Annotated in this window: 50 protein-coding genes (1 of these 50 running past the window's edge); 27 read left to right on the top strand and 23 right to left on the bottom strand. The window is 68.7% G+C overall.

The window, feature by feature from the left end; translation table 11 throughout:
* The 3 genes in view from Q0P60_RS10810 to Q0P60_RS10800 are tightly spaced (each overlapping or abutting the next) and all read left to right on the top strand, a layout consistent with a single transcriptional unit that may run on beyond the window.
* Window positions 1–1,376: the 3' portion of an alpha/beta fold hydrolase gene (locus Q0P60_RS10810; RefSeq protein WP_294992607.1), read on the top strand. It extends 151 nt beyond the left edge of the window; the window shows 1,376 of its 1,527 coding nt (coding positions 152–1,527); its start codon lies beyond the left edge, outside the window; the stop codon is at window positions 1,374–1,376.
* Window positions 1,373–2,119, top strand: a complete 747-nt coding sequence (locus Q0P60_RS10805; protein WP_197595410.1) for an ATP-binding cassette domain-containing protein — start codon at window positions 1,373–1,375, stop codon at window positions 2,117–2,119. The genes Q0P60_RS10810 and Q0P60_RS10805 overlap by 4 nt, the downstream gene beginning before the upstream one ends.
* On the top strand, window positions 2,116–3,300 hold the full coding sequence (locus Q0P60_RS10800) for an ABC transporter permease (protein ID WP_294992602.1): 1,185 nt from the start codon (window positions 2,116–2,118) through the stop codon (window positions 3,298–3,300). Before Q0P60_RS10805 ends, Q0P60_RS10800 begins: the two co-directional genes overlap by 4 nt.
* Before the next feature lie 20 nt (window positions 3,301–3,320).
* Here Q0P60_RS10800 and Q0P60_RS10795 read toward each other — a convergent pair whose 3' ends face one another.
* Both Q0P60_RS10795 and Q0P60_RS10790 read right to left on the bottom strand, forming a co-directional pair.
* The gene (locus Q0P60_RS10795; RefSeq protein ID WP_294992598.1) at window positions 3,321–4,031 is read right to left on the bottom strand and encodes a transposase; all 711 of its coding nucleotides are present in this window, start codon (window positions 4,029–4,031) and stop codon (window positions 3,321–3,323) included.
* 100 nt (window positions 4,032–4,131) lie between these two features.
* Window positions 4,132–4,929 carry a helix-turn-helix transcriptional regulator gene (locus Q0P60_RS10790; RefSeq protein ID WP_294992594.1) on the bottom strand — a complete coding sequence of 266 codons (798 nt, stop codon included), beginning with the start codon at window positions 4,927–4,929 and terminating at the stop codon, window positions 4,132–4,134.
* Window positions 4,930–5,005: 76 nt separating this feature from the next.
* Here Q0P60_RS10790 and Q0P60_RS10785 point away from each other — a divergent pair, with 76 nt between their 5' ends.
* A complete protein-coding gene (locus tag Q0P60_RS10785; protein WP_294992591.1) occupies window positions 5,006–5,260 on the top strand; it encodes a hypothetical protein in 255 nt (84 codons plus the stop codon).
* 99 nt (window positions 5,261–5,359) lie between these two features.
* Here the strand turns inward: Q0P60_RS10785 and Q0P60_RS10780 are convergent, their stop codons facing one another.
* Window positions 5,360–6,361, bottom strand: a complete 1,002-nt coding sequence (locus tag Q0P60_RS10780) for an energy transducer TonB (protein ID WP_294992588.1) — start codon at window positions 6,359–6,361, stop codon at window positions 5,360–5,362.
* A 202-nt stretch (window positions 6,362–6,563) separates the two neighbouring features.
* Complete coding sequence (locus Q0P60_RS10775; protein ID WP_294992585.1) at window positions 6,564–7,184, bottom strand: TIGR00645 family protein; 621 nt, start codon at window positions 7,182–7,184, stop codon at window positions 6,564–6,566.
* Between the two features lie 112 nt (window positions 7,185–7,296).
* Here Q0P60_RS10775 and Q0P60_RS10770 point away from each other — a divergent pair, with 112 nt between their 5' ends.
* From Q0P60_RS10770 to Q0P60_RS10755, 4 genes are all read left to right on the top strand, one after another.
* Window positions 7,297–7,986 carry a glutathione binding-like protein gene (locus tag Q0P60_RS10770; RefSeq protein WP_294992581.1) on the top strand — a complete coding sequence of 230 codons (690 nt, stop codon included), beginning with the start codon at window positions 7,297–7,299 and terminating at the stop codon, window positions 7,984–7,986.
* Between the two features lie 220 nt (window positions 7,987–8,206).
* Entirely contained in the window at window positions 8,207–10,432 is a 2,226-nt protein-coding gene (locus Q0P60_RS10765; RefSeq protein WP_294992578.1) for a S9 family peptidase, read from the top strand.
* Between the two features lie 25 nt (window positions 10,433–10,457).
* Window positions 10,458–10,973, top strand: a complete 516-nt coding sequence (locus tag Q0P60_RS10760) for a cytochrome c oxidase assembly factor Coa1 family protein (RefSeq protein ID WP_294992575.1) — start codon at window positions 10,458–10,460, stop codon at window positions 10,971–10,973.
* A gap of 67 nt (window positions 10,974–11,040) precedes the next feature.
* Window positions 11,041–12,837 (top strand): DUF885 domain-containing protein, encoded by a 1,797-nt coding sequence (locus Q0P60_RS10755; protein WP_294992572.1) that lies wholly within the window; start codon window positions 11,041–11,043, stop codon window positions 12,835–12,837.
* A gap of 147 nt (window positions 12,838–12,984) precedes the next feature.
* On the opposite strand, the gene Q0P60_RS10750 is transcribed toward Q0P60_RS10755, so the two are convergent.
* On the bottom strand, window positions 12,985–13,443 hold the full coding sequence (locus tag Q0P60_RS10750; RefSeq protein WP_294992569.1) for a hypothetical protein: 459 nt from the start codon (window positions 13,441–13,443) through the stop codon (window positions 12,985–12,987).
* Window positions 13,444–13,627: 184 nt separating this feature from the next.
* Here Q0P60_RS10750 and Q0P60_RS10745 point away from each other — a divergent pair, with 184 nt between their 5' ends.
* From Q0P60_RS10745 to Q0P60_RS10730, 4 genes are all read left to right on the top strand, one after another.
* Window positions 13,628–13,876: a hypothetical protein gene (locus Q0P60_RS10745; protein ID WP_197598722.1), complete on the top strand. Its 249-nt coding sequence runs from the start codon at window positions 13,628–13,630 to the stop codon at window positions 13,874–13,876.
* 122 nt (window positions 13,877–13,998) lie between these two features.
* Window positions 13,999–14,916 carry a bestrophin family ion channel gene (locus Q0P60_RS10740; protein WP_294992559.1) on the top strand — a complete coding sequence of 306 codons (918 nt, stop codon included), beginning with the start codon at window positions 13,999–14,001 and terminating at the stop codon, window positions 14,914–14,916.
* A 22-nt stretch (window positions 14,917–14,938) separates the two neighbouring features.
* Complete coding sequence (hemB, locus tag Q0P60_RS10735; RefSeq protein ID WP_294992555.1) at window positions 14,939–15,928, top strand: porphobilinogen synthase; 990 nt, start codon at window positions 14,939–14,941, stop codon at window positions 15,926–15,928.
* Window positions 15,929–15,960: 32 nt separating this feature from the next.
* Entirely contained in the window at window positions 15,961–16,230 is a 270-nt protein-coding gene (locus Q0P60_RS10730; RefSeq protein WP_294992551.1) for an SHOCT domain-containing protein, read from the top strand.
* 64 nt (window positions 16,231–16,294) lie between these two features.
* Here Q0P60_RS10730 and Q0P60_RS10725 read toward each other — a convergent pair whose 3' ends face one another.
* The gene (locus Q0P60_RS10725; protein WP_294992673.1) at window positions 16,295–17,167 is read right to left on the bottom strand and encodes a hypothetical protein; all 873 of its coding nucleotides are present in this window, start codon (window positions 17,165–17,167) and stop codon (window positions 16,295–16,297) included.
* A gap of 48 nt (window positions 17,168–17,215) precedes the next feature.
* On the opposite strand from Q0P60_RS10725, the gene aroE reads away from it, so the two are divergent.
* The 3 genes from aroE to dinG all read left to right on the top strand — a co-directional run bounded on the left by aroE (window position 17,216) and on the right by dinG (window position 20,676).
* Complete coding sequence (gene aroE / locus Q0P60_RS10720) at window positions 17,216–18,061, top strand: shikimate dehydrogenase (protein WP_294992547.1); 846 nt, start codon at window positions 17,216–17,218, stop codon at window positions 18,059–18,061.
* Between the two features lie 3 nt (window positions 18,062–18,064).
* Window positions 18,065–18,418, top strand: a complete 354-nt coding sequence (locus tag Q0P60_RS10715) for a hypothetical protein (RefSeq protein ID WP_294992543.1) — start codon at window positions 18,065–18,067, stop codon at window positions 18,416–18,418.
* 155 nt (window positions 18,419–18,573) lie between these two features.
* Complete coding sequence (dinG, locus tag Q0P60_RS10710; protein ID WP_294992539.1) at window positions 18,574–20,676, top strand: ATP-dependent DNA helicase DinG; 2,103 nt, start codon at window positions 18,574–18,576, stop codon at window positions 20,674–20,676.
* 69 nt (window positions 20,677–20,745) lie between these two features.
* Here the strand turns inward: dinG and ilvD are convergent, their stop codons facing one another.
* Window positions 20,746–22,584 (bottom strand): dihydroxy-acid dehydratase, encoded by a 1,839-nt coding sequence (gene ilvD / locus Q0P60_RS10705; RefSeq protein WP_294992536.1) that lies wholly within the window; start codon window positions 22,582–22,584, stop codon window positions 20,746–20,748.
* Window positions 22,585–22,862: 278 nt separating this feature from the next.
* On the opposite strand from ilvD, the gene Q0P60_RS10700 reads away from it, so the two are divergent.
* Genes Q0P60_RS10700 through Q0P60_RS10690 form a run of 3 tightly spaced genes read left to right on the top strand, consistent with a single transcriptional unit; the run spans window position 22,863 to window position 25,280 of the window.
* Window positions 22,863–23,435, top strand: coding sequence for a DUF1190 domain-containing protein (locus tag Q0P60_RS10700; protein ID WP_071228542.1), 573 nt, complete (start codon window positions 22,863–22,865; stop codon window positions 23,433–23,435).
* 7 nt (window positions 23,436–23,442) lie between these two features.
* Entirely contained in the window at window positions 23,443–24,621 is a 1,179-nt protein-coding gene (locus Q0P60_RS10695) for a glutathionylspermidine synthase family protein (protein ID WP_294992529.1), read from the top strand.
* Entirely contained in the window at window positions 24,621–25,280 is a 660-nt protein-coding gene (locus Q0P60_RS10690; RefSeq protein ID WP_294992526.1) for a hypothetical protein, read from the top strand. Before Q0P60_RS10695 ends, Q0P60_RS10690 begins: the two co-directional genes overlap by 1 nt.
* A 78-nt stretch (window positions 25,281–25,358) precedes the next feature.
* Here Q0P60_RS10690 and Q0P60_RS10685 read toward each other — a convergent pair whose 3' ends face one another.
* From Q0P60_RS10685 to baeS, 9 genes are all read right to left on the bottom strand, one after another.
* Entirely contained in the window at window positions 25,359–26,657 is a 1,299-nt protein-coding gene (locus tag Q0P60_RS10685) for a DUF58 domain-containing protein (protein ID WP_294992523.1), read from the bottom strand.
* The gene (locus Q0P60_RS10680) at window positions 26,654–27,640 is read right to left on the bottom strand and encodes a MoxR family ATPase (RefSeq protein ID WP_294992518.1); all 987 of its coding nucleotides are present in this window, start codon (window positions 27,638–27,640) and stop codon (window positions 26,654–26,656) included. Before Q0P60_RS10680 ends, Q0P60_RS10685 begins: the two co-directional genes overlap by 4 nt.
* Window positions 27,637–28,800 (bottom strand): DUF4350 domain-containing protein, encoded by a 1,164-nt coding sequence (locus Q0P60_RS10675; protein WP_294992513.1) that lies wholly within the window; start codon window positions 28,798–28,800, stop codon window positions 27,637–27,639. Before Q0P60_RS10675 ends, Q0P60_RS10680 begins: the two co-directional genes overlap by 4 nt.
* Complete coding sequence (locus Q0P60_RS10670) at window positions 28,797–30,413, bottom strand: DUF4129 domain-containing protein (RefSeq protein ID WP_294992510.1); 1,617 nt, start codon at window positions 30,411–30,413, stop codon at window positions 28,797–28,799. Before Q0P60_RS10670 ends, Q0P60_RS10675 begins: the two co-directional genes overlap by 4 nt.
* Window positions 30,403–31,395 carry a stage II sporulation protein M gene (locus Q0P60_RS10665; protein ID WP_294992507.1) on the bottom strand — a complete coding sequence of 331 codons (993 nt, stop codon included), beginning with the start codon at window positions 31,393–31,395 and terminating at the stop codon, window positions 30,403–30,405. The genes Q0P60_RS10670 and Q0P60_RS10665 overlap by 11 nt, the downstream gene beginning before the upstream one ends.
* The gene (locus tag Q0P60_RS10660) at window positions 31,392–32,081 is read right to left on the bottom strand and encodes an RDD family protein (RefSeq protein ID WP_294992504.1); all 690 of its coding nucleotides are present in this window, start codon (window positions 32,079–32,081) and stop codon (window positions 31,392–31,394) included. The genes Q0P60_RS10665 and Q0P60_RS10660 overlap by 4 nt, the downstream gene beginning before the upstream one ends.
* 123 nt (window positions 32,082–32,204) lie before the next feature.
* Window positions 32,205–32,735 (bottom strand): gamma carbonic anhydrase family protein, encoded by a 531-nt coding sequence (locus tag Q0P60_RS10655; RefSeq protein WP_294992501.1) that lies wholly within the window; start codon window positions 32,733–32,735, stop codon window positions 32,205–32,207.
* Between the two features lie 129 nt (window positions 32,736–32,864).
* Complete coding sequence (locus Q0P60_RS10650; protein WP_294992498.1) at window positions 32,865–33,554, bottom strand: response regulator; 690 nt, start codon at window positions 33,552–33,554, stop codon at window positions 32,865–32,867.
* Complete coding sequence (gene baeS, locus Q0P60_RS10645; protein ID WP_294992495.1) at window positions 33,551–34,954, bottom strand: sensor histidine kinase efflux regulator BaeS; 1,404 nt, start codon at window positions 34,952–34,954, stop codon at window positions 33,551–33,553. Before baeS ends, Q0P60_RS10650 begins: the two co-directional genes overlap by 4 nt.
* Before the next feature lie 117 nt (window positions 34,955–35,071).
* On the opposite strand from baeS, the gene smeA reads away from it, so the two are divergent.
* The 3 genes from smeA to smeC are packed head-to-tail and all read left to right on the top strand — an operon-like array spanning window position 35,072 to window position 40,842.
* The gene (smeA, locus tag Q0P60_RS10640; protein WP_294992492.1) at window positions 35,072–36,268 is read left to right on the top strand and encodes a multidrug efflux RND transporter periplasmic adaptor subunit SmeA; all 1,197 of its coding nucleotides are present in this window, start codon (window positions 35,072–35,074) and stop codon (window positions 36,266–36,268) included.
* 12 nt (window positions 36,269–36,280) lie between these two features.
* Window positions 36,281–39,430 (top strand): multidrug efflux RND transporter permease subunit SmeB, encoded by a 3,150-nt coding sequence (gene smeB / locus Q0P60_RS10635; protein ID WP_294992489.1) that lies wholly within the window; start codon window positions 36,281–36,283, stop codon window positions 39,428–39,430.
* Window positions 39,427–40,842, top strand: coding sequence for a multidrug efflux transporter outer membrane subunit SmeC (gene smeC / locus Q0P60_RS10630; RefSeq protein WP_294992486.1), 1,416 nt, complete (start codon window positions 39,427–39,429; stop codon window positions 40,840–40,842). Before smeB ends, smeC begins: the two co-directional genes overlap by 4 nt.
* A 63-nt stretch (window positions 40,843–40,905) precedes the next feature.
* On the opposite strand, the gene mnmG is transcribed toward smeC, so the two are convergent.
* Both mnmG and Q0P60_RS10620 read right to left on the bottom strand, forming a co-directional pair.
* Complete coding sequence (gene mnmG, locus Q0P60_RS10625) at window positions 40,906–42,795, bottom strand: tRNA uridine-5-carboxymethylaminomethyl(34) synthesis enzyme MnmG (RefSeq protein ID WP_294992483.1); 1,890 nt, start codon at window positions 42,793–42,795, stop codon at window positions 40,906–40,908.
* A gap of 530 nt (window positions 42,796–43,325) precedes the next feature.
* Window positions 43,326–43,814 (bottom strand): hypothetical protein, encoded by a 489-nt coding sequence (locus Q0P60_RS10620; protein ID WP_294992479.1) that lies wholly within the window; start codon window positions 43,812–43,814, stop codon window positions 43,326–43,328.
* Window positions 43,815–43,973: 159 nt separating this feature from the next.
* Between Q0P60_RS10620 and Q0P60_RS10615 the strand changes: the two genes are divergently transcribed.
* Both Q0P60_RS10615 and Q0P60_RS10610 read left to right on the top strand, forming a co-directional pair.
* Window positions 43,974–44,936 carry a pyridoxal-phosphate dependent enzyme gene (locus Q0P60_RS10615; protein WP_294992476.1) on the top strand — a complete coding sequence of 321 codons (963 nt, stop codon included), beginning with the start codon at window positions 43,974–43,976 and terminating at the stop codon, window positions 44,934–44,936.
* Window positions 44,933–45,565: a YdcF family protein gene (locus tag Q0P60_RS10610; protein ID WP_006475275.1), complete on the top strand. Its 633-nt coding sequence runs from the start codon at window positions 44,933–44,935 to the stop codon at window positions 45,563–45,565. Before Q0P60_RS10615 ends, Q0P60_RS10610 begins: the two co-directional genes overlap by 4 nt.
* A 155-nt stretch (window positions 45,566–45,720) precedes the next feature.
* Here the strand turns inward: Q0P60_RS10610 and bioC are convergent, their stop codons facing one another.
* The 5 genes from bioC to bioB form a co-directional block, all read right to left on the bottom strand.
* Window positions 45,721–46,605, bottom strand: coding sequence for a malonyl-ACP O-methyltransferase BioC (gene bioC / locus Q0P60_RS10605; protein ID WP_294992470.1), 885 nt, complete (start codon window positions 46,603–46,605; stop codon window positions 45,721–45,723).
* Window positions 46,606–46,617: 12 nt separating this feature from the next.
* Complete coding sequence (locus Q0P60_RS10600; protein WP_294992467.1) at window positions 46,618–47,397, bottom strand: SDR family oxidoreductase; 780 nt, start codon at window positions 47,395–47,397, stop codon at window positions 46,618–46,620.
* 29 nt (window positions 47,398–47,426) lie between these two features.
* Complete coding sequence (bioH, locus tag Q0P60_RS10595) at window positions 47,427–48,206, bottom strand: pimeloyl-ACP methyl ester esterase BioH (RefSeq protein WP_294992464.1); 780 nt, start codon at window positions 48,204–48,206, stop codon at window positions 47,427–47,429.
* Window positions 48,207–48,223: 17 nt separating this feature from the next.
* The gene (gene bioF / locus Q0P60_RS10590; protein ID WP_294992461.1) at window positions 48,224–49,447 is read right to left on the bottom strand and encodes an 8-amino-7-oxononanoate synthase; all 1,224 of its coding nucleotides are present in this window, start codon (window positions 49,445–49,447) and stop codon (window positions 48,224–48,226) included.
* Window positions 49,448–49,514: 67 nt separating this feature from the next.
* Window positions 49,515–50,558 (bottom strand): biotin synthase BioB, encoded by a 1,044-nt coding sequence (gene bioB / locus Q0P60_RS10585; protein ID WP_294992458.1) that lies wholly within the window; start codon window positions 50,556–50,558, stop codon window positions 49,515–49,517.
* A 268-nt stretch (window positions 50,559–50,826) separates the two neighbouring features.
* Here bioB and Q0P60_RS10580 point away from each other — a divergent pair, with 268 nt between their 5' ends.
* The 4 genes from Q0P60_RS10580 to Q0P60_RS10565 all read left to right on the top strand — a co-directional run bounded on the left by Q0P60_RS10580 (window position 50,827) and on the right by Q0P60_RS10565 (window position 55,844).
* Window positions 50,827–52,161 (top strand): chloride channel protein, encoded by a 1,335-nt coding sequence (locus Q0P60_RS10580; RefSeq protein WP_294992455.1) that lies wholly within the window; start codon window positions 50,827–50,829, stop codon window positions 52,159–52,161.
* Window positions 52,162–52,263: 102 nt separating this feature from the next.
* Complete coding sequence (locus tag Q0P60_RS10575) at window positions 52,264–52,596, top strand: hypothetical protein (protein WP_294992451.1); 333 nt, start codon at window positions 52,264–52,266, stop codon at window positions 52,594–52,596.
* Between the two features lie 154 nt (window positions 52,597–52,750).
* Window positions 52,751–53,422 (top strand): ComF family protein, encoded by a 672-nt coding sequence (locus Q0P60_RS10570; RefSeq protein ID WP_294992448.1) that lies wholly within the window; start codon window positions 52,751–52,753, stop codon window positions 53,420–53,422.
* Window positions 53,423–53,486: 64 nt separating this feature from the next.
* Complete coding sequence (locus Q0P60_RS10565; RefSeq protein WP_294992445.1) at window positions 53,487–55,844, top strand: hemagglutinin repeat-containing protein; 2,358 nt, start codon at window positions 53,487–53,489, stop codon at window positions 55,842–55,844.
* Window positions 55,845–55,967: the final 123 nt, after the last annotated feature.

Below are 55,967 nucleotides of genomic sequence, written 5' to 3'. Positions count from 1 at the left end.
CCGAAGGCGCCAGCGCCAACGTCGAGGCGCAGTGCGCCACCCTGCAGGTGCCGGAGAACCGGGCCCAGCCCGATGGCCGCCGGATCGGCCTGCGCATCGCCTGGCTGGAGTCGGGCAGCAGCGGTTCCAGCCAGCCCGACCCGGTGTTCTTCCTGGCCGGCGGCCCTGGCCAGGCGGCCAGCGAAGTGGCGGTCATCGTCGACACCGCGCTGCGCCAGGTGCGCAAGCAGCGCGATGTGTTCCTGATCGACCAGCGCGGCACCGGCGGTTCCAACCCGCTCAGCTGCCTCGGCACGGACGGCAAGGACCTGCCGATGGACGAGGACGCCGCGCCCACCGAGGCGTCGCTGCGCGACTATGCACAGCGTTGCGCGGCCTCGCTGCAGGGGCGCGCCGATGCTCGCTTCTACACCACCACCGAGGCCATCGCCGATCTGGATGCCGTGCGTGCGGCGCTGGGCGTGGAACGGATCAATCTGGTCGGTGCCTCCTACGGCACCCGTGTTGCCCAGCGCTACGCCGGCGCCTATCCGCAGCACACCCGCAGCATCGTCATCGACGGCGTGGTGCCCAACGAGCTGGTGGTCGGCGGCGACTTCGCCACCACCTTCGAGGATGCGATCGCCCTGCAGTCGGCACAGTGCCGCAAGGACGCCACGTGCAACAAGCGCTTCCCGGCCGACACCCGCGCGCAGCTGCGCAGCGTGGTCGAGACGCTGCGCCGCGCACCGGTCTCGGTCGAGTACCGCGACCCGGGAACCTACCAGGTCCGCAAGGACGTGCTGACCCCGGACAGCGTGGTCGGCCTGGCATTCGCCTTCTCCTACGTGCCGCAGTATTCCTCGCTGCTGCCGCTGGTGCTCGATGAAGCCGCACAGGGGCGCTACGCACCGCTGGCATCGCTGGCGCGTGGCGCGAACCGCAGCATGGATTTCCAGATCAACCGCGGCATGCACTGGTCGGTGATCTGCAGCGAGGATGCACCGCGCTATCAGGCGCCGGCCGAGGACCCCACGCGCCTGTTCGGCAACGACGTGGCCAGTGCGTTCTTCGCCGCCTGCCCGGTGTGGCCGCACCAGCCGGCCGCCGCCGCCGCTGCGGTGCCGCTGCGCAGTGACGTACCGGCGCTGCTGCTGTCCGGCGAGCTGGACCCGGTGACGCCGCCGCGTTATGCCGAGCAGGTGCTCAAGGGCCTTCCCCAGGGCCGTGCGCTGGTTGCGCGCGGGCAGGGCCACGGCACGCTCAGCGCCGGTTGCATGCCGCGCCTGCTTGGCCAGTTCATCGACAAGACCGATGCCAAGGCGCTGGATGCCGGCTGCCTGGACACGCTGAGCTACGTGCCGGCGTTCACCTCGTTCAACGGATGGGAACCATGATCGTCGCCGACAACCTGCACAAGGCTTTCGACACCCGCACCGGCCGCATCCAGGCGGTCTCCAACGTCGGCTTCCGCGCCGAGGATGGCCGCATCACCGGCCTGCTCGGCCCCAATGGTGCCGGCAAGACCACCACCATGCGCATGCTGTACACGCTGATGACCCCCGACCAGGGCAGCATCAGCGTCGATGGTGTCGATGCTGCCCGCAATCCGGTGGAAGTGCGCCGCCACCTTGGCGTGCTGCCAGACGCACGTGGCGTCTACAAGCGGCTGACCGCGCGCGAGAACATCGCCTATTTCGGCGAGCTGCATGGCCTGTCGGCCGAGCGCATCCGCGAACGCATCGAAGTGCTGTCGCACGCACTCGACATGGGCGACATCCTCGACCGCCAGACCGATGGTTTCTCGCAGGGCCAGCGCACCAAGACCGCGATCGCCCGCGCGCTGGTGCACGACCCGCGCAATGTCATCCTCGACGAGCCGACCAACGGCCTGGACGTGATGACCACGCGCGCGCTGCGCCGGTTCCTGCTCGGGCTGCGCGAAGAGGGGCGCTGCGTGATCCTGTCCAGCCACATCATGCAGGAGGTGGCGGCCCTGTGCGACCACATCGTGATCATCGCCAAGGGCACGGTGATGGCCGCCGGCAGTGCCGATGAACTGCGCACGCAGGCCGGCGAATCCAACCTGGAAGACGCGTTCGTGAAACTGATCGGCAGCGAAGAGGGCCTGCACGCATGAGCATGATGTCGACCCTGATGACGGTGATGCGCAAGGAACTGCGCGACCTTTCCCGTGATCGCCGCACGCTGCTGCTGACCCTGCTGTTCGGCCCGCTGTTGTACCCGGTGCTGCTGCTGGGCATGGGCAAGCTGGCTGAAAGCCGTGTGCGCACGCAGATCGAGCAGCCACTGCAGATTCCGACCATCGGTGCGCAGAACGCGCCGAACCTGGTGCGCTTCCTCGCCGCGCAGGGGCTCAATACCGCGCCCGCGCCGAAGGATCTGGCCGGGGCGATCCGCAGCCAGGACATCGATGTGGCGCTGCGCATCAGCGATGACTTCGGCAAGGACTGGGCCGATGGCAAGCCGGCCCTGGTGGAGGTGATCAAGGACAGCACCCGTCGTGCCGCCGAAGTGCCCAGCGCGCGCCTGGAGGCGGCGCTGGCCACCTACAACGGCCAGGTGGGTGCGCTGCGCTTGATGGCGCGTGGCATCGATGCGCAGGTGGCGCGGCCGCTGGATGTGGCCCGCCAGGACCTGGCCAGCGCCGAGGCCAAGCGCGGCATGATCCTGTCGATGCTGTTGCCGGTGCTGCTGACGCTGACCTCGTTCATCGGCGGTGCCTACCTGGTGATGGACGCCACCGCCGGCGAGCGTGAGCGGCAGTCGCTGGAACCGCTGCTGGCGACGCCAGGCTCGCGCAGCGCGATCGTCAGCGGCAAGATCGCGGCCGCCTGCGTGGTCGGTTTCGTGTCGCTGCTGCTGACCCTGGTGGCCTTCAAGGTGAGCGCACAGATCGCACCCGGCAACATCGGCCGCCAGTTCAACATGAACGTCGCCTCGATGCTGCAGATGCTGCTGGTGATGCTGCCGATGCTGATGATCGGCACCTCGCTGCTGACCTTCCTGTCGGCGGCGGCCAAGAGCATGAAGGAAGCGCAGAGCCACATGACCTGGCTGATGCTGCTGCCGATGATGCCCGGCTACGCACTGGTGGCCTACCCGCTGAAGAGCGAACTGTGGCAGTACGCGGTGCCGTTCCTGTCGCAGAACCAGATGCTGCTGAAGGTGATCCGCCACGAGGCGATCACGCCCACCATCTGGGCGATCTACCTCGGCGCCAGCCTCGGCCTGGCCGCCCTGCTGTGGTTCGCCGCCGTGCGCCGCTACCACAACGAACGCCTGGCCATCTCCGGCTGAGAAAAAGGGGACGGAGGGGATTAAGTCGTTTCCACCCCTCCCGTCCCCTGCCTGCGCGGACGCCCGCGCTTGCGCACCTGCACGTCTCGGCCCAGCGTCTGCGCCACCTTCTGCAGATAGCGGGCATCACCCAATGGATGCTGCCCGGCGCTGTGGGCGCGGATCGCCGGCAGGTCGGCGGATGCGTTGGCATCGCGCAGGAACTCCGCATACAGGGCCGTCCGCTGCCGTTTTCCCGTTGCCAGTGCCTGGAATGCGGGATGCTCGGTCAACAGCGGATCGGTGCGGCGTTGCAGGTTGCCATGCACGCTCGACCAGGGATGATCTTCCGCGGTGGTTGCCATGCCGGCACGCACCGGATTGAGTTCGATGTAGCGATGGACGCTGAGCAGGTAGGCATCGCTGTCAATCATTGAAGAATGGAAGCGGCCCTGCCAGAGCGGGCCGCTGCGGCCGTGCCGCTGGTTGAAGGCCTGGACGTAGCTGTTGCCCTGCATCCGCATTGCCTGCGCCAGGCCCGGGTGGGTGGAGGGTGTGGCCAGCAGATGGATGTGGTTGTCCATCAGCACGTACGCGTGCAGCGCGATGTGATGCTTCACGAAGGCGCGGTGCAGCAGCTGCAGGAACAACTGGCGGTCGATGTCGTCCATGAAGATCGCGCGCTTGTTCACACCGCGCTGGGTCACGTGGTAGGGCTGGCCTGCCAGCATCAGGCGTGCTTGTCGAGGCATGGTGGTCCCCGCTTCCGATGGATGCCCAGCGTGCCGTGGCCGTGTACGCAAAGGGCATCAGGGGACGCCGCGAGAGAGTGTGGGGCAGGGCAGATGCGACTTAATCCCCTCCGTCCCCTTTTCCGTAGCGCGCGGGGGTGATGCCCATCTCGCGCTTGAATAGGGCGATGAAGGCGCTGGGGGTGTCGTAGCCCATCGACAGCGCGACGCGGGTCACCGGCTCGCCCGCCAGCAGGCGTGGCAGCGCCAGCAGCACGCGCAGGCGTTGCCGCCACTGGTTGGGCGTCATCTGGGTCTCGGCCTGCCAGATGCGTGCAAGGCTGCGGCTGGACAGGCCATTGGCGGCGGCCCAGTCCTCCAGGCTGCGGTTGTCGTGCGGCGCGCGTGCCAGTGCGGCGGCGATCCGCCGCAGGCGCCGGTCACGCGGTTGTGCCAGCGCCAGCGGCAGCGGCGGGCTGGCGTTGATCTCATCGGCGATCACCCCGGCCAGCCGCGTCTGCGCAGCGTCCAGGGCAAGGTGCGGCCACTGCAGCGCGCGCAGGACCGCAGCCTGCAGCAGTGCGCCCGGCTGGACGATGCGCGGCACCGCCGGCAGCCTGCTGCAGGCGGACGCACTGAAGTACAGGCTCCAGCCATCGAAGGCCGCGGTGCTGGCCAGGGCATGCGGCAATGCCGGCGGTATCCAGGCGATGTGGCCGGCGGGCAGCAGCCAGTGCAGGTCGCCGATTTCAATCCGCAGCAGGCCGCTGTGCGCGCCCAGCAGTTGTCCGCGCGCGTGCTGGTGGCGCGGGGTGCGACGAGGCCGCTGCAGGCGCAACTCGGCCGCCAGTAGTTCCGGACCCTCGGCGGCATCGGCCAACGCAGGGTCGATCAAGCCGGTGGATGTCTGATCTGCCATATCGGTTGGCAGTTATACGACAGAATCGTCAATGCAAAGGCTGGAAACTGGGCTTCACTTCAATGGAGCCCTCCCCATGCAGCCGCAGGACATCCTCCCCGACCATCAGAACGAGGTGCAGGTGAACGGCCTCACCGTGCGCAAGGGCAGCGTCGGTGCCTTCCTGGCCAGCGTCCGTGACTGGCAGGACCCCGCCGCCGATCCCGCCCGCCGGGCCGCCGCCGAAGCGGACCTGCGCGTACTGCTGCCGGGCCTGCACGCGCTGGGCCTGTTCCAGGTGCTGGCCGCGCGTGACCCGGTGCTGCAGCGCCTGATCGAAGGTGGGGCCTGAAACCGGGCGGCCTGAAACGGACAAGGCCCGGACGTGCCGGGCCTGTGTGCCGTTGCGGGGCGGAAACGACTTAATCCCCTCCGTCCCCTTTTTGGGGGGTCAGCCGCCGCCGGGGGCGAATACGAGGGTGCGGCGGGTGGTGACCGGTGCGTTGACCGGTTCGAAGCGCCAGCGCTTCACGGCGTTCAGGGCTTCGCGGTCGAAGACGCGGCCCGGCGTTGCGCGCAGCACGCGGGCATTCACCACCGCGCCGTCGGTGCCGACGGTGATCTCCACCAGCACTTCGCCGGAGGTTCCCGAGCGCAGGGCCTCGGCCGGATAGCGCGGTGCCGGCGTGCTGACCGGGCGCAGCGTGGGCGCAGCGGCGGTGGCGGCCTGGCGTGCGGCGCTGGCTTGCTGCGCGGCGGCCTGCTGCTGCTTCTGTTCGGCTTCGCGGCGGGCGGCGGCCTGGCGTTCGGCCTCCTGGCGCTCGTTGTCGCGGCGCGCGGCCTCCTGCTGGGCGGCGATCTGCTTGGCCGCGTCGGCTTCCTTGGCGCGCTGCTCGGCCTGGCGCTGCTGCTCGGTCTGCTGCTTGCTGCGGTCCTCGGCGTCCTTCTTGGCCTTCTCGGCTTCCGCTTCGGTACGCTTGGCCGCGCTCTGCACACCCTTGGCCAGGCCGTCCTTCAGCCGTGGCAGGGCCGGTGCCGAGGCATCCACTTTCTCGATCAGTGCCACCAGGCGCTGCGCCTCGGTGTAGTCCTCGCGGCCCAGGTGCTGCTCGGCGGCGATCAGGGTGTACGGCAGCAGGTCGGTCAGCGCGCTCTTCACCGAGGCGTCGTCCGGGGTCTTGTCGCGCAGGGCGAGGTAGTACTCGATGGCGTTGTCGCCGGCCGGTGCGTACATGCGGTTCTCGCGCAGCGCCTGGCTGGCCGACTCACGCAGCTGTTCGGTGCCCATCGACTGCACCTTGGCGGCGACCACCGGTGCGGCCGGTGCAGCGGCGCTGGGCGCCGTGGCGGCAGGCGCTGCCGATTCTTCCTTGCCCGAGCAGGCGGCCAGCGCCAGTGCCAGGGCAACCGGCAGCCACCGGCGCGCGGCGGTGATCGTTGAGACGTGCGACATCCTGCTCCCCTCTAGAAGACGACGTGACGTAAATCATTGATATGCATGGCCGGGACCTGCGGTCCGGGCACGGCAGGGTGACGTTTCCCGACGCCACCGCCGGCAACGGCGAGGGTGCAATCTAGCATCCCGGCCACCGCCGCGTACAAGGGGCGGTGGCCGGAACGGGGCAGCGGGCAGGACACCGCTGCCGGCAACGACATCAGTGGTCGTGCGGCTTGTCGTGCGCCTTGCTGTGGCTGTTGGACATCAGCTTGTCGGTCCAGGCGATGCCGATCGCCGACAGGATGAACACGCAGTGGATGATGGTCTGCCACAGCACGCCATCCGGGGTCAGCATCGAGCAGCGGGCGACGCCGATGTTGGCGGCGGCCACGCTCATCTGTTCCGGCGTGCACAGCGGGATGCCATTCAGGGCGCCACTGGCGATGAAGGTCTTCAGCAGGTGGATCGAGGAGATGCCGATGATCGCCATCGCCAGCTTCACCTTCAGCACGCTGGCGTTGACGTGGCTCAGCCATTCCGGCTGGTCCGGGTGGCCTTCCAGGCGCAGGCGCGAGACGAAGGTCTCGTAGCCGCCGACGATCACCATCACCAGCAGGTTGGAGATCATCACCACGTCGATCAGGCCCAGCACGATCAGCATGATCTGCTGTTCGCCCATCGAGACCGAGTGCGAGATCAGGTGCCACAGTTCCTTGCCGAACAGGAACACGTAGACGCACTGCGCCACGATCAGGCCCAGGTACAGCGGCAGCTGCAGCCAGCGCGAGGCGAAGATCAGCGTGGACAACGGGGAGAGCGGCGGGCGGTTTGCACTCATGCGGAGGATGCTGCGTTTCGGGGGAGTGGCGAGGTTACCGGCCCGCCATGACGGTGCCAACCCAACTCACGCACTAGACTTCAGGTTCCTTTCCGCACCCCGAGCCGCCGCCATGATCGACCTGTATTACTGGCCTACCCCGAACGGCCACAAAGTGACCCTGCTGCTGGAAGAAGCCGGCCTGGAGTACCGCATCCACCCGGTCAACATCGGTTCGGGCGACCAGTTCAAGCCGGAATTCCTGGCGATCTCGCCGAACAACAAGATGCCGGCCATCGTCGACCATGCCCCGGCCGATGGCGGCGCCGCGCAGAGCGTGTTCGAGTCCGGCGCGATCCTGCTGTACCTGGCCGAGAAGAGCGGCCGCTTCCTGCCCAGCGACCCGCGCGGCCGCGTCACTACCCTGGAGTGGCTGTTCTGGCAGATGGCCGGCCTGGGCCCGATGAGCGGCCAGATGGGCCACTTCAACGTGTACGCCCCGGAGAAGATCCCGTACGCGATCGAGCGCTACGACAACGAGGTGCGCCGCCTGCACGGAGTGATGGACAAGCGCCTGGCCCAGCACGCCTTCCTGGCCGGCGACGAATACACCATCGCCGACATGGCCAGCTACCCGTGGATCGGCGCCTACGACAAGCTGCCGGTGGATTTCGCCGCGTTCCCGCACCTCAAGCGCTGGCACGAGGCCATTGCCGCACGCCCGGCCACCCAGCGCGCCTATGCCCTGCGCCAGCAGGTGAACCCGAACGCCGGCAAGCCGCTCAGCGACGAAGAACGCAAGCACCTGTTCGGCCAGCGCTGAGTACCCGCCGCGGCATCATCCACGCATGGCGTGATCCACGCATGGCGTGGATCTACTGGCCGGAGTGTGAGTGCCGGCCGGAAGGTGGGTGCCGACCGTTGGTCGGCACTCTTCATGGGCAGAAGGTCATGCTGCCTTCCTGCACGGGCTTGGTTAGGATGGGGGACGACCGCCCCCGCGCCTGCCGCAGGGGCGGACCTGCCGTTTGCCGGGATCCTTCATGCGCCACCTGTTCGCTTCGCTTGCCCTCATGCTCGCCACCACGACCGCCGCCCACGCCGAAAAGCTGACCCTGGAAGCCATCACCGGCCCGCTGCCGTTGTCCGGCCCGACCCTGATGAAGCCCAAGGTCGCCCCTGACGGTTCGCAGGTCAGCTTCCTGCGCGGCAAGGACAGCGACCGCAACCAGCTGGACCTGTGGACCTACGACATCGGCAGCGGCCAGACCCGCCTGCTGGTCGATTCCAAGGTGGTGCTGCCCGGCACCGAGACCCTCAGCGACGAGGAAAAGGCCCGCCGCGAGCGCCAGCGCATCGCTGCGATGACCGGCATCGTCGATTACCAGTGGTCGCCGGACGCACAGCGCCTGCTGTTCCCGCTTGGCGGCGAGCTGTATCTGTACGACCTGAAGCAGCAGGGCCAGGCGGCGGTGCGCCAGCTGACCCACGGCGAAGGCTTCGCCACCGATGCCAAGCTGTCGCCCAAGGGCGGCTTCGTCAGCTTCATCCGCGGCCGCAACCTGTGGGTGATCGACCTGGCCAGCGGCAAGCCGCTGCAGCTGACCCATGACGGCAGCAGTACCGTGGGCAATGGCGTGGCCGAGTTCGTCGCCGATGAGGAGATGGACCGCCACACCGGCTACTGGTGGGCGCCGGACGATTCGGCCATCGCCTTCGCCCGCATCGATGAATCGCCGGTGCCGGTGCAGAAGCGCTATGAGGTCTATGCCGACCGTACCGACGTGATCGAACAGCGTTACCCGGCCGCCGGCGACGCCAACGTGCGCGTGCAGCTGGGCGTGATCGCACCGGCTGCCGATGCGAAGCCGCGCTGGGTCGATCTCGGCAAGGAGCAGGACATCTACCTGGCCCGGGTCGACTGGCGTGATGCGCAGCATCTGGGTTTCCAGCGCCAGTCGCGTGACCAGAAGCAGCTGGACCTGGTGGAAGTGGCACTGGACTCCAACCGCCAGCGCGTGCTCGCCCACGAGACCAGCCCGACCTGGGTGCCGCTGCACAACAGCCTGCGCTTCCTCGACGACGGCAGCGTGCTGTGGTCGTCCGAACGCACCGGCTTCCAGCATCTGTACCGCATCGACAGCAACGGCAAGACCACCGCGCTGACCCACGGCAACTGGCCGGTGGACGAACTGCTGGCGGTGGATGAGAAGGCCGGCAAGGCCTACTTCCGCGCCGGCATCGAGAGTTCGCGCGAAAGCCAGATCTACGCGGTGTCGCTGCAGGGCGGTGAACCGCAACGCCTGTCGCGCGCACCGGGCATGCACAGCGCCAGCTTCGCCCGCAACGCCAGCGTCTACGTCGACAGCTGGTCGAACAGCACCACGCCGCCGCAGATCGAGCTGTTCCGTGCAAACGGCGAGAAGATCGCCACCCTGCTCGAGAACGACCTGGCCGATCCCAAGCATCCGTACGCGCGCTACCGCGACGCACAGCGCCCGGTCGAGTTCGGCACGCTCACCGCGGCCGATGGCAGCACCGCGCTGAACTACAGCCTGATCAAGCCGGCCGGTTTCGATCCGTCCAAGCGCTACCCGGTGGCGGTGTACGTGTACGGCGGCCCGGCCAGCCAGACCGTCACCGACAGCTGGCCCGGCCGTGGCGACCATCTGTTCAACCAGTACCTGGCCCAGCAGGGCTACGTGGTGTTCTCGCTGGACAACCGTGGCACCCCGCGCCGTGGCCGCGATTTTGGTGGCGCGCTGTACGGCAAGCAGGGCACGGTGGAAGTTGCCGACCAGCTGCGCGGCGTGGCCTGGCTGAAGCAGCAGCCTTGGGTGGACCCGGCACGCATCGGCGTGCAGGGCTGGTCCAACGGCGGCTACATGACCCTGATGCTGCTGGCCAAGGCGTCCGGGCAGTACGCCTGCGGCGTCGCCGGCGCCCCGGTGACCGACTGGGGCCTGTACGACAGCCACTACACCGAACGCTACATGGACCTGCCGGCGCGCAATGAGGCCGGCTACCGCGAAGCGCGCGTGCTGACCCATATCGAGGGCCTGCGCTCACCGCTGCTGTTGATTCATGGCATGGCCGACGACAACGTGCTGTTCACCAATTCGACCAGCCTGATGAGCGCGTTGCAGAAGCGCGGCCAGCCGTTCGAACTGATGACCTACCCGGGTGCCAAGCATGGCCTGTCCGGTGCCGATGCCCTGCATCGCTACCGGGTTGCCGAAGCCTTCCTGGGACGTTGCCTGAAGCCCTGATCCGCAGCCGGGAAGGAGCCCGCCGATGACCCTGCCACCCCCGATTCCCGGCCATGCCACGCCCGCTGACGGCTGGTGGCGCCGCCACTGGCGCTGGGCGATGCCCTTGTCGGTGGTGCTGGTGCTGGCGACGGTGGCCGGGGTGGTGGGCTGGAGCGTGCTGCGCTGGAGCGAGGCGGCACGCGAGAGCCCGCCGATGCGTGAAGCGCTGCGTCGCGCCGGCTGCAGCATCGAACTGGTTGAAGCATTCGGTGAGCCGCTGCGTGCCGATTCGATGCCGCTGGGCAGCATGCAGACCGCGCTCAACGGCCAGCGCGATATCGGCCTGACCGTGGCGGTGGAAGGGCCGCATGCACACGGCCGGCTGTTCGTGAAGGGCACCCGCAGCGATGACGTCTGGGACTACCCGGTGATGTACGTGCTGGGCGAGAACAAGCAGACCTTCGATCTGACCGCGCTGGATGACGACGAGGCCGCGCACGAATGCGAGCTGCAGGCCTGCCGCGATCGTGGCGAATGCCCGCTTGCCCTTGCCTTGTGACCTCCGGCCGATTGTCGTCACCGCATTGAGCGCGTAGGGTGCGGGCAACCCTGTCCTGGAGTGCACCATGAAGCCGATCGCGTTGGCCGTTGCCCTGGCCCTGAGCGCCGCCCCGCTGCTGACCGCACCCGCGGCGCTGGCCGCACCCGCCGCCAAGGCCGCCACGCCGGCCAGCCCGGCCTGGGTGGCCCGCAGCAATGCACTGGCGCAGATCCTGCTGGATGCGCAGGGCCCGTTCCAGCCGGAGGAAACCGGCTTCTTCGGCGTCCCCGGCTATGACGACAAGGTCGCCGATCTCGGCCCCGACAACGGCAAGCGCTACCGCGCCGCGATGGCCGGGGCACGGGATGAGCTGAAGGCGAAACTGGCTGCCGAGAAGGATCCCAACGTCCGCCAGGACCTGGAGATCATGATCCATGCCGCCAACCAGAACATCGAAGGCAGCGAGCTCAACGAGAAGTACCTGCTGCCGTGGAGCGACGCGCCGCAGACGGTGTTCGGCGGCCTCAACCTGCTGCTGTCCGACCAGGTGCCGGCCGAGCGCCGGGCCAAGGCGCTCGACCGCCTCAAGGCCTATGCCGGCCTGCAGCCGGGCGGCACCGCGTTCACCACCCTGGCCCGCCAGCGCTACGAGGAACGGCTGAAGGACAGCACGCTGCTGCAGCCGACCAGGATCGAAGTGCAGCAGGCGCTGGACAATGTCGAGACCTACATCACCGGCATCGAGTCGCTGCTGAAGAAGTACCAGATCGCGGGCGCCGACGAGGCGATGAAGACCCTGGCCGGGCAGATGAAGGAATACGCCGCGTGGACGCGGACGCAGGTACTGCCGAAGGCGCGCGCCGACGCACGCCTGCCGGCGCCGCTGTATGCCTACCAGCTCAAGCAGGTCGGCATCGACATCGATCCGAAGCTGCTGATGCAGCGTGCGCAGCTGGAGTTCATGGAAACCCGCTCGGCGATGCAGCAGCTGGCGCCGCTGGTGGTGAAGGACAAGGGCCTGAAGGTGGCCGATCCGAGTGATCCGGTGGCGGTGATCCGCGCGCTGAAGGCCGACAAGATCGCCGACGACCATCTGGAAGGCCACTACCGCAAGGTGATCGATGCGATCGATCCGCTGATCCGCGAACACGCCATCGTCGATGTGCCCAAGCGCGCCATGCAGATGCGCCTGGGCTCGGCCGCCGAGAGCGCCGCCAGCCCGGCGCCGCACTTCCTGCCGGCACCGCTGGTCAACAACACCGGGCAGCAGGGCACCTTCGTGCTGCCACTGGGCAATCCGGCCGCCGGCCCTGGCGCGCAGTACGACGACTTCAATTTCGGTGCGGCGGCGTGGACGCTGAGCGCGCATGAGGGCCGCCCTGGCCACGAACTGCAGTTCACCGCGATGGTCGAGCGCGGCGTGTCGCTGGCACGCACCATGTTCGCCTTCAATTCGGTGAATGTGGAAGGCTGGGCGCTGTACGCCGAAGCTGAAATGGTGCCCTACGAGCCGCTGGACGGGCAGATGATCGCGCTGCAGTTCCGCCTGCTGCGTGCGGCGCGCGCGATGCTCGACCCGATGCTCAACCTTGGCCTGACCGACCGCGCCAACGGCGAGCGCGTGCTGATGGAGCAGGTCGGCCTGTCGAAGGCGATGGCGACCCAGGAGCTGGATCGCTACATGGTGCGCATGCCGGGCCAGGCCGGCAGCTACTTCTACGGCTACACCCGGATCCTGGAACTGCGCATGCAGACCGAGCTGGCGCTGGGCGCGAAGTTCGACCGCCTGGCCTTCAACAACTTCCTGCTCGACCAGGGCCTGCTGCCGCCGGACCAGCTGGCCGACGCGGTGAACAAGGTGTTCGTGCCGAAGTACAGGTAACGCCGAACGCGGGGTCGGATCCCTTTCCGCAGGAAAGCGAGGCGCTGGGGTCAGAGCCCTTTCCTGCGGAAAGGGCTCTGACCCCTGAAGGATCCCGGACGGAGTTGCCGGCCAGCGGCCGGCACTACCGACGGTGACGCTGGCGCATCAGCGCTGCGGGGTGATCACCTGGGGCGGCAGCCGTGCCGGCGGGGCCGGGTTGGGTACCCAGATCGCCACGCCGGCGGCACGCTTCTGCGTGGTCGGAATGCCAATGCCGACGCCACCGCCGACATGCGAACCGAACGAGCCGGCGCCGACCGACATGCCGACCGGCGAACCACTGCTGCCCACGCCCATCAGCACCACGCCGTTGGCGCCGAGCGCCGCGGCCTCGCGCTTCAGCCGCGCCACGGCGGCATCGGTCTGGCCCTGGGTACCGAAGCCCACTGCGGATGCCGATTCCAGCTGGGCGATTTCCTGCGAACCGGCCGGCGGCGTCGAATAGATCTGCACCAGTGCCGGATCGATCGGTGCGCGGGCGCGGCCCAACATCACCTTGGAGGTGCTGGCACAGCCCGCGGTGACCAGCAGAATGGCCGCCACGGCGGCCCAACGGATGTTCATGGCACGACCCCTGTAGGACTGGTTGCGATCATCGACGGGCCACTCTGAATCGGCGCCAACACCCGCGCCAGGGCACGCACGGCACCACGCTAGCACGGGCCGGGTGACAGGCCCGCCAATGGCAGTAGGCGGCGGCAACCGGAACGACTATGGTGGAGCCAGGAACCAACTGCGGGAGAGCGGCATGGGTGTGATCAGTCTGTTGTGGGGCGTACTGGCGCTGTTGTGGATGATCCTGGCGCTGGTTCCGCTGCTGGGCTGGGGCAACTGGTTCCTGATCCCGTTCGCCGCCGTTGGTGCGGTGATCGCTGCGCTGGGCATCCTGTTCACCCATCCGACCAAGCGTGGCCGGGCCTGGGCCGGGCTGGTCCTGAACGGCATCGTGGTGGTGGTCGGCATCCTCCGCCTGGGCCTGGGCGGCGGCGTGATCTGAGCGCGGGCCCGGGTGCGACAGGGCGTCGCAGGCACACGGCCGCCGGCCGGGCAGGGGCGTACAATGAATGGCTGCGCGAGCCCCCCGCGTGCCTGTGAATCCGCGCCCGGCGCGGCTGCCCCATGATCATCCGACCCCGTCCCCACGGCTGGCAACTGCTGTACATCCTGCGCGGCTCGATCGTCAAAGCGATCGCACCGAAGGTGCTGGCCATCCTGATCCTGTCCATCGCGGTGGCCGCGGTGGTGGAACTGGCGCCGCCAACCGGCATCGAGCGCGTCTCGGTCACGCCGTTCACCCTGCTCGGCCTGGTCTTGTCGATCTTCCTGAGTTTCCGCAACAGCGCCTGCTATGAGCGCTGGTGGGAAGGTCGCAAGCTGTGGGGCCAGCTGGTCTACGAATCGCGTTCGCTGGCCCGCCAGGTGAACCTGCTGCTGGCCGATGACGCGGGCCGCCGCCGCCGCATCGCCTATGTCACCACCGCCTTCGCGCATGCGCTGGCCGGGCGCCTGCGTGGGCGCATCGTGGCGCTGGTGGCGCTGCCATGGCTGGACAAGCGCCAGCGCGAACAGCTCGGCCAGCGCGAGAACGTGCCCGACGCGCTGCTGTCGATGATCGCGGCCGAACTGGCGCAGGCCCTGCGTGCCGGTGACCTCGACCCGATCCTCTACGCCCAGCTGGAGGAGCGCCTGCATGCGATGTCGTCGATCCAGGCGGGCTGTGAGCGCATCCTCACCACCCCGCTGCCGTTCGCCTACACCCTGCTGCTGCACCGCTGCGCCTGGATGTTCTGCGTGCTGCTGCCGTTCGGCCTGGCCAGTTCGCTGGGCTGGGGCACGCCGGTGCTGTCGGCGGTGCTGGCCTATGCCTTCTTCGGCCTGGACCAGCTGGGCGAAGAAATGGAAGACCCGTTCGGCCTGGAGCCGAATGACCTGCCGCTGGACGCGCTGGTGCGCACCATCGAGATCGACCAGCTCGATGCGCTCGGCGAACGCCCCTTGCCCGAACCCCTGCTGCCGCAGGGCTACCTGTTGCAATAGCCACTCCTCGGAGCCTGCCACCATGTCCCACCCGCTTTACCGCCCGCGCCGCATGCGCCATGACGAGTTCTCGCGCCGCCTGATGCGCGAGAACACGCTGACCACCGACGACCTGATCTACCCGGTGTTCGTGCACGAGCTTGCCGGCCGCACCGCGGTACCGTCGATGCCGGGCGTGGAGCGGCTGTCGATCGAAGAACTGCTGAAGGTGGCCGAAGAGGCGCTGGAGCTGGGCATTCCGGTGATCGACCTGTTCCCGGTGATCGACCCCTCGCTGAAGTCGCTGGATGCATCGGCGGCATGGGCCGAGGACGGCCTGGCGCAGCGCGCGATCCGCGCGCTGAAGTCGCGCTTCCCGGAGCTGGGGGTGATGACCGACGTGGCGCTGGATCCGTACACCACCCACGGCCAGGACGGCATCATCGATGACAAGGGCTATGTGCTGAACGACATCACCGTCGAAGCGCTGGTCAAGCAGTCGGTCTCGCATGCCGAAGCGGGCGTGGACATCGTCTCGCCGTCGGACATGATGGATGGCCGCATCGGCGCCATCCGCCGCGCGCTGGACGCCGACAACCACATCAACGTGCGCATCATGGCCTACTCGGCCAAGTACGCCTCGGCGTTCTACGGCCCGTTCCGCGATGCGGTGGGCAGTGCGGCCAGCCTCGGCAAGGCCGACAAGAAGACCTACCAGATGGACCCGGCCAACGGTGACGAGGCCCTGCGCGAGATCGCGCTGGACCTGGAAGAAGGCGCCGACATGGTGATGGTCAAGCCGGGCATGCCCTACCTGGACCTGGTGCGCCGGGTGAAGGAGACGTTCGGCGTGCCGACCTTCGCCTACCAGGTCAGCGGCGAGTACGCGATGATGAAGGCCGCCTTCGCCAATGGCTGGCTGGACGAACGGGCCTGCGTGATGGAGTCGCTGCTGGGCTTCAAGCGCGCCGGCGCCGATGGTGTGCTGACCTATTTCGCGCCGCAGGTGGCGCGATGGCTGCGCGAGCGCTGACAATAGCGCGACGATAGACGGAGGATTACGCGATGGGACCCGAACTGGGATGGATGCAGTGGCTGATCTGGGGCACCGGGGTACTGGTGTTCGGCGCCATCATCGTCGGCGTCTTCATCGCGGCCTGGCGGGCCGGCAAGCGCCCGCCGGAGCAGCTTTCCGCCGCACGCCAGGTGGCGCGTGAGCAGGCCCTGCCGGACAGCGTGCAGGCCGAACTGGCCGCGCTGAACCAGCGCAAGGACAACGGCCAGCTGAGCGAGATCGAGTACGAGCAGCAGCGCGCCAGGGTGCTGTCGCGCTGACTCTCAGTTCTGGTAGCCGCCAACCTTGGTTGGCGCTTTCCCGCATGCCAACCAAGGTTGGCATCTACCGGGCGGCAGGCACGCACCCCGGCACCGCCGCCACCTTCGGCACCGCCAGCCGGTAGACGTCCACGCCGCCGGCACGCGGTGCCTTCGCGGCACTGCTGGCGACCAGCATCTCGCCCGGCTTGGCCGTGTCGACCACCGGTGCGCCGGTCCAGCCGTCGGCCTGGTTGAACGACAGCCCCAAGGGCTGCAGCGCCACGCCGCTCCATGCGCAGCCGCTGCTCCAGACCTGCGCGGTGCTGCCGGTGCTACGGCTGAACACCACCGCGCCGTCGTTGCCCAGCCAATCCCCATCGGTCTCGTCGGCGGCGCTGTTCAATGCGGTCAGGGGCACGGCCTGGCCACGCACCCCCTGCGCGTCCAGCGCCGCCACGAACAGGTCCCAGCCGCGGCCATCGCCCAGCTGGCGGGCAAACAGCAAGCGCCGGCCATCCGCGCTCAGGGCCGGTCCACGCTCCTGCTGGCGACCGCCATCGCCGGCCAGGGCCTGCGCCTTGCCCGCTTGCCCATCGGCGCCCAGCGCGGCGCGGTACAGCGCCAGCCTGCCCTCGCGGCCGGCGGCGAACAGCAGCCAGCGCCCATCACGGCTGAAGTAGGGATCGCGCGCTTCGCCGGCCACGCCCACGGTCAGCGCCTGTGCCTGCTGCCAGCGGCCATCGACCACGCGTGCTTCCCACAGGCCCCAGCCGGCCTCGCCACGGCGGGCGAAGACGATACGCTGGCCATCGGCGCTGAGCGTGGCGCGGCCCTCGTCGGCGCGGGTCGATACCACCCCCATGCCTTCGATGCCGTACTCGTTCAACGCCATCGCCACCGGGGCAGAGAGTAGACTGGCGGCAAGCACCAGCAGGGGCGGGGTGATGCGCATCATCCAGGTCCGTGCACGAAAGAGCATCAGTCTAGCCAGCTTGAGGATTCCATGACCGACCGTTACGCCGTCTTCGGACACCCCGTTGCCCACTCGAAGTCGCCGCAGATCCATGCGACGTTCGGTCGCCAGGAAGGCATCGCGGTGGATTACCGCGCGATCGACCTGGCCCCGGAAGCGTTCCTGGCTGGCCTGGAGGCGTTCGCCGCCGAGGGCGGTGTCGGCGCCAACGTCACCCTGCCGCACAAGGAAACCGCGTTCTCGCTGTGCACCACGCTGACCGCGCGCGCGCGCCGCGCCGGCTCGGTCAACACGCTGCTGCGCAAGGGCGACCGCTGGCACGGTGACACCACCGATGGCATCGGCCTGGTGCGCGACCTGACCGATCGCCACGGCCTGGACCTGCGTGGCCGCCGCATGCTGCTGATCGGCGCGGGTGGCTCCGCGCGCAGCGTCGCCCCGGCCCTGCTCGATGCCGGCATCACCGAGCTGGTGGTGGTCAACCGCACGCCGGAGCGTGCCGACGAACTGATCGATGCGATGGGCGAGCCGGGCCGCGCGATCAGCCGCTACTGGGAAGACCTGCGCGAGCTGGGCGACTTCGAGCTGATCGTCAATGCCACCTCGGCCGGGCGCGACCGCGACGTCGAGTTCAAGCTGCCGCTGTCGCTGGTCAATTCGATGACCACCGCGGTTGACCTGAACTACGGCGAGGCGGCCATCGCGTTCCTGGCCTGGGCCCGCGCGGCGCAGTGCCGCAATACCGTGGACGGCCTCGGCATGCTGGTCGAACAGGCGGCCGAGAGCTTCCTGCAGTGGCACGGCGTGCGCCCGCAGACCGACGAGGTCTACCAGGCGCTGCGCCAGGGGTCGGCGGTACTGGCCGGCGAGGACTGAGCGATGGACGGTACAGCCCTGATGGTGACCGTGCTGAGCATGGTCGGCGTGCGCCTGCCGGTGCTGATCGCACTGTGCGTGGGCCTGGTCTGGGTGATCGGTGCACCGCGTGATGCGACCCGCACCGGCGCGCTGGTCGGCCTGTTGCTGCTGCTGCTGTCCAGCTTGGGCGGCCTGGCCGCCGGCGTGCTGCCGATGTGGCTGGTCAGCAGTGGCAACTTCAGCGCCATCTCGGGCATGGGGGCCATCCTCGGGGTGCTGCACTTCGCGCTGGCGATGGTCGAGGCGATCGGCGTGGTCCTGCTGGTGTGGGCACTGGTACGCCTGCTGCGGCTGCGCGGCAACGCCGTGCAATGACCCCCGGTTAACGGCCGCCGGCCGTCGCCAGCAGTGCCCTGCGTGTTCATCCCGCCGCAGGGCGTCGTCGCTGGCCCGTTCAGGGTGGCAGCGACGGCGGACCGGGCCGGTCATGCGACAATGACCGGCCTGATCCAGCTACGGTAGTTCCCGGCGTGACCGAAACCGTCGCCGCACCGCGCACGCTCGATGAGCCCTTGAAGGACGCGATCCGCAAGGCGTACACGACGCTGCAGGCCAACACCCCCGGCTTTTCCACCCGCCGCTCGCAGAGCCAGATGATCGGCGTGGTATCGCGTGCGCTGTCGAAGAGTGGTGGCGTTGGCGTGGTCGAGGCACCCACCGGCGTCGGCAAGAGCCTGGGCTACCTCACCGCAGGCGTGCCGATCGCGCTGGCCAGCAAGAAGAAGCTGGTGATCAGCACCGGTACCGTGGCGCTGCAGTCGCAGCTGGTCGAGCGCGATATTCCGAACTTCCTCAAGGCCACCGGCCTGGAGGCAACCGTAGCGCTGGCCAAGGGCCGCACCCGCTACCTGTGCACGCGCAACGCCGCCGAGGCGCAGGGCGAAGGCGCGCAGGGCGGCATGTTCGAGGATGACGCGCCGCTGTTCGACCGGCCGCTGGCGCCGATCGAGATGGACATCGCCAAGCGCCTGACCGATGCCTTCACCGGCGGCAGCTGGGATGGCGACATTGACAATGCACCGGAGACAATCAGCCCCGGCCTGCGCAGCCGCATCACCACGCCGGCTTCGGGGTGCGCCGGGCGTCGCTGCGCGTACTCGGCGCAGTGCGCAGTACTGCGCTCGCGCAATACGGTGCGCGATGCTCAGATCGTGGTCACCAACCATGCGCTGCTGCTGTCGGCGCTGTCGATCGGCGACAGCGACAACGGCCAGCCGCTGATCGCGCCGCCATCGGACATGCTGCTGGTGCTGGACGAAGGCCACCACATTGGCAACGTGGCGATCGACCAGGGCGCGGCCAGCCTGGCGCTGGACGAGATGGCCAAGCGCACCGGGCGCCTGCAGATCCTGATCGCCGGTGCCTACCGCGCGGTCGACAAGGACCGCCTCGGCAACCTGTTGCCGAATGAGGCGATCGAGGTCGCCAGCAAGGTCAGCAAGCAGCTGCGCGCGTTCCGTGACCACATTGAAGCGGTGTGGATGCCGGCACCGGCCGACGAGGAGCCGATGTGGCGTGCGGCCAATGGCCGCCTGCCGGAGGCCTGGCGCGAACCGATCGAAGCACTGGCCGACGATACCCGCAGCCTCTACAACTGGGCGCATGCCGCGACCGCGCAGGTGGCCAAGGGCAAGCCGGACGATGCCGCGCGCGAGCGCCTGCAGCGCAACCTTGGCATGGCGCTGGAAATGATCGAGCAGCAGTACAACCTGTGGCAGGCGTGGCGCCGCGAGGACAAGGAGGGTGCGCCGCCGATGGCACGCTGGGTCACTGCCACCCGCGATGGCGACCTGGTGCTGCACGGCTCGCCGGTATCGGCCGCGCACGTGCTGCGCAAGCTGTTGTGGGATGAAGTGGACTCGGTGGTGATGACCTCGGCGACGTTGACCGGCGGTGGCGACTTCCAGTCGCTGGCGATCGACAACGGCATTCCTGAAGAGGCCGAGATGGTCTCGCTGTCGTCGCCGTTCGACCTGCCCAACCAGGCCGAGCTGATCGTGCCGAAGTTCCCGGTCACGCCGGACGACCGCGAAGGCCATCCGCGTGAAGTGGCGCGCTACCTCGACACCGAGCTGGACTGGGCGAAGGGCTCGATGGTGCTGTTCACCTCGCGCTGGAAGATGGAGAAGGTGGCCGGGCTGATGCCGGCGGCGCGCCGCAAGCAGGTGCTGGTGCAGGGCGAGATGTCCAAGACACGGCTGATCGACGAGCATCTGCGTCGCGTGGCGGCCGGCGAGGGCTCGGTGCTGTTCGGGCTGAACTCGTTCGGCGAAGGCCTCGACCTGCCCGGCGAAGCGTGCACCACGGTGGTGATCACCCAGGTACCGTTCGCGGTGCCGACCGACCCGCAGACCGCTACGCTCAGCGAGTGGTTCGAAGGGCGCGGGCTCAATGCGTTCAACCTGATCGCGATTCCGCACGCGCTGCGCACGCTGACCCAGTTCGCCGGCCGCCTGATCCGGACCTCGACCGACACCGGCCGCGTGGTCATCCTCGATTCGCGGCTGCTGACCCGCCGCTACGGCAAGCGCATCATCGACGCACTGCCGCCGTTCAAGCGCGTGATCGGCTGAAAAAAGGGGACGGAGGGAATTAAGTCGTTTGTGCCACAAACGACTTAATTCCCTCCGTCCCCTTTTCGATCAATCGCCGAGCAGGGCGGTGTTGCGCACGGCGCCCTTGTCGGCGCTGGTGGCGAGCAGGGCGTAGGCCTTCAGTGCGCTGGTGACCTTGCGCGGGCGCGGTGCGCGCGGCTTCCAGCCACGCGCATCGGCGTCGGCACGACGCTGGGCCAGCGTGGCCTCATCCAGCAGCAGGTCGATGCGGCGTGCCGGGATGTCGATGCGGATGCGGTCGCCGTTCTCGACCAGGCCGATCGTGCCGCCGCTGGCGGCTTCCGGCGAGACGTGGCCGATCGACAGGCCCGAGGTGCCGCCGGAGAAGCGGCCGTCGGTGAGCAGCGCGCACTGCTTGCCCAGCCCCTTCGACTTCAGGTAGCTGGTCGGATACAGCATTTCCTGCATGCCGGGGCCGCCCCTCGGGCCTTCGTAGCGGATCACCACCACCTCGCCCGGCTGCACTTCATCGGCGAGGATGCCGGCCACGGCGGCGTCCTGGCTTTCGTAGACCCGTGCGGCACCTTCGAACACGTGGATCGATTCGTCCACGCCGGCGGTCTTCACCACGCAGCCATCCAGTGCGAGGTTGCCACGCAGTACGGCCAGGCCGCCTTCCAGCGAGTACGCGTGCTGCAGCGAGCGGATGCAGCCCTCGGCGCGGTCCACGTCCAGCGTCGGCCAGCGCGTGGCCTGGCTGAAGGCCTCCTGGGTGGGAATGCCGGCCGGACCGGCCTTGAAGAAGGTGTGCAGGGTGTCGTTGTCGCTGCGCACCACGTCCCAGCGTTGCAGCGCCTCGGCCAGGCTGGCGCTGTGCACGGTCGGCACCGAGGTGTCGAGCAGGCCGGCGCGGTCCAGTTCGCCGAGGATGCCGAACACGCCACCGGCACGGTGCACGTCCTCGATGTGGTACTTCGGCGTGTTCGGCGCGACCTTGCACAACTGCGGAACGCGCCGCGACAGCGCATCGATGTGGGTCAGGTCGAAGTCCACGCCGGCTTCCTGCGCCGCCGCCAGCAGGTGCAGGATGGTGTTGGTGGAGCCCCCCATGGCGATGTCCAGGGTCATCGCATTGGCGAACGCCGCCTGGGTCGCAATGCCACGCGGCAGCGCACTCGGGTCTTCGCCGCCGTACCAGCGGTGGCAGAGCTCGACGATCAGGCGGCCGGCACGGCGGAACAGCGCCTCGCGGTCGGCGTGGGTGGCCAGCGTGGTGCCGTTGCCGGGCAGCGACAGGCCCAGCGCTTCGGTCAGGCAGTTCATCGAGTTGGCGGTGAACATGCCCGAGCAGGAGCCGCAGGTCGGGCAGGCGCTGCGTTCGAACGCGGCCACCTTCTCGTCCGAGGCGCTGTCATCGGCGGCCACCACCATCGCGTCGACCAGGTCCAGCTTGTGCTCGGACAGCCTGGTTTTGCCGGCCTCCATCGGCCCGCCGGAGACGAACACCACCGGAATGTCCAGGCGCAGCGCGGCCATCAGCATGCCGGGGGTGATCTTGTCGCAGTTGCTGATGCACACCAGCGCGTCGGCGCAGTGTGCGTTGACCATGTACTCCACGGCATCGGCGATGATCTCGCGGCTGGGCAGCGAATAGAGCATGCCGTCGTGGCCCATCGCGATGCCGTCATCCACGGCGATGGTGTTGAACTCCTTGGCGACGCCGCCGACCTGCTCGATCTCGCGCGCGACCAGCTGGCCGAGGTCCTTCAGGTGCACGTGGCCGGGCACGAACTGGGTGAAGGAGTTGGCGATGGCGATGATCGGCTTGTGGAAGTCGCCGTCCTTCATGCCGGTGGCACGCCACAGGGCGCGGGCGCCGGCCATGTTGCGGCCGGCGGTGGAGGTGCGGGAACGGTATTCAGGCATGGCTGGCGGAACGGGCGGGCCGTACGACGTGGGGGTCGCCCGATCATGGCCAATTTTTTCGGTTGCTGCTGCAACCACCTTCAGCGCTCGCAGCCCAGGTTGGCACTCACCCGAGCGATGCGCCGCCCTGGGGTGGGATCCCATCGCGGCGCGATGGGCTCTGACCCCGATGCCCGACGAACATGAAAGTCCGTTCATCTTTCGGACTTTGCCGATTCCGGTTGTTGGCCTGGATTTGGCATCATTGGGGCATTGATCCGTCGACAGGGCATGAAGCCATGAAACGTTCCCGCACCACCGCGCTGCTGCTGATGAGCGCTGCGCCGCTGCTGTTCACCGCCTGCCAGAAGGAGCCGGAGGTGAAGGTGCAGGAAGGCCTGTACACCTCGGTCGAGGCCTGCACCGAGGCCACCGGTGATCCTTCGTCGTGCCGCAATGCTTTCGCCGAAGCGCAGAAGCAGGCCGCCGACGCGGCGCCGAAGTACGCCAGCAAGGAAGCCTGCGAGAAGGACTACAAGCCGGAACAGTGCGTGCAGCAGCACACCTCGGCCGGTACCTCGTTCATCGGCCCGATGATGATGGGCTTCTTCATGTCGCAGATGCTGAGCAACCGCGGCGGGCTCGCCCCGCAGGCACCGGCGGCATCACCGGCCTACCAGGACAAGAGCGCCGGTTGGGCGCGCCCGGCGCCGGGTGGCACCGGTGGCCTGAACACCGCCAGCGGCATCGGCGCGGGCAAGGCCGGCCTGGCCCCGGTCACCAGCGAGCCGAACCGTGCGGTCACCGCCAGCCGCGGTGGCTTCGGCAACACCAGCGCACGCCGCAGCACCAGCGGCAGCTACGGCGGCTGATCGACCCATGCAGCGCATCCGGATTGCCGAGCGTGCCCAGTGGCGGGCGCGCGCGGATGAAGCGGGGTTCCGCTTCCACACCATCGATGGCCAGCCGTACTGGGATGAACGTGCGTACTACGCGTTCACCCTGCGCCAGATCGAACAGGACATCGAAGACCCCAGCGCCGAGCTGCACCAGATGGCGCTGGACCTGGTCGGTGACATCGTCGGCAGCGAGCGCCTGATGGACCAACTGGCGATTCCGTCGCACTACCGCGACTGGATCGCCGACAGCTGGCGCCGGCGCCAGCCGCATCTGTACGGCCGCCTGGACCTGGCCTACGACGGCACCGGCCCGGCCAAGCTGTACGAACTGAACTACGACACGCCGACCTCGCTGTTCGAGGCCAGCTTCTTCCAGTGGCAGTGGTTGGAGGACCAGCGCAATGCCGGTCGCCTGCCGCAGCATGCCGACCAGTTCAACGCCATCCACGAGGCGCTGGTCGAGCGCTTCGGCGAACTGGCGCAGCAGCTTCCGCCGCCGCTGTACTTCAGCGCGGTGGGCAGCTCGGACGAGGATCGCGGCACCGTCGACTACCTGCGCGACTGCGCCTCGCAGGCCGGCCTGCATGGCCAGGCCATCGCCATCGAGGACATCGGCCTGTCCGAGGACGGCCGCTTCACCGCGCTGGACGACTCGGTGATCGGCACGTTGTTCAAGCTGTATCCGCTGGAAGACCTGATGGCCGAGGAGTTCGGCCGCGCGCTGCCTGGCTCGGGCGTGCAGCTGCTGGAACCGGCGTGGAAGGCGGTGCTGAGCAACAAGGGCATCCTGCCGCTGCTGTGGCAGCGCAACGTGGGCCATCCCAACCTGCTGGAAGCGCACTTCGATGACGGCAGCACGCTGGCTTCGGGCTGGGTGCGCAAGCCGCTGTTCTCGCGCGAAGGCGCCAACATCGAGATGCACCTGGCCGATGGCAGCACCCAGCGCAGCGAGGGGCCCTACGACGGCCCTGCGATCATCCAGCGTGCGCATCCGCTCACCCGCTTCGAAGGTGGTTATCCGCTGATCGGCAGCTGGGTGGTGGGCGATCACGCCTGCGGGATCGGCATCCGCGAGGACGACAGCGCGATCACCCGCGACAGTGCGCGCTTCGTGCCGCATGCCATCGTCGACGAGGCACCGACGCGGATCTACGTCTGATGGGGGTGCGGCGCAACCGCAACCTGCGGCCCGCGCCGCTGCCCGGACGCCATCTGGATGATGGCCACGGCCTGTGGCACTACGCCGACCGGGTGGCCGTGCGCTGCCATCGGTGCGACACGCCGGGCTGGGTGATCGGTCCCCGCGAAGCGCGCCGTTTCCGTTGCCTGGGCTGCAGCGAAGCGCTGGATGGCGGCTGTGGCTGCGCGCGGTGTGGTGTGGGCGACTGGGTCGGCCCGGTGCGCTACAGCGGCTACCGCCCCTGCGCCTACTGCGGGCACAAGTGGGTCAGCGCCGAGCTGCGGCGCGCACGCGCAACGTCCGTGCTGCGGACGCTGGCCGCGGACTGCAGCCAGTGCGGGCGCAGCAGCGAGGTGGAGGTCACGCTGTCACGGGCGCATCGCGACGAGCCGATCGATCCGCACTTCGGCCTGCCGCTGCGGCTGGTTGAAAAGACCGCCGCAGGCCTGCTGTGGGCCTACAACGACGCTCATCTGCAGGCGCTGCATGATTACGCCGTGGCACCGCTGCGCGAGCGCGCGGGCGTCAGCAACGGCTCGATGTTCTCGCGCCTGCCGCAGTGGATGAAGCTGGCCCGCAACCGGGTGCTGCTGCAGCGTTCGGTGGAGCGGTTGCAGCGGCGGTTGCTGCAGGGGTAGATGCCGACCTGGGGCGGCGCTGCTGGTGGTGTACCAACCAAGGTTGGCACCTACCAGCGCGACGCGCCCGGCGTCTGCTCAGAGCAGTCCTTCGCGCTTCACCGCCAGGTAGCGCTCCACCAGCGCGGCGGGCAAGGCATCGGCCGTCACGTCCAGCACCATCACCTTCTCGCTGCGCAGTGCGTCATGCGCCTTCGCGCGCTGTTGCAGGTACAGCGCGGCGGCACCGGCCTGGGCGGCCTCCTCCAGCGTCTGCACTTCGCCTTCCAGCACAGCGTCCAGTTCGCGTTCGCGCAGACTGGCCACGCACACCAGGTGGCGCCGCTGCAGCAGGCGCACCGCTGCCAGCAGGTCTTCAATGTCCTCGTCACGCACGTTGCTGACCAGCATCACCAGTGCGCGCCGGCGCTGGCGCAACGACACTTCGGTGGCGGCGGCCAGGTAATCGGTGGCCACCGCACGGGGCTGCAGGTCGTAGCTGGCGCGGAGCAGGTGCTCGACCGTACCCATGCCGCGTTGCGGCTGGACCCAGCGGCGTTCGCCGCCCGCAGCGAACAGGCCGGCGGCGTCGCCCTGGCGCAGCGCCAGGTAGGCCACCACCAGCGAAGCGTTCAACGCGTGGTCGAAGTGCGACAGCCCGCCTTCGCTGGCCAGCATGCGGCGGCCGCTGTCGAGCATCAGCAGCAGCTGCTGGTTCTTCTCGTCCTGGTACTCGCGCGAGATCAGCTTGCGCGCTCGCGCGGTGGCCTTCCAGTCAAGCTGGCGCAGGCTGTCGCCGACGCGGTACTCGCGCATCTGGTGGAAGTCGGTGCCTTCGCCGCGGCGGCGCTTCACGTGCGCGCCGACCAGCCGCGAGGCCTGGTCGGCACTGAACAGGGCGAAGCGGGTGAGGGGCACGAAGTTTGGATAGACACGTACCTCCAGCGCCGGCGGCAGGGTGCGCTGCTGCCACCACAGCCGCCAGGGCGAGCGCATGCGCAGGTGCACGCCTTCGAAGCGGAAATGCCCGCGCTGCAGCGGCTGCAGGTGGTAGTGCAGGGTGGAAGTGCGGCCGGCCTGCAGGCGCAGGCGCTGCGGTAGCGATTGCAGCGGCCAGCCCCCCGGCACCAGGTCGAATACCTGCACGGTCATCGCTGTGTCTGCCTGCAGCCGCAGTGCGGCTTCGCGGCGCACGCCCAGTGCCAGTGCTTCGGGAAGCTCGCGCTGCACCTGGGGCGAAGGGCGCCGCCGCTGCCGCCACAGATCCAGCAGCGCCGGCAGCGCGATCGCCACGGCGGCCAGCACCCAGCTCCAGCGCGGCAGCAGGCCGCCCAGCACCAGGCCGCCCAGTGCGGCCCAGGCCAACAGCAGTGCCAGCAGCAGCGGGGCAGGCCTCATCGGCGCGGCGCTTCCACCTTGGCCAGCAGCGCGCCCAGCACGTCGTCGGCGTCCTGGCCCTCGATCTGCAGCTCCGGGGCCAGCGCGATGCGATGGCGCAGCGCCGGACGTGCAATGTCGCGCACATCGTCCGGCGTGACGAAGTCGCGGCCGGCCAGCACGGCCTGCGCGCGCGCGGCACGCACCAGTGCGATGCTGCCACGCGGGCCGGCGCCCACGGCGATGCCCGGCCATTGCCGGGTGGCGGCGACGATACGCACTGCGTAGTCGATCACTTCGTCATCGACAGTGATCGCAGCGGTGGCGCGCTGCAGTTCCAGCAGCTCGCCTGCGCCGAGCACGCGCGGCACCTGGCTCAGGTCGAAATCGCTGGCGGCACGTCCGCTGGTGATTGCAGTCACCATGCGCTTCTCGTCCTCCAGCTGCGGGTAGTCGATCAGCACCTTCAACAGGAAGCGATCCAGCTGTGCTTCCGGCAGGGGATAGGTGCCTTCCTGTTCCAGCGGGTTCTGCGTGGCCAGCGCCATGAACGGGGGCGCCAGGGTGAAGGCCTTGCCTTCGATGGTCACCTGGCCTTCCTGCATCACCTCCAGCAGCGCCGACTGGGTCTTGGCCGGTGCGCGGTTGATCTCGTCGGCCAGCAGCAGGTTGGTGAACACCGGGCCGCGGCGGATCTTGAAGCTCTCGCTCTTCGGGTCGTACACGGCGTGGCCGCTGACGTCGCTGGGCATCAGGTCGGGGGTGAACTGCACGCGCCCGTAGTCCAGTTCCAGGGCCTGCGCCAATGCACGCACCAGCAGGGTCTTGCCCAGCCCGGGTACGCCTTCGATCAGCACGTGGCCGCCGGCCAGCAGGGCCACCAGGATCTGGTCCAGCACATCGGCCTGGCCGATGAAGGCGTGGCCGACGGCATCGCGGATGGCATCGACGCGTTCGATCAGGCGGGCGTTGGTGGCCGCCGGCAGCTCGGGGACTTCGGTCATAGCAGGGATCTCATCTGGAGCAGCAAGCGGATGCGCTCGCGCAGGGCGGAGGTATCGTGCGGCGGAGGGGGCGTGAGTGCGCTGGCGACGCGGCCTTGCGGCCACTTCAGCAGCGCGGCGATGGCCTGTTCGCGGGGGGCGCCCTCGAGTGCGGCGGCGAGCGGAGCGCGCAGCCGCAGGCGATGCAGGAACAGGGCGAGCACGGCGTCGTACAGGCGTGTGCCGTGACCGAAGCGCAGCAGCAGCTCGCCGCTGGCGCGCACGTGCTCCAGCAGCGAACGGCGTTCCAGGACCGGCGATGGCAGCACGCTGCCGAAGCGCTGCGCGCGCGCCCACAGCCAACCCAGCAGGGCCAGCAGCAGTGGCGCCCACAGCGGCCAGCCCTGGTAGAACACGCGCGACCACAGCGACGGCGGGCGGCTGGCGTAGATCAGCCAGACCGCGCCCTTGCCGTAGTTCGGATCGAGCAGGTAGCGGGCCAGGTCGCGGTGCGCGGGGTCGTGCAGCCCGGCGCCGGCCGGACCGGCGTCCCGATCGAGATCGCCGCGCATGAACTCCATGTCCGCCAGCACGCTGACCCGGCCCTGGCCGTGCTGCAGCCGTGCGAACACCAGGTCGCGGTCGCCGCCCCAGCGGCGCTCGGCCTGTGCACGCGCGGCAAAACCGAGCGTGAAGCGGCGGCTACCACAGAATTCGTTGCGGGGCAGGCCCTCGTCGATCTGGAACGGCTGGCATTCGCTGCGCTGGAACAGGCTGTCCACGCCCAGTTGGTCCAGCAATGGCCCCTGCGTGCTGCTGGCATCGTCCTCGGCCGGTGGCGGCGTGCGTACCAGCAGGTGGCCGCCACGGCCAACCCAGTCCAGCAGCTGGCGGGCGGTCGGTGCCGGAAGTTCGCTGCTGTCCTGCAGCAGCACCACCGTGTCATCGGGTGCCAGCGTCATCTGCTGCAGTTCCAGCCGGGGCCGCGAATGCACGTCGATGCCATCGGCGCGCAGCGCCTGGCCCAGCACGTACAACGGGTTGTAGCCGGCCTCGCCCTGCGGCGGCAGGGTGAGGGTCTCGGTCACCCGCTCGTGCGTGCGCAGGTAGAGGATGGTGAGCGGCACGCCGAGCAGCACCAGCAGGCCCAGCAGCAATGACCAGAACAGGCGTGGGCTCATGCCTGCCACCGGTACTGCTGGCGAAGCGCGTCGGCCAGCGTGTTGAAGTCGCCGCGGCTGGGCAGTTGGCCCGCATAAGCGGCGTACTGCCACATGCGCACGATGCGCGCGAACAGCTCGCGGTCGCTGGCGTCGGGCATGCGCCGCGAAGCGCGCAGGCACTGCGCTTCGGTGGCGCCGGGGGGCAGTGCGATGCCGCTGCGCTCGCCCACCGTGCGCACGCTGGCGCGGTAGAGCAGGGCCAGCGCCTGGCGTGGCCGGCCCTGGTCCCAGAGCAGGCCGGCCTGGGTGGCCACATCCGGCGGCAGCACCGCGGGCAGTTCCACCGCTTCCTCGACCACCGACGGCGCCGCCTCGGCCTTGCGCCGGCCGCTGCCGCGCAGCCAGGGCAGCCACAGCCGTGCGGTCAGCAACAGGACCAGCAGCAGGATGCCCAGCAGGCCCCACAGGCCCCATTCGGCCAACCGCGCCAGCCAGGCGATACCGTCCTTGCGCGGCTTGCGTTCTGCCTGGTTGCTGCTGTCACTCTGCAGCTGCTTGTCTTCCTTCTTCTTCTTCTCGGCCTGTTCGATCGGCTTCCAGTGCGTGACCTGGCGGGTCGGCCGCTGCAACGGGTCTTCAAAGGCGCGGTTCACCGCCTGGCGGAAACCGGCGGTATCCACCGGCGTGCTGCCGAAGATCGTGGCCGCGGTATTGGCCGGGTCGACCGCAGGCGCATCGTCGCCGTCATCGCTGGCGAGGTCGCTGGGCTTGCCCAGCGCACGCGCAGGCTCGGCATCCGGATCCTGGGCATGCGCCGGCGCGGAGGCCAATGGCAGCGCCAGGCACAGCAGCAGGGCCAGCGTCGACGCCGCCGGCAGCAGGCGATCACGCAGCCGGCGCAGGGCGATTTCGACATCCCAGGCTTCCATCTGGGTACGCCGGTTCAAGTACAGGCCGAAGCCGGCACCGACGAAGAACGGGCCGATCATCACCGAGGCCAGCCAGCACGCCAGGTTGAAGCCCAATTGAGCCCATGCCGGGGTGTCCTGGCCGATCATGTCCCACGCTGCGCGCCAGGATTCGGACATCAGGTCCAGCGGCATGAACATGAACACCGCGCCGATCGTGCCGGACACCAGCACCGCTTCGAACGCCATGCAGGTCACCGTCAGCACCAGGGCCGACCCGGCAACGCCGGCGGCCACCGCGCGACGACGGGGGCCGCGCTGGCCCGGCGCGTTGCCTTCCAGCAGGTTCACCGGCAGGCACAGGCTGCGCAGCACGCTGAAGCGGCGCCAGCCCAGGTAGCCCCAGAAGCCGCTGTTGCCCCAGTGGCGCTGCGCGCGCAGTGCCGCCAGCGCGCCCACCGGCTCGCCGAAGATGCCGCACGAGAGCACGTACAGTGGCGCGCGTTCGAACAGCGGCTTGCACCACCACATCGCCAGCCACGCCCAGCCGAACGCATCCAGCCACCAGCCGAGCGCATTGAAGAGCAGGAACAGCGGCGCACTGGCCAGCAGCCAGCTGCCCCACACCGCGCGCGCGTGGCGGCGGGCGAGGGCACTGCCCAGTTCCATGGCTTCCCAGCCGCTGCGGGCGCGCAGCACCACGTCCAGGCGGTCAATGCGCATCGCCGCCTCCACGCCCACCGCGCCACAGCCACAGCAGCACGCCGGCCCACAGCACGCCGGCCACGCTGAACTTGCCCCATGCCGGTACTTCGGCGATTGACGACCAGAACGCCTCGATGAAGGCCGCAACCAGCAGCATGAAGGCCACGCCGAGGCACAACCGGGCACCGATGCGGCCACCGTCGACCAGCGCATCGAGGCGGCTGCGCCGGCCTGGAGCCAGCAGCTTCATGCCCAGCTGCAGGCCGGCACCGCCGGCGATCACGATCGCGGTCAGCTCGAAGGCACCGTGGCCGGCGACGAAGCGCCAGAACGGCCCGCCGTGGCCGATATGCTGCAGGTGGCCCGCCACCGCGCCGAGGGTCACGCCATTGAACAGCAGCACCAGCAACGTGCCGAGTCCGGCCAGCAGGCCGCTGGCGAAGGTGCGCAGCGCGATGCTGATGTTGTTCATCACGTAGTGGCCGAACATCATCCAGTCGGTACCGCTGTCGCGGCCCAGGCGTTCGGCGGCCGGGTCGTACATGCGCTCCATCGCGGCGATCTGGCGGTTGTCCATCAGCATGTGGATCAGGTCCGGATAGACCTGCGCCAGTACGAAGCAGGCCAGTGCCGGCAGCGCGAACATCGCCAACGCCACCCACATGCTGCGCGCCTGGCTGCGCACCAGCAACGGGAAATCGGCCACCAGGAATTCCAGCGCCGCGCGCCAGCGTGTCGGCCGGGTGCGGTACAGCACGCTGTGGCCCTGCTGCATCAACTGCTGCAGGCGCTGCACCAGCTGCGGGCTGTAGCCGCGTTCGCGGGCCAGCGCCAGCTGCTGGCACAGGCGCCGGTAGCGCTGCGGGACGGCGGTGTCATCCAGGGCCAGGCCGCTGGCCTTGCGCCGCGTGCGGCGCGAGGCGCCCGCGCGCAGCAGCAGCCACTGCTCCAGGTCCTGCCACTCCTGCTGGTAGCGGGCAACGAACTGTTCCTGCTTCATCGCCGCCCCAACAGCCAGTTGGCCATGGCATACAGGCGCAGCACGCCGATCTGGCCCTGGGTACCGGTCAGCGGTTCGGCGATCCCGGCCAGCTCCTGCTGGCGCGCAGCCGGCAGCCGCGGTGCGCGTTCGGCGAACGCCATCAGCGCCGCCTGCTCTTCCGGGCGCAGCGGCTGCGGCGGTGCCAGCACGCTGTCGATGGTCGGCGGCGGCGGCAGGTACAGCGAGGGCGCATGCACCACCACGGTGCCGGCCACCAGGTCGCCAAGGCGACGGCCGTGGGGATCGAACAGGCTGCTGAGCAGGCCCAGTGCGTAGCCGAACGGCAGCATGTCCACGGTACGCAGCAGGTTGCGGGTGATCGCCGCCATCCAGCCGACCGGTGCGCCCTCCCGCGACAGCACGCGCAGGCCGAGTGCGCGCTTGCCCAGGGTACGGCCCCACAGCGCTTCGCAGACGATCGGGTAGGTCCAGTAGACCAGGAACATCAGCACCAGGTAGAGGCCGAAGCCGAACGTGTCGAGCAGGGCCAGCGGAAACGACATCAGCACCAGCACCGCGATGCGCACGCCGAGATCGATCAGCCAGGCCAGCGCCCGGGGCAGCGAGCCGGCGGCCGGCAACTGCAGCAGCACACCCTCCGGCGTCACCACCTCGCGGTAGGTATCGAGCATCGCTGCGGCCATCAGTGCGACGGCCTTGGTTGTGGGCGCCGGAGTCCTCTCCGGCAGGCAGCCACAGGCATGGGGGTCTCGACAGGTCCTGGTCGGGCCAAGACTTTAGCAGAGCCGCATGCCGCCGTTGGCGGCTCAGCCCCGATATTCGTCCTTCAGCCGCACGTAGTGGTCGGCCGAGTAGTGCAGCGCCTCGATTTCCTTGGCGCTCAGCGTGCGCGCCGGGCGTGCCGGGTTGCCGACCCACAGCTCGCCTTCACCCACCACCTTGCCGGGACCGATCACCGCACCGGCGCCGACGAAGCCGTGGCGCTCCACGCGGGCACCGTCGAGGATGCAGGCGCCCATGCCGATCAGGCTGTAATCACCGATGGTGCAGGCGTGGATGATGCAGCCGTGACCGACGGTCACGCCTTCGCCGATCAGGGTCGGGTAGCCGGCCTTGTTGTACGGGCTGTGGTGGCTGACATGGATGATGGTGCCGTCCTGCACGTTGGTACGCGCACCGATGCGCACGTAGTTGACGTCACCGCGGATGATCGTGCCCGGCCACACCGACACGTCGTCGGCCAGCTCCACGTCGCCGATGAGGGTGCAGGCCGGATCGATGTACACGCGCTCGCCGAGGACGGGCATCTTGTCGCGGAAGGGGCGCAGCGGGTTCATCGGTCTCTCCGGAAATCAGCGGTTACCCGCCGATGATACCCGCGTGGGGTGTTGTAGCGCCGAGCCCATGCCCGGCTCCGCAGGGCAGCCGAGCATCACAGCCGAGCATGGGCTCGGCGCTACAGGTTGCTAGGGTTCGTAGCTGTAACCCATTCCGTACACCGAACGGATCGGTTCGCCTTCCATGCCGGCGTCGGCCAGTTTGCGGCGCAGGTTGCGCACATGGCTGTCGACGGTGCGGTCGACCACCACGCGGTGGTCCAGGTAGAGGCGGTCGAGCAGTTCGTCGCGTGCCCAGATCCGGCCCGGCGTAGCCAGCAGCGTGCGCAGCAGACGGTACTCCACCGGGGTCAGGTCCAGGCCCTTGCCGTTCCAGGTGGCGCGTGCGGCGGGTTCGTCGATGTGCAGGCCGCTGCTGGCCCGCGCACCCGGATCCGGGCGGTAGCGGCGCAGTACCGCCACCACCCGCGCCACCACTTCGCGCGGGCTGAACGGCTTGCAGATGTAGTCGTCGGCGCCGATCTCCAGGCCGAGCAGGCGATCGATCTCCTCCACCCGCGCGGTGACCATGATCACCGGCACGTCGCTGCTGGCGCGCAGTTCGCGGCACAGGTCAACGCCGTCGCGCTGCGGCAGCATCAGGTCCAGCAGCACCAGGTCGGGCTGGTAGCGCGCGAATGCTTCGATCACCCGGCCGCCATCATCCACCCATTCGCTGGCCATGCCGGCGGCAGCCAGGTAATCGCGCAACACCGAGGCCAGGCGCGGCTCGTCCTCGACGATCAGGATCTTCGCCGACGCGGCGGGGGACGTGCTCATGCAGGCTCCGGCAGGGTGATGACCACGCGCAGCCCGCCCAGCGGCGAGGGTTCGGCGTGGATGCGGCCGTGGTGGGCGAGGATGATGTTGTGGCTGATGGCCAGGCCCAGCCCGCTGCCGCCGCTGGCGCGATTGCGCGAACTTTCCACCCGGTAGAAACGCTCGAACAGCAGCGCGCACTTGTCGGCCGGGACGCCCGGTGCGGTGTCTTCCACGATCAGTTGCACGCCTGCGGGAACGCGCATGGCCTGGACCCGCACGTGGCCGCCGCCGTGGGTGTAGCGCAGCGCGTTCTCCAGCAGGTTGGCGAGCACCTGCTGCAGGCGTCGTTCATCGCCGGAGACCTGCAGCGGGCCCTCCGGCAGGTCTTCCTGCAGCGCCAGCCCGGCGTTGCCGAAGCGCACGCGCATGCCGTTGAGCTCGCTGCGCAGCAGGGCCACCAGGTCCAGCGGCGCGAAGCGGTAGGCCAGGCCGCCGGACTGGGTCATCGACAGGTCGTGCAGGTCGTCGATCAGCTTGCCGAGCTGGCGGATCTCGCCCTGCAGGGCGCCGAGATTGGCGCGATCCAGCGGCCGGATGCCATCCTCGATCGCCTCCAGCTCGGCACGCACCACCGCCAGCGGCGTGCGCAGTTCGTGCGAGATATCGGCGATGAAGGCGCGGCGGTTGCGCTCGGTATCGTCCAGCGCCTGCGCCATCCGGTTGAAGTCGTTGACCAGCGCATCCAGTTCGTCGTCGCTGGTGCGCTCGATGCGGGTGGCGTAGTCGCCGGCGGCGAGCCGGTGGGTCGCCGCGGCCAGCTTGGCCAGGCGCTGGCGCAGTGCGCGTGACACCAGCCACGCCAGCAGCACGGTCACCAGCAGCAGCGAGGCGCCGATCACCCACCAGGCGCGCACCTGGGTGTTGTAGAAGTTCAGATCGTTGGTGGCGATGACAGTCTGGAACGGCACCATGCCCAGCCAGCCGACGGTCTGCCCATCCAGCTGCACCGGATGCGGATCGTCATCGCTGGTGGCGTCCGGATTGCCGGCCACGAACCGGTGCTGCGCATCGAACAGGCCCAGCCGCGACGGTACGCCGGTCTGGTCGGACAGTGGTGGCACCGGTCCTTCATGCCCATGCGCCAGGTCCGGGCGCAGCAGCCGCGCCCAGCGGTCGCTGTCATTGCGCAGGTGCTCCCAGCCGCCATGCGCGCTGTACTCGCGCTGCAGGTGGGGCATCAGGCGCTGCATGCGCAGGTCGCCCTGCTCGTTGAGGTAGTCCAGGAAGCCGGTCTGGAAGGCCACGCGGCTGGCAACACCGTTCACTGCCAGCACCAGCAGGCAGGCGGTGAAGATCGCGAGGAAGGTCTTCGCGGTCAGGCCGAATTTGAGTCGAATCTTCGCCATCGCGGAGGCCATTAGCGGCGCATGCGGCGCTGAAAGCAAGCGCCAGCTGAGCCAGTCGCACATTCTCCATATTCTCTGCACAGTTCCACGGCAGCGTGCACGGGTCAACGCAAGGCTCCCACGCCCCCCATGTCACTCCTGCGCCCGCTGTCCCGTTCTCCCCGTCCGCTGCTGTTGCCCCTGCTGCTGGCCCTGGCGGCCTGCTCGGCAGGCAAGACCGAGGCCCCGGCCACGCCCGAAGTGGGCGTCATCACCGCCAGCGCGCAGCCGCTGGCGCTGCAGCAGACCCTGCCCGGCCGTGCGGTGCCGTTCGAAGTGTCCGAGGTGCGGCCGCAGATCGGCGGGCTGATCCGCCAGCGGCTGTTCACCGAGGGCCAGCAGGTCAAGGCCGGGCAGCTGCTCTACCAGGTGGATCCGGCGCAGTACCAGGCGGCCTTCGATACCGCCCGGGGCCAGCTGGCACAGGCCGAGGCGACCGTGCTGTCGGCGCAGCCCAAGGCCGAGCGCACCCGCGCGCTGCTGGGCATGGATGCGGCCAGCAAGCAGGATGCCGACGATGCCACCTCGGCGCTGAAGCAGGCCCAGGCCAATGTGATTGCCGCGCGCGCCGCGTTGCAGGCGGCCCGCATCAACCTCGACTACACCCGGGTGACCGCGCCGATCGACGGCCGCATCGGCACCTCCAGCGTCACCGCCGGCGCGCTGGTCGCCGCCGGCCAGGATGCGGCGCTGGCGACCATCCAGCGGCTGGACCCGGTGTACCTGGACGTCACCCAGTCCAGCACGCAGATGCTGGCATTGCGCAAGCAGCTCGATGCCGGGCTGGTGAAGGCCATCGATGGCAAGGCGCAGGTGAAGGTGCTGCTCGAGGACGGCAGTACCTACGCACACGAGGGCACGCTGGAGTTCGTCGGCAGCGCGGTTGATCCGGGCACCGGCAACGTGGTGCTGCGCGCGGTCATCCCGAATCCGGACGGGTTGCTGCTGCCCGGCATGTACCTGAAGGCGGTGCTGCCGATGGCCACCGACGCGCGCGCCCTGCTGGTGCCGCAGAAGGCGGTGGTGCGCAATGAGCGCGGCGAGCCGCTGCTGCGCCTGCTCGACGCCGGCAACCATGTGCTGGAGCGTCGGGTCAGCACCGGCCAGGTGGTGGGCAACCAGTGGCAGATCACCGAGGGCCTGAAGGCCGGCGAGCGGGTGATCGTCAGCAATGGCAGTGCGGTATCGCTCGGCCAGCAGGTGAAGGCGGTGGCGGCCACGTCGACGCAGCTGGCGGCGATGCCGGCGATCGATCCGAACGGCAACACCGACGAAAAGTCGCACTGAGGCCTGCCGCACATGGTTCGTTTCTTCATCGACCGGCCGATCTTCGCCTGGGTGATCGCCATCGCGGTCAGCCTGCTCGGCCTGCTCGCCATCCTGATCCTGCCGGTGGACCGCTACCCGCAGATCGCCCCGCCCACCATCACCATCCGCGCCACCTACACCGGCGCCTCGTCGCAGACCGTGGAAAACGCGGTCACCCAGGTCATCGAGCAGTCGCAGCAGAGCCTGGACCACTTGATGTACATGACCTCCACCAGTGCCTCCGACGGCTCGGCGCAGGTCAACCTGGTGTTCGCCACCGGCACCAACCCGGACACCGCGCAGGTGCAGGTGCAGAACCAGCTGCAGGCCGCGATGGCGACCCTGCCGCAGGCGGTGCAGCAGAACGGCCTGACCATCACCAAGTCCAGTGGTTCGATCTTCGAGGTGCTGTCGTTCACCAGCGAGGACGGCAGCATGGACAACTTCGATGTCGCCAACTTCATGGAAGCGCGCATCGATGATCAGATCAGCCGCGTCAGTGGCGTCGGCAACATCCAGCCGATCGGCCAGGAATACGCCATGCGTATCTGGCTGGACCCGGAGAAGATGCGCCAGTACGCGCTGATGCCCTCGGACATCGAGACTGCGCTGCAGGCGCAGAACACCGACGTGTCGGCCGGTGAGCTCGGTGGCCAGCCGGCGCTGAAGGGCCAGCAGCTCGACGCCACGGTGACCGCGCGCAGCCGTCTGCACACCCCCGAACAGTTCGCGCAGGTGGTGCTGAAGGCGGATGCCGGCGGCAGCGTGGTGCACCTGGGTGACGTGGCGAAGATCGGCCTGGGCCCGGAAAGCTACGACAGCATCAGCACCTTCAACGGCAAGCCGTCGGCTTCGCTGGGCATCGAGCTCAATGCCGGTGCCAATGCCATCGCCGTGTCCAAGGCCATCGAGGCGCGCCTGCAGCAGCTGCAGAAGTACTGGCCGCACGGCTACAGCTACCACGTGGCGTTCACCACCACGCCGTTCGTGACCATCTCGCTGAAGGAAGTGGTGATCACCCTGATCGAGGCGATCGTGCTGGTGGTGCTGGTGATGTACCTGTTCCTGCAGAACTGGCGGGCCACGCTGATCCCGACCATCGCGGTGCCGGTGGTGCTGCTGGGCACGTTCGGCGTGCTGGCCGCGTTCGGCTATTCGATCAACACGCTGACCATGTTCGCGCTGGTGCTGGCGATCGGCCTGCTGGTGGACGACGCCATCGTGGTGGTGGAGAACGTGGAGCGGGTGATGACCTTCGAGGGCCTGGCGCCGAAGCCGGCCACGCTGAAGGCGATGGGCCAGATCACCGGCGCGCTGGTCGGCATCGTGCTGGTGCTGACCGCCGTGTTCCTGCCGATGGCGTTCTTCAGCGGCGTCACCGGGGTGATCTACCGCCAGTTCTCGGTGACCATCGCCGCTGCGATGATCCTGTCGGTGCTGGTGGCGATGACCATCACCCCGGCGCTGTGCGGCAGCATCCTGCATCAGATTCCCAAGGGCGGCCACCCGCACGGCGATCACGGTGGCGAGCCGAGCCTGCTGGGCAAGTTCTTCATCTGGTTCAACCACCGCTTCGAGCGCACCTCCAACGGCCTGCGCCACCGCGTCGATCGCTTCCTCGGCCGGCGCACGCTGGGCGTGCTGTTCTACCTGGTGCTGAGCGTGGCCACCGGGTTGCTGTTGTGGCACCTGCCCGGCGCGTTCCTGCCCGATGAGGACCAGGGCATGCTCAACGCACTGGTCAAGCTGCCGGCCGGTTCCACCCTGGAACAGACCCGTGCGGTGATGGATCGCCTCAGTGCGGCGGCGGTGAAGGACGACAGCGTGCTGTCGATCCAGGCCACCGCCGGCTTCAGCGTCACCGGCAGCGGGCAGAACGTCGGCCAGGCCTTCATCCGCCTGAAGGACTGGGATGACCGCAAGGATGACGCCGACACCATTGCCGCACGCCTGACCGCGCAGATGGCCAGCGTGCCCGACGCGCAGGTGTTCATCACCTCGCCACCGGCGATCCTCGGCCTCGGCGACGCCGGTGGCTTCACCCTGGAGCTGCAGGATGAAGGCGGTGCCGGCCATGCGGCCGCGGTGGCCGCGCGCAACACCCTGCTGAAGGAAGCCGCCAAGGATCCGAAGCTGGTCAACGTGCGTTATGCCAGCCTGGAAGACGCACCGGTGTACGCGGTGAAGGTGGATGACGCCAAGGCACAGGCCATGGGCGTGAACCCGCAGGACATCAATGACACCTTGAACGCGGCCCTGGGCGGCGACTTCGTCAACAACTTCATCTACAAGGGCCGCATCAAGAAGGTGTTCATCCAGGGCACCGCCGAAGCACGCATGCAGCCGCAGGACATCGAGCGCTGGAGCGTGCGCAACCAGGCCGGGCAGATGGTGCCGCTGTCGTCGCTGGTCAGCGCCCACTGGACCAGCGCGCCGGCCGCGCTGCAGCGCTACAACGGCGTATCGGCGATGGAGATCACCGGCCAGCCGGCACCGGGCGTCAGCTCCGGCGAGGCGATGGCCGAGATCGCGCGCCTGGCCGACCGCCTGCCGGAAGGCTTCAGCCACGCCTGGTCGGACATGGCCTACCAGGAGCAGCTGTCGGGCAACCAGGCGCCGATGCTGTACGCCATCTCGCTGCTGTTCGTGTTCCTCTGCCTGGCAGCGCTGTATGAAAGCTGGGCAGTCCCGTTCGCGGTGATGCTGGCAGTGCCGGTCGGCGTGTTCGGCGCGGTGCTGCTGATGAACCTGCGTGGCCTCAACAACGACGTGTACTTCCAGGTCGGCCTGCTGACCACGATCGGCCTGGCGGCGAAGAACGGCATCCTGATCGTCGAGTTCGCGCGCATCCTCGAGCAGCAGGGCAAGAGCACCCGCGAGGCGATCCTGCAGGCGGTATACCTGCGCTTGCGGCCGATCGTGATGACCTCGCTGGCCTTCCTGATGGGCGTGCTGCCGCTGGTGTTCGCCACCGGCGCCGGTTCGGCCGCGCGCCGTTCGCTGGGTACCGGCGTGGCCGGCGGCACGGTCGCCTCGATGGTGCTGGGCATGTTCTTCGTGCCGTTGTTCTACCTGCTGGTGCGCCGCATGTTCCCGGGCCGCGCACCGGCCGAAGCCACTGCCCCGGAGGCAAGCCCATGAAGCCGATGCTGCTGCGTGCCCTGGCGGCCGCGACGATGACCACCGTGCTGGGCGGCTGCGTGAGCATGGCGCCGCACTACCAGCGCCCCGCGGCGCCGGTGCCGGTGCAGTTCGGCAATGCTGCAACCGCCGTGGCCGATCCGGCGCTGGCGATGCCGGCCTGGCGCGAGGTGTTCCTCGAGCCTCGCCTGCAGCAGGTGATCGCGCTGGCGCTGCAGAACAACCGTGACCTGCGCGTGGCGGTACTGCAGGTGGAGAAGCAGCGTGCACAGTACCGCATCCAGCGTGCGGCATTGCTGCCCTCGGTGGATGCCAGCGGCAGCGTCACCCGTTCACGGGTGAGCGATTCCAACAGCGAGATGGGCGTCACCCAGGTGACCGAATCCGATGCCGTGCAGGTGGGCATCAGCAGCTGGGAACTGGACCTGTTCGGGCGCATCCGCAGCCTGAACAACGAGGCCGTGCAGAACTGGCTGGCCAGCGCCGAGAACCAGCGTGCCGCACGCACCAGCCTGGTTGCCGAAGTGGCGACCGCCTGGCTGGCACTGGCGGCCGACGAGCAGTCGCTGGCGTTCACCCGGCAGACCCTGGACAGCCAGCAGCAGACCCTGCAGCGGACCGAAGCCCGGCATGCGCAGGGCCTGGCTTCGGGACTGGACCTGTCGCAGGTGCAGACCAGCGTGGAAGCCGCGCGCGGTGCACTGGCCAAGCTGCAGACCCAGCAGGCGCAGGATCGCGATGCGTTGCAGCTGCTGGTCGGGTCACCGCTGGATGCGGCCCTGCTGCCCGGCGCACAGGCGCTGGACGGCAGCGTGGCGCTGGCGCCGCTGCCGGCCAACCTGCCTTCCAGCGTGCTGCTGCAGCGCCCGGACGTGCTGTCCGCCGAACATGCGCTGCAGGCGGCCAATGCGGATATCGGCGCCGCGCGCGCGGCGTTCTTCCCCACCCTGACACTCACCGCCAACTACGGCCACAGCTCCGGCGCGTTGTCGACGCTGTTCTCGGCCGGCACCCGCGGCTGGTCGTTCGCGCCCAGCATCACCGCGCCGATCTTCCACGCCGGTGCGTTGAAGGCCTCGCTGGATGCCTCGAAGATCGGCAAGGACATCGGCATCGCCCAGTACGAGAAGGCGATCCAACAGGCGTTCAGTGAAGTGGCGGATGCGCTGGCCACGCGCGATCACCTGACCGCGCAGATGGAGGCGCAGCGCGCACTGGTCGCCGCCAGCCAGCGCAGCTACACGCTGGCCGACGCACGCTACCGCACCGGGCTGGATGGCTATCTGCAGGCACTCGATGCACAGCGCAGCCTGTATGCCGCGCAGCAGGACCTGATCGCGCTGCAGCAGCAGGAAGCGGGCAACCGGGTGACCTTGTTCAAGGTCATGGGCGGCGGCGCCGACGCACGCTAGCGCGTGCATTCGCGTGGAAGGCAGTAGATCCACGCCATGCGTGGATCTACCACCCATCCCGCGTTACGCCACGCGGCCGCGGCGGGCGCGTTCCAGGTGCACCAGCAGCAGCGAGATCGCCGCCGGGGTCATGCCCGGGATCCGCTGCGCCTGGCCGATGGTCTGCGGACGCACGCGCTCCAGCTTCTGCAGTGCTTCGGCCGACAGCCCACGCACCGTGGCGTAGTCGAAGGCTTCGGCGATCGGGGTGGCTTCATGCCGCTGCTGGCGCTCGATCTCCTCGCGCTGGCGGTCCAGGTAGCCGGCGTACTTGACGCCGATCTCCACCTGCTCGGCCACCTTGCCGTCAGCCACGGCCGGGCCCAGCGACGGCACCTGCATCAGCTGTGCGTAGTCCAGCTCGGGGCGCTTGATCAGGTCCAGCACACGGGTCTCGCGGCTGACCGCAACGCCCAGCGTTTCCTGCACTTCACGGCCCAGCGCATTGGCCGGGGTCGCCCACAGTGCGCCCAGCCGCGCGCGCTCGGCGGCAACCGCGGCCTGCTTGGACTCGAAGGCGTTCCAGCGGCGGTCATCCACCAGGCCCATCTCGCGGCCGACCGGGGTCAGGCGCTGGTCGGCATTGTCCTCGCGCAGCTGCAGGCGGTACTCGGCGCGGCTGGTGAACATGCGATACGGCTCGTTGGTGCCGTGGGTGATCAGGTCATCCACCAGCACGCCCAGGTAGGCCTCGTCGCGACGTGGGCACCAGCCGTCCAGCCCGCGCACCTGGCGCGCTGCATTGAGGCCGGCGAGCAGGCCCTGTGCCGCGGCCTCTTCATAACCGGTGGTGCCGTTGATCTGGCCGGCGAAGAACAGGCCGTTGACCAGCTTGGTTTCCAGCGAAGCCTTCAGCCCGCGCGGATCGAAGAAGTCGTACTCGATCGCATAGCCGGGGCGGGTGATGTGCGCGTTGCCGAAGCCACGGATGCTGCGCACCATCTCCAGCTGCACGTCGAACGGCAGCGAAGTGGAGATGCCGTTGGGGTAGATCTCGACGATGCCCAGGCCCTCGGGCTCGACGAAGATCTGGTGGCTGGCCTTTTCGGCAAACCGCACCACCTTGTCCTCGATGGAGGGGCAGTAGCGCGGCCCGATGCCTTCGATCTGGCCGCTGTACAGCGGCGAACGGTGCAGGGCATCGCGGATGATCTGGTGGGTCTGCTCGGTGGTGTGGGTGATCCAGCAGCTGACCTGCTGCGGATGCTCGTCCACCGAACCCAGGAAGGACATCACCGGGCGCGGCGAATCGCCGGGCTGCTCGTCCATCACGCTGTAGTCCAGCGAGCGGCCGTCGATGCGCGGCGGCGTGCCGGTTTTCAGCCGGTCCACCTGGAACGGGCGCTCGCGCAGGCGTGCGGCCAGCGTGGTGGCCGGGGGGTCGCCCATGCGGCCGGCGGCGTACTGGGTCGGGCCGACATGGATCTTGCCGGCCAGGAAGGTGCCGGCGGTCAGCACCACCGCGCCGGCGTCGAAGCGCAGGCCGGTCTGGGTGATGACGCCACGCACGGCGTCGCCTTCGATGACCAGGTCATCGACCGCGGCCTGGAACACGGTCAGGTTGGCCTGGCCTTCGACAATGGCGCGGATCGCCATGCGGTACAGGTTGCGGTCGGCCTGGCAGCGGGTGGCGCGCACGGCCGGGCCCTTGGAGGCGTTGAGCGTGCGCCACTGGATGCCGGCGCGGTCGGCGGCATGCGCCATGGCACCGCCGAGAGCATCGATCTCCTTGACCAGATGGCCCTTGCCGATGCCACCGATGGCCGGGTTGCAGCTCATCGCGCCCACCGTTTCGATGTTGTGGGTCAGCAGCAGGGTGCGCACGCCGGTGCGGGCCGCGGCCAGCGCGGCTTCGGTGCCAGCGTGGCCACCGCCGATGACGATGACGTCGTAACGATGGAAGGACGGGTTCATGGGGGCTGTTCAGCTGGATACAGGCGCGGCCGGCGGCGGCGTCGGGGTGGCGATTTTAGCGCCATTCGGGGCCGCGGCGCCGGGACCGGCCGGCGGCCGTTGAAATCAGCCCTAAAGTTGGCAGGATTTTTGCAGATAACCCAATAGCACCCACCGTGGCTGGCGCCGCAGGCGCCCGTGACCGGAATTGGAACAGGGGCCGGTACAGGTGCACGGTGGGGGAGCATGGGGCCGGCAGTCGGGGGACTGTCCGGCCCTGTTTTTTTGGGGTCGCAGGGAAAGCCCCATCCACGCATGGCGTGGATCTACGGTTCCCAAGGCAGCCAAAACAAACGGCCCCGCATTGCGGGGCCGTCTGCTTTCAGAGGTGCCGACATCCGACAGGGCCGGAACAGGGGGGATCCAGATGTTCCTGTCGGATATCGACGTAGAGCTTTTTGTGGCAGCCCGTGTCGCTTTTGTCACTTTGTGACGCGGGCCGTCACTGCCCGCGTAGAGTGCGGCTTAGACCGTGTGAAATGCAAGACGGTTCAGCGCTCAACTGTGCGCTGCGTCGCACGATCCATGTTGCGCCACGGGGAACCGTTCATCCTCGGCGCACTCGGCGCCGGGGCCGGCCGGGCCTGCGGGGCCGGTGCCGAGGGCTGCACGCTGGACTGCGGCGGGCGCCGCATCGAGTCCATGTTCCGCCACGGCGAGCCGCCGTTGTACGACGGCCGCGGGGGCGGCGTCGGACGGTTCTCGCCGCCATTGCCGGGACGCGGCGGCGGGCGGTGGTTGTGCGGCGGGCGGTAGATCGGGCGCGAGTAATACGGGTTGCCGTAGCCGCCGTAATAGCCGCCATAGCCACCGTAGTACGGGTAACCGTAGTTGTAGGGATAGCCGGCCGGGTAGCGGTACTCCACCGACGGCGCGCCGTGGTAGTAACCGCCGCTGCGGCCACCGCCGACGTAGTCGTAGGTGGTGCAGCCGGTCAGGGCCAGCAGCAGGCCACCGGCAAGCAACAGGCGCGTTTTCATGGTGGGTCCCCCCAGAGGACGGGTGTGCAGTCAGCTTCGTGTGCGGGCGTTGAATCGGCCCTTAATTCCGCTGGCCAGGATGAATGGAGGCGAAGGGCTGCATGCTGGCATGACCTGTGTCCCAGTCGCCAGCGCGGAGGCATACGTTAATCTTGCGTCATGAGCGATTCACTGTTGCCCCGCGCCGATGACGTCCTGCTTGCTGCTGCGAGGATCGCCCCGCATGCCAGCGTGACCCCGGTGCTGCGCTCGCACACGCTTGATGCGCTGGCCGGGGCGACGCTGGCGTTCAAGGCCGAACACCTGCAGCGCGGCGGCGCATTCAAGTTCCGCGGTGCCTGCAATGCGGTGTGGTCACTGGACGATGAACGCGCCAGTGCCGGGGTCGTGACCCATTCCTCGGGCAATCACGGCGCCGCGCTGGCGTTGGCCGCGCGAACCCGCGGCATTCCCTGCCATGTGGTGGTGCCGGAAGGCGCGGTGGCGGCCAAGCTGGCCAATATCGCCCGCCACGGCGCCACCCTCTGGCGCTGCCCGCCGACCATCGCCGACCGTGAGGCCACCTGTGCCAGGGTGCAGGCCGATACCGGTGCGACCCTGGTCCACCCCTACACGCACCCGGCGGTGATTGCCGGGCAGGGAACGGCGGCCCTGGAGCTGCTGCACAGCGACGGCCCGTTCGATGTGCTGGTGGTGCCGGTGGGCGGCGGTGGCCTCGCCAGCGGTTCCGCGCTGGCCCTGCAGCAGGTTGCCCCGCAGACCCGCCTGGTGCTGGCCGAGCCGGCCGGCGCCGATGACACTGCCCGCTCGCTGGCGGCCGGCGAACGCCAGGACGCGTTCACCCCGGACACGATCTGCGACGGATTGCGCACCCTGATCGGCGCCCCCAACTTCGCGCTGCTGCGCGCGGCCGGTGCCGAGGTGATCGTGGTGGATGACGCCGCGACGATGGCGGCGATGCGCCTGCTGTGGGAGGTGCTCAAGCAGGTGGTCGAGCCGTCCTCGGCCACCGTGCTGGCCGCGGTGCTGGCGCAGCCGGAGCGTTTCGCCGGCCTGCGCGTGGGCCTGGTCCTGTCCGGTGGCAACGTTGACCTGGCTGCGCTGCGCTGGGGGGCGCCTTGAGCCGCGACCGGCAGCGGCATCGCACCGGCCTGCTGGGCTGGCTGTGGCGGCTGTTCGTGGTGCTGGTGATCTGGCTGCTGGGCGTGACCGCCTGGATCGTCTGGGTCGGCGAACGCGACCAGGCGGCCAAGGCCGATGCCATCATCGTGCTCGGCGCGGCCGCCTATGACGCCAAGCCATCACCGGTATTCGAGGAGCGCATCCGCCATGGCCTGGACCTGTACGAGGCCCAGTACGCGCCGCTGCTGATCTTCACCGGCGGCTATGGCGGCACTGGCGCACGCTTCTCCGAATCGCAGGTGGCGCGGCGCTACGCGCTCAAGCACGGCGTGCCGGACGACGCGATCCTGATCGAGACCGCCTCTCGCAACACGGTGCAGAACCTGGTTGAAGCCAAGCGGCTGATGGATCAGCGCAACCTGCACCGGGTGATCATCGTCAGCGATCCGCTGCACATGGCGCGCGCGCTGCGCCTGAGCAAGGCGCTGGGCATTGATGCGCTGGCCTCGTCCACGCCCAGTACGCGCTTCCGCAGTTTCCATACCAGCTGGCGCTTCCTGGTGCAGGAGATCTACTTCTTCCACCGCGACCTGGTACGCCCGCCGTTGAGTTCGCCGGCCAACACCTGAGGCGGAAGACTGCTTTTGGGTGAGTGCCAACCAGGGTTGGCACCTACCGGAGCGATTCGCGTGCGGTGTGGAATGCGGTAGTGCCGGCCGCTGGCCGGCAGATGCCCACCCTGGAATCGTGAGGTTGCCGGCCAGCGGCCGGCACTACCGGACGGTCAGGTCTGCTTGCGTCGGATCGGAATTGCCGACACCGGCACCGAGGCCACGTCGTGCCCGCCTTCGCGGATCGGCGCGCCGGGGTCTGGCGCCCAGGCATGGGCGTAGATGACTTCCCAGCTGCTGGGCAGCTTGCCATCGGCGCGGCGCATCGGCTCATACGCGGCCGCTGCAGCGGCGAAACGGCCGCGCCCGGTCAGCGTGTGGCGGCGGTCCACCCGCGCATTGGTCGCGCCCATCGCGCGCAGTTCGCGCATCAGCGAGGGCAGGTCATCGTAGGTGAGGGTGAACAGGTCGCGGTCCAGCACCGGGTCGCGGAAGCCGGCCATCATCAGCGCATCACCGAACTGGGCAATCTGCGCGAAGCGGCTCACGTGCGGGCGGTCGTCGGCGGCGGCGAAGGCTTCGTTGAGTTCGGCCAGGGTTTCCGGGCCGAAGGTCGAGCACAGCAGCAGGCCGCCGGGCTTGAGCACGCGGCGGAAGCCGGCGAACACCGCCGGCAGGTCATCGACCCACTGCAGGCACAGGTTGCTGAAGATCACGTCCACGCTGTTGTCGGCCAGCGGCAGCGCCGCGGCGTCGCCGCACAGACGCTGGAACGGCTTCCACCAGCCGGCCTGGCGCTTGGCCTGGTCCAGCATCGGCAGCGCCACGTCCAGCGCGATCACCTGCGCCTTCGGCCAGCGCTTCTTCATCAAGGCGCTGGCGTGGCCGGTGCCGGCACCGATATCCAGCACCACCTCGGGCTTGCGCGCCTCCAGGTAGTCCAGTGATTCCAGCAGCCGTGACTGCACCTCGCGCTGCAGGGCGGCGGCGGCGTCATAGCTGTTGGCGGCGCGGGCGAACGCGCGGCGGACGTGGCGGGCATCGAAGTGGGACGGCATTGCAGGAGTCTCTTAGAACGTACCGGGGTAGGCGCCGCCGTCGATCAGCAGGTTCTGCCCGGTGAGGTAACCGGCCTGTGCGCTGCACAGGAAGGCGCAGGCGGCGCCGAATTCATCCGGCGTGCCGAAGCGGCCGGCGGGGATCTGCTGGCGGCGGCGTTCGGCCACTTCCGCAGCGTCGCCCTGCGTGCCCGCAGTGTGGGCGAAGTTGGCGCGCAGGCGGTCGGTGTCGAACTGGCCCGGCAGCAGGTTGTTGATGGTGACGTTGTGGGCCACGGTGCGGCGCGACAGGCCGGCGACGAAACCGGTCAGGCCGCTGCGCGCACCGTTGGACAGCGCCAGGATGTCGATCGGCGCCTTCACCGCCGACGAGGTGATATTGACGATGCGGCCGAAGCCACGCTCGATCATCGCGTCCACGGTGGCACGGATCAGCGCGATCGGCGCCAGCATGTTGGCATCCAGCGCGGCGATCCAGTCGTTGCGCTCGAAGCTGCGGAAATCGCCAGGCGGCGGGCCGCCGGCGTTGGTGACCAGGATGTCCACCTGCGGGCAGGCCGCCAGCGCGGCGCTGCGCCCGGCCTCGGTGGTGACGTCGGCGGTCACCGCACGCACTTCAGCGGCGCCGGGCAGCGCGCGCAGTTCCGTGGCGGCCTGCTGCAGGGCCGGTTCGCCCCGGGCCACGATCACCACGTTCACGCCTTCGCGCACCAATGCGCGCGCGCAGCCCAGGCCCAGCCCCTTGCTTGCGCCGCAGACCAGTGCCCAGCGGCCGTTGATACCCAGATCCATGCGTCAATCCTGCGCGGTTCGGAAGGCGCTCATTGTCCGCCATCGGCCGGTGACAGGCCGGCAACGAAGTGTTGCAGGGCGGCCGCGACCTCGTCGGCGTGGCCGAGGAAGGGGGCATGGCCGCCGTGGGCGATGGTCAGTGCCTGGCTGGCCGGGGCCAGCGCTGCCGCGGCCTGCATCGCCGCCGGTGACACCAGGCGGTCGCGCTGGCCGGCGATCCACAGGCTGGGCTTGCCCAGCGCCGGCAGTGCGCCACGCAGATCGGTGTTCTCCAGCAGATGCAGGCCTTCCAGCAGGGCGCGCTTGGTTGGCGCGCCGCGCTCGACCAGGCGCTGGCGCAGCGTGCGCAGCTCCTCGCGGGCGTGCGCCGAGCCCATCACGTCCAGCGCCAGGAAGCGCTCCAGGGTGGCGCCGAAATCCGTGGCCAGCTCGCGCCCGAACTGCTCGAATACCGCCGGCTCCACGGCATGCGGCCATGCGTCGCCGCGCACGAAACGCGGCGTGGCTGCAATCATCGCCAGTGCGCGTACCTTCGGCAGCGTGGCCGCCGCGTGCAGCGCGAACAGGCCGCCCAGCGACCAGCCGCACCACACCGCGGGCGGCGTTGCCGCGGCAATGGCATTGACCACGAACGGCAGGCGCAGCGGCGTGGTGTCCTCGCGGCTGTAACCGTGGCCGGGCAGATCAACCCGATGCAGGGTGAAGCGGTCGGCCAGGCGCTCCACCAGCGGAGCGAACACGCCCCCTTGCAGGGCCCAGCCGTGGATCAGCACCAGGTCCGGCCCTCGGCCGGTGACTTCAATATGCATGGGCAACGACACGGAACTCAGGCAAAGGCGGGCAGCGGTGGCGGGGCGGCTTCGCGTACGGCCAAGGCCACGCGGTCGCGCGCACTGGCAATGGCCTCGACCAGGCCGCGCACCTGTTCCGGCGCGTGCAGCGCGGACAGGGTGACGCGCAGGCGCGCCTTGCCCTCGGGCACGGTGGGCGGACGGATCGCACCCACCAGCCATCCGGCCTGTTCCAACGCCTTGGACATCGCCACTGCTGCATGGTCATCGCCACACAGCAGCGGCTGGATCGGGGTTTCCGAAGCCATCAGGTCCAGCCCGTGGCGGCGCGCCTCGCTGCGGAACAGCGCGATCAGATCGGTCAGCTTGGAACGGCGCCAGTGATCGCGGCGTGCCAGGCGCACCGCTTCAAGCGCCGCGGCTGCCATCGCCGGCGGCAGCGCGGTGGTGTAGATGTAGGGGCGCGAGGTTTCGGCCAGGTGCTCGACCAGGTCGTCGCGGCCCAGCACCAGCGCACCGGAGCCCCCCAGCGCCTTGCCCAGCGTGACCAGCTGCAGCGGGACATCGTCCACGCCCAGCCCGGCGGCAGCGACGGCGCCTCGGCCATCACCGACCACACCGACACCGTGCGCATCGTCCACATAGAACAGTGCCTGCTGCAGGCGCGCCACCAGTGACAGCGCCCGCAGCGGCGCGATGTCGCCGTCCATGCTGAAGACACCGTCGGTGGCCAGCATCGCCGCGCCGTCCGGCGCATGCCTGAGCTGGCGCATCGCGCCTTCCGTATCCAGATGCGGGTAGCGGCGCAGGCGCGCGCCGGCCAGCCGCGTCGCATCGAGCAGGCTGGCGTGGTTGAGCTTGTCCTGCACGCAGACATCGTTTTCTTCGCTCAGCAGGGCCTGCTGCACCGCCAGGTTGGCGGCGAAGCCACTGCCGAACAGCAGCGCACGCGGATAGCCCAGCCACTCGGCCACTTCGCGTTCCAGCGCCTCGTGCATGGCATGGTGGCCGCACACCAGATGCGAAGCGCCGGCACCGGCGCCTTCGCGTGCGGCGGCGTCCTGCAGTGCGTTGACCACGCTGAACTGCTGGGCCAGGCCCAGGTAGTCGTTGCTGCAGAAGCCGGTCAGCCACTGGCCGTCCACTTCCAGGCGCACGCCATCACGACGGGTGACCGTGCGTCGCGGGCGGCGACGGCCTTGGGCATCGCGCAGGGCGCGTTGGGCGTGGAGGCGGGCGGTCAGGTCGGGGCGGGCCATGGCGGCTGAATGCGGCGACGGGGCGGCTAGGGTAGCGCGTTGCCGCGACGCCTGCCTGTGCCCCGTCTCAGGCCGCGTGAGCGCAGCCGCAGCCGGGGCCATCGGCGCTGATGTCGGCATGCACGGTGCCACCGTGGTCATGGCCCTCGGCATCCACCTGCACGGCCATCGGCTGCAGGCCGAGCCGCGCGAACAGCGCCAGGTCGCGCTCGCTCTCCGGATTGCCGGTGGTCAGCAGCTTGTCGCCGTAGAAGATCGAATTGGCACCGGCCACGAAGCACAGCGCCTGCAGTTCGTCACTCATCGCCTCGCGCCCGGCCGACAACCGCACCATCGAGCGCGGCATGGCGATGCGCGCCACGGCGATCATGCGCACGAACTCGAACGGGTCCAGCTCGGCACTGCCATGCAGCGGCGTACCCGCCACCTGCACCAGCTTGTTGATCGGTACCGAATCGGGATGCGCGGGCAGGGTGGCCAGCGCCAGCAGCAGGCCGACGCGCTGCGCGCGCGTCTCGCCCATGCCGACGATGCCACCGCAGCAGGTCTTCAGGCCGGCGTCGCGCACGTGCTCCAGCGTATCCAGGCGATCCTGGTACTGGCGGGTGTGGATGATCGAATCGTAGTAGTCCGGCGCCGTATCGAGGTTGTGGTTGTAGTAGTCCAGGCCGGCGTCCTTCAGCGCACGCGCCTGCTCACCGCTGAGCATGCCGAGCGTGGCGCAGGTCTCCAGGCCCAGTGCCTTCACCCCGGCGATCATCGCCGCCACCTTCGGGATGTCGCGGTCCTTCGGCGAACGCCAGGCGGCGCCCATGCAGAAGCGCGAGGCCCCGGCAGCCTTGGCCTGGCGCGCCTTGGCCAGCACCGCGTCGGTTTCCATCAACTTCTGCGCGTTGACGCCGGTGCTGTAGCGCTGCGCCTGCGGGCAGTACGCGCAGTCCTCCGGGCAGCCGCCGGTCTTCACCGACAGCAGCGTGGAGACCTGTACCTGCGACGGATCGAAGTGCTCGCGGTGCACCGCAGCGGCGCGGAACAGCAGCTCGGGGAACGGCAGATCGAACAGCGCCTGCAGTTCGTCGTGTTGCCAGTCGTGGCGGATGGCAGCAGCCATGGCGGGACCTTGGGTACGAGTGGAGCGAGGGCGGCAGTGTGGGTGGGCATGATGGGTCTGTCAACCATGTTGGTGTGCAATTGGTTTACGGTGTTCATGGCCAGCATCGAGCCCTCGCCCAGCAGCCCTCACCGAAAGGACTGCCATGGGCACGGCATCGATTACGCGGGCGGATTGCGGAGAGGCCACGCGTTTCACCGCATCCTGCAAGGCATCCAGCCACAGTAGCCGCTGTCCGGCTGCCACCGCAGCGCCCAGACTGCCCTGCATGACCGATCTCCATCGCCTCCGCGGCCGCATCACCGCGCTGGTCCTCAGCGAGGCCTGGCGCCGTCGTGCGGCACTCTGGGGCGGTGCCGTGGCCGTAGCACTGGTAGCGATCCTGTTCGCCAAGGCCAGCGATGCGGCGTTCCACCTGTTCCAGCGGATCACCGCGCACTCGCCGTGGTGGGCGCTGCTGCTCACCCCGGGCATCTTCGCGCTGCTGGCGTGGCTGACCAGCGGCGTGCTGAAGCCTACCCGTGGCAGCGGCATCCCGCAGGTCATCGCCGCGCTGGACAAACCGGATGCGTCGTTCCGCGAGCGCAACCTCTCGCCTGCGGTCTCGGCCGGCAAGCTGCTGCTGACCTCGTTGTCGCTGCTGGGCGGCGCCTCGGTCGGGCGCGAGGGGCCGACGGTGCATGTGGGCGCCAGCCTGATGTACCTGTTCGGCCGCGTATTCGGCTTCAGGGACCCGCGTGAGCTCTCGCACTTCCTGCTGGCGGGTGGTGCCGCGGGCATTGCCGCAGCGTTCAACACGCCGCTGGCCGGCATCGTCTTCGCCATCGAGGAACTCAGCGGCCGCTTCGAGCATCGCTTCTCCGGCACCCTGCTGACGGCGGTGATCGTGGGCGGCGTGGTGTCACTGGGCCTGCTGGGCAACTACACCTACTTCGGCCACGTGAGCGCGCGCCTGCCGTTGGGCCAGGGCTGGCTGGCGATCCTGTTGTGCGGCGGGGGGGCTGGGTTACTGGGCGGACTGTTCGCGCGCGCGGTGCTGGCGAGTGCGGCGGGTCGCCCTCGTTGGCTGGGCCAGCTGCGGCAGCGGCATCCGGTGTTGCTGGCCGCCGGCTGCGGCCTGGTGGTAGTGGTGCTGGCGCTGGTGTTCGGGCAGGGCGCGTTCGGCACCGGCTACGAGCAGGCCCGCAGCCTGGTGCAGGGCCAGGCCCTGGTCGGCCACGAATTCGGCTTGATGAAGCTGTTGGCCAACCTTGCCTCCTACGTGGCCGGCATTCCCGGCGGCCTGTTCTCGCCCGCGCTCGCGGTCGGCGCAGGACTCGGCCACAACCTGGCGGTACTGATGCCGGGCGTGGATCCGCGCGCGTTCGTGCTGCTGGGCATGTGTGCCTACCTCACCGGTGTTACCCAGGCACCGCTGACCTCGGCGGTGATCTCGCTGGAGCTGACCGACAGCGGTGATCTGCTGCTGCCGATCCTGGCCACGGTATTGCTTGCCCGTGGCGTATCCGGGCTGGTGTGCCGGGTACCGATCTATCGCGGACTGGCTGAGTTGTTGATGGCCACGCAACCGGCGGATGTCGACGAAAAGCACGCGCGCGACTGAGAGGAGTTGCTGCGCTGCGCTCGCAGCGGGATGTCGGGAATGCCTCTTGCGGCGAAGATTCAGCTGCCTATGCTGGCGCGGTGGTCGTAGCCAGGGATGTTGATGAATCTGTCGTGGCGATGGGCGATGCCGATACTGCTGTTGCTGTTGCTGGGCTGCACGCAGAAGGTGCCGGAGTGCTCTGGCCAATCCATTGAGAACGGCTGTACGAGGACGCATGAACTCGGCCGGTTGCGGCTCGATGCCAGCGAGGATCCGGCGCGTGTGATGCTCAATGGAAGGGAGTACGTATACCAGGGCACGCCGGGAACCTGGCAAGGCCCGGCTCCCATCGAATCGCGCATCATGATCAGGGTGCGGGTTTCCGATCCGAAGCTTCTGCAGGCCCTTGAGAAGGAACGCGAGGCGCGGCTGGCGCGCGAGCCGCTGCGGTAGCCACAGCAGGCACGCAGCGGGCCCACGAAGCAGGCCTGGGATCCGCGATCCATTGCGACGGCTTCCACCGATACGCCACTGCGCTGCAGCCTGATGGGCGTGGCCCTGCAGCCCGGCCATCCTCACTGCCGGCGTCCGTTGCTGCGAGATTGAAGTGCATCCGTACCTGCATGCCCTGGTCCGCCTGCTGCTGCCACTGCGTTGCCTGGTCTGCGCTGATCCGGGACACGACGGACTTGATCTCTGCCATGCCTGCTACGCGGAACTTCCCTGGTCCGGCCATGCCTGCCTGCGGTGCGCACTGCCGTTGCCACACAACGCGCTGATCGTCTGTGGCAGCTGCCGCGAGGAGGCGCCGCCGCAGGCCGCGACCCACGCCAGCCTGTTGTACCTGCCGCCGGTCGACCAGCTGCTGGTGCGCTACAAGTTCCATCAGGACCTCGCTGCCGGGCGCCTGCTCGCCCAGCTGATGCAGCGCGCACCGCCGCCCTGGTCATGCCCGCCGTTGGTGCCGGTGCCACTGCACAACCGCCGCCTGCGCCAGCGTGGCTACAACCAGGCCGCAGAATTGTGCCGCCTGCTGCCCATGCCGGTCTGGCAGGGCCTGTACCGGCGCCGCCACACTGCGCCGCAGTCCGAACGCAGCGCCGAGCAGCGCAGGGAGAATCTGTTCGATGCCTTCGACGTGCGCGGGCCGGTGCCACCGCGGTTGACCGTGGTGGACGATGTGATGACCACCGGCAGTACGGTGATGGAGGTGGCCGAGACGCTGCGCCTGGCTGGGGCCCAGCAGGTGCGTGTGTGGGTGTGCGCACGGGCGCCGTGACCCTGGCATCGGCATCGGTGCCTCCAGCGCCAGTGCCAGCCAGACCAGCCACGACCAGTCGGCCGTGGGCAGCACCCTCCGCAGCCAGGGCGACGTCAGCATCGTGGCCACCGCCGGTGACCTGAGCATCGTCGGCAGCCAGGTGAAGGGCGACAACGTGGCGCTGGCCGCGCGGGACAACATCACCCTGCGCAGCGAAGCGGAGGACCACACGCAGTCGTCGAAGAACAAGAGCGGCAGCGGTGAGATCGGCTTCAGCATCGGTGCGCAGACCGGCTGGTACGTTTCGGCCAGCACCGCCAAGGGCAAGGGCAGCGGCAACGGCACCACGCATGTGGAAACGGTGGTCGACGCCGACCGCAACCTGACCGTGATCAGCGGCAAGGACACCACGCTGCAGGGGGCCCAGCTGAGCGGCGACAAGGTGGTGGCCAGCATCGGCGGCAACCTGTCGATCATCAGCGAGCAGGACACCGACGACTACGCCAGCAAGCAGACCCAGGCCGGCGGCACGTTCGTGTACGGCAGCGGTGGCAGCGTCAACATCGGCCAGCAGAAGGTCGAGAGCCACCTGCGCAGTGTGCAGGAACAGAGTGGCATCGTTGCCGGCAGCGGCGGCTTCGACATCACCGTGGGCGGCAACACGCACCTGGAAGGCGGTGTGATCGGCAGTACTGCCGATGCCTCGAAGAACCGCCTGGATACCGGCAGCCTGACCGTTGTCGACATCGAGAACGAATCCCGTGCCAAGACCAGTGGCGGTGGTATCGGCACCGGGCTGGGCAGCGGTGGTGGCATCAGCAACCCACTGGGCAGCGTGGCCGGCGCAGGACTGAGCCTGCTGGGCGGCACGAAGAAGAACGACAGCAGTACCACGCGCTCGGACATCGCCGCCGGCACGGTGGTGGTGCGCGATGGCAATGAAAGCGCCCTGACCGGACTTGATCGTACGGCCACTGGGTTTGATACCGACAGTGCACTGTCGGCCGTTGATCTGCGCAAGATGCAGGAGCGCGCCGAAGTGATGCAGTTGGGCGGGCAGCTGTTGTTCAAGGGCGTGGGTGACCTGGGCGGCTACCTGAGCCAGAAGGCGGAGACCGAAGAAGGCAAGGCGTTCTGGGCCGACGGCGGCAATGGCCGCGCGCTGCTGCATGGCATGGCCGGTGCAGCAATGGCCGCGCTGGGTGGGGCGGATGCACTGAAGGGCGCAGTGAGTGCTGCCGGTGCGGAGAAGGCCAAGATCGCAATCTCGGAATTCCTCGAGAACAACAAGGGCAGCCTGAGCTGGGAGGACTACCAGTCGCTGATGGAAGTCGGCAGCGCGATGGTGGGTGGGGCGCTGGGTGGAAGCACGGGCGCCAACATTGCAGTGACCGGGGACCGGTTCAATCGGCAGCTGCACCCGGATGAGGTGAAGTGGATCAACATGAATGCTGCCGCGTTCGCTGCCCAGGAGGGTATCAGCGAAGCGGAGGCGGTACGCAGGCTGACCACGGAGGGTGCCGCGCGTGTTGATGCAAAGGTCAACCGGTTGGTGGGCAACGAGAACGTTGATCTCGAAGCAACCGCGTTCCTGAGCAAGATGGGTGGGACGTACGGGTTCACCGCGACGGAGGCTGAGTACAACAACTTCAACCTCTATGGGAAAGAGCTGCTCAAGGACGACGCGCTGTACCGGCAGGTCTTCAACTCGCTGCTTGCCTCGGGTATCTCCAAGGATGATTTGAACTACAGCTTCTTTGATCTGAACGGCCTGCGCGCCACGATGGGCCGCGGCCGAGACGGTCAGACGATGCTGGGGACCTTCAGTGGCGACGTGGGCGCCGCTCGGAGCGTGATCGCCAGCGTAGCCAACGGCGACGGCAACGGTGCTGCCATCGGCGCAGCGACGTTCCTGATCCCGGTGCGGTTGCCGGGGGCGAAGATCGTTGGTGAAGTGGGTGCGGAGATCGCGGGGGCTGCGACCAAGCAGGGTGTGCTCAAATCGGAGGAGATCCTGAAGTCGGTGCAGAATGCGGCGACTGAGACAGCTGGACAGGGAGCATCTGTCAGGTTGAGCGAGCCTTTGCTTGGCGAGCTGGCCGCCACTGGAGTGAAGCTCACGCGCGAGAATGTCGTTGCGGTTTCCCGCAATCCCAGCGGAAAAGTTGTATTTTTGGAGACCGGAAATTCCAAGGCTGGCTTGAAACACATCATTGAAGAGCACTCTAAGGAGTTCGCTCAGATGGGTGTGTCCGAGGCGCAAATTCCGGAGGTTGTAATGAAGGCTGTTTCTGAAGGAAGGCTCGTTGGGCACCAAGGTTCCGGAGTTGGGCGTCCGATTTATGAGGTGAGCATCAATGGGAAGATGCAACGTATTGCTGTGACTGTTAGTGACAATGGGTATATCGTGGGTGCGAATCCGCGTGGGAGCATTAAGTGAAGGCAATAAAACTCATGGCTGATTATCATTGCTTTCCAATTTGGGATATGACGCCAGGGAACTACAGGGATGTCGCGCCTGGCGAGCTTCCAATTTCGAAAGAGCTTCAAAGGCGTCTCCTGA

Origin of the sequence: uncultured Stenotrophomonas sp., assembly GCF_945952405.1 — a bacterium.
GTDB lineage: Bacteria > Pseudomonadota > Gammaproteobacteria > Xanthomonadales > Xanthomonadaceae > Stenotrophomonas.
This window is presented reverse-complemented; position numbering and strand designations above follow the sequence as displayed.

Coding starts and splice junctions, on each gene's coding strand:
- smeB (WP_294992489.1), top strand. CDS start 36,281: ATGGTTCGTTTCTTCATCGACCGGCCGATCTTCGCCTGGGTGATCGCC.
- hemB (WP_294992555.1), top strand. CDS start 14,939: ATGTCCCACCCGCTTTACCGCCCGCGCCGCATGCGCCATGACGAGTTC.
- bioF (WP_294992461.1), bottom strand. CDS start 49,447: ATGGCCCGCCCCGACCTGACCGCCCGCCTCCACGCCCAACGCGCCCTG.
- Q0P60_RS10755 (WP_294992572.1), top strand. CDS start 11,041: ATGAAGCCGATCGCGTTGGCCGTTGCCCTGGCCCTGAGCGCCGCCCCG.
- Q0P60_RS10730 (WP_294992551.1), top strand. CDS start 15,961: ATGGGACCCGAACTGGGATGGATGCAGTGGCTGATCTGGGGCACCGGG.
- bioC (WP_294992470.1), bottom strand. CDS start 46,605: ATGCCGTCCCACTTCGATGCCCGCCACGTCCGCCGCGCGTTCGCCCGC.
- Q0P60_RS10795 (WP_294992598.1), bottom strand. CDS start 4,031: ATGCCTCGACAAGCACGCCTGATGCTGGCAGGCCAGCCCTACCACGTG.
- smeA (WP_294992492.1), top strand. CDS start 35,072: ATGTCACTCCTGCGCCCGCTGTCCCGTTCTCCCCGTCCGCTGCTGTTG.
- Q0P60_RS10575 (WP_294992451.1), top strand. CDS start 52,264: ATGAATCTGTCGTGGCGATGGGCGATGCCGATACTGCTGTTGCTGTTG.
- Q0P60_RS10725 (WP_294992673.1), bottom strand. CDS start 17,167: ATGATGCGCATCACCCCGCCCCTGCTGGTGCTTGCCGCCAGTCTACTC.
- smeC (WP_294992486.1), top strand. CDS start 39,427: ATGAAGCCGATGCTGCTGCGTGCCCTGGCGGCCGCGACGATGACCACC.
- Q0P60_RS10615 (WP_294992476.1), top strand. CDS start 43,974: ATGAGCGATTCACTGTTGCCCCGCGCCGATGACGTCCTGCTTGCTGCT.
- Q0P60_RS10800 (WP_294992602.1), top strand. CDS start 2,116: ATGAGCATGATGTCGACCCTGATGACGGTGATGCGCAAGGAACTGCGC.
- Q0P60_RS10715 (WP_294992543.1), top strand. CDS start 18,065: ATGGACGGTACAGCCCTGATGGTGACCGTGCTGAGCATGGTCGGCGTG.
- Q0P60_RS10600 (WP_294992467.1), bottom strand. CDS start 47,397: ATGGATCTGGGTATCAACGGCCGCTGGGCACTGGTCTGCGGCGCAAGC.
- Q0P60_RS10805 (WP_197595410.1), top strand. CDS start 1,373: ATGATCGTCGCCGACAACCTGCACAAGGCTTTCGACACCCGCACCGGC.
- Q0P60_RS10790 (WP_294992594.1), bottom strand. CDS start 4,929: ATGGCAGATCAGACATCCACCGGCTTGATCGACCCTGCGTTGGCCGAT.
- Q0P60_RS10660 (WP_294992504.1), bottom strand. CDS start 32,081: ATGGCCGCAGCGATGCTCGATACCTACCGCGAGGTGGTGACGCCGGAG.
- Q0P60_RS10690 (WP_294992526.1), top strand. CDS start 24,621: ATGGGGGTGCGGCGCAACCGCAACCTGCGGCCCGCGCCGCTGCCCGGA.
- Q0P60_RS10620 (WP_294992479.1), bottom strand. CDS start 43,814: ATGAAAACGCGCCTGTTGCTTGCCGGTGGCCTGCTGCTGGCCCTGACC.
- baeS (WP_294992495.1), bottom strand. CDS start 34,954: ATGGCCTCCGCGATGGCGAAGATTCGACTCAAATTCGGCCTGACCGCG.
- Q0P60_RS10745 (WP_197598722.1), top strand. CDS start 13,628: ATGGGTGTGATCAGTCTGTTGTGGGGCGTACTGGCGCTGTTGTGGATG.
- Q0P60_RS10765 (WP_294992578.1), top strand. CDS start 8,207: ATGCGCCACCTGTTCGCTTCGCTTGCCCTCATGCTCGCCACCACGACC.
- ilvD (WP_294992536.1), bottom strand. CDS start 22,584: ATGCCTGAATACCGTTCCCGCACCTCCACCGCCGGCCGCAACATGGCC.
- Q0P60_RS10760 (WP_294992575.1), top strand. CDS start 10,458: ATGACCCTGCCACCCCCGATTCCCGGCCATGCCACGCCCGCTGACGGC.
- Q0P60_RS10750 (WP_294992569.1), bottom strand. CDS start 13,443: ATGAACATCCGTTGGGCCGCCGTGGCGGCCATTCTGCTGGTCACCGCG.
- Q0P60_RS10785 (WP_294992591.1), top strand. CDS start 5,006: ATGCAGCCGCAGGACATCCTCCCCGACCATCAGAACGAGGTGCAGGTG.
- Q0P60_RS10670 (WP_294992510.1), bottom strand. CDS start 30,413: ATGCGCATTGACCGCCTGGACGTGGTGCTGCGCGCCCGCAGCGGCTGG.
- Q0P60_RS10685 (WP_294992523.1), bottom strand. CDS start 26,657: ATGAGGCCTGCCCCGCTGCTGCTGGCACTGCTGTTGGCCTGGGCCGCA.
- Q0P60_RS10700 (WP_071228542.1), top strand. CDS start 22,863: ATGAAACGTTCCCGCACCACCGCGCTGCTGCTGATGAGCGCTGCGCCG.
- Q0P60_RS10775 (WP_294992585.1), bottom strand. CDS start 7,184: ATGAGTGCAAACCGCCCGCCGCTCTCCCCGTTGTCCACGCTGATCTTC.
- mnmG (WP_294992483.1), bottom strand. CDS start 42,795: ATGAACCCGTCCTTCCATCGTTACGACGTCATCGTCATCGGCGGTGGC.
- Q0P60_RS10665 (WP_294992507.1), bottom strand. CDS start 31,395: ATGAAGCAGGAACAGTTCGTTGCCCGCTACCAGCAGGAGTGGCAGGAC.
- Q0P60_RS10680 (WP_294992518.1), bottom strand. CDS start 27,640: ATGACCGAAGTCCCCGAGCTGCCGGCGGCCACCAACGCCCGCCTGATC.
- Q0P60_RS10675 (WP_294992513.1), bottom strand. CDS start 28,800: ATGAGCCCACGCCTGTTCTGGTCATTGCTGCTGGGCCTGCTGGTGCTG.
- Q0P60_RS10650 (WP_294992498.1), bottom strand. CDS start 33,554: ATGAGCACGTCCCCCGCCGCGTCGGCGAAGATCCTGATCGTCGAGGAC.
- Q0P60_RS10655 (WP_294992501.1), bottom strand. CDS start 32,735: ATGAACCCGCTGCGCCCCTTCCGCGACAAGATGCCCGTCCTCGGCGAG.
- Q0P60_RS10740 (WP_294992559.1), top strand. CDS start 13,999: ATGATCATCCGACCCCGTCCCCACGGCTGGCAACTGCTGTACATCCTG.
- Q0P60_RS10770 (WP_294992581.1), top strand. CDS start 7,297: ATGATCGACCTGTATTACTGGCCTACCCCGAACGGCCACAAAGTGACC.
- bioH (WP_294992464.1), bottom strand. CDS start 48,206: ATGCATATTGAAGTCACCGGCCGAGGGCCGGACCTGGTGCTGATCCAC.
- Q0P60_RS10780 (WP_294992588.1), bottom strand. CDS start 6,361: ATGTCGCACGTCTCAACGATCACCGCCGCGCGCCGGTGGCTGCCGGTT.
- Q0P60_RS10695 (WP_294992529.1), top strand. CDS start 23,443: ATGCAGCGCATCCGGATTGCCGAGCGTGCCCAGTGGCGGGCGCGCGCG.
- bioB (WP_294992458.1), bottom strand. CDS start 50,558: ATGGCTGCTGCCATCCGCCACGACTGGCAACACGACGAACTGCAGGCG.
- Q0P60_RS10580 (WP_294992455.1), top strand. CDS start 50,827: ATGACCGATCTCCATCGCCTCCGCGGCCGCATCACCGCGCTGGTCCTC.
- aroE (WP_294992547.1), top strand. CDS start 17,216: ATGACCGACCGTTACGCCGTCTTCGGACACCCCGTTGCCCACTCGAAG.